The organism is Microbulbifer sp. (assembly GCF_051659245.1).
In the GTDB taxonomy this organism is placed as follows: domain Bacteria; phylum Pseudomonadota; class Gammaproteobacteria; order Pseudomonadales; family Cellvibrionaceae; genus Microbulbifer.
Map to the genome: position 1 here is coordinate 1 of NZ_JBOFOC010000067.1, position 57,671 is coordinate 57,671.

General features: G+C 60.3%; 49 protein-coding genes (1 of these 49 running past the window's edge). 28 read left to right on the plus strand and 21 right to left on the minus strand.

Going from position 1 to position 57,671, the window contains the following annotated elements; all coding sequences use genetic code 11:
• Positions 1-90: 90 nt before the first annotated feature.
• The 12 genes from ACRC0P_RS06475 (at position 91) to glpQ (ending at position 14,307) form a co-directional block, all read left to right on the plus strand.
• Positions 91-1,656, plus strand: a complete 1,566-nt coding sequence (locus ACRC0P_RS06475) for a hypothetical protein (RefSeq protein ID WP_438629084.1) — start codon at positions 91-93, stop codon at positions 1,654-1,656.
• Positions 1,657-2,159: 503 nt separating this feature from the next.
• Entirely contained in the window at positions 2,160-4,265 is a 2,106-nt protein-coding gene (locus tag ACRC0P_RS06480; RefSeq protein ID WP_438629086.1) for an SUMF1/EgtB/PvdO family nonheme iron enzyme, read from the plus strand.
• Positions 4,262-4,477 (plus strand): hypothetical protein, encoded by a 216-nt coding sequence (locus tag ACRC0P_RS06485; RefSeq protein ID WP_438629088.1) that lies wholly within the window; start codon positions 4,262-4,264, stop codon positions 4,475-4,477. Before ACRC0P_RS06480 ends, ACRC0P_RS06485 begins: the two co-directional genes overlap by 4 nt.
• 12 nt (positions 4,478-4,489) lie before the next feature.
• Positions 4,490-5,284 (plus strand): MotA/TolQ/ExbB proton channel family protein, encoded by a 795-nt coding sequence (locus tag ACRC0P_RS06490; protein WP_438629090.1) that lies wholly within the window; start codon positions 4,490-4,492, stop codon positions 5,282-5,284.
• Between the two features lie 197 nt (positions 5,285-5,481).
• On the plus strand, positions 5,482-6,786 hold the full coding sequence (locus ACRC0P_RS06495; RefSeq protein ID WP_438629092.1) for a hypothetical protein: 1,305 nt from the start codon (positions 5,482-5,484) through the stop codon (positions 6,784-6,786).
• The gene (locus ACRC0P_RS06500) at positions 6,776-7,858 is read left to right on the plus strand and encodes a VWA domain-containing protein (RefSeq protein WP_438629094.1); all 1,083 of its coding nucleotides are present in this window, start codon (positions 6,776-6,778) and stop codon (positions 7,856-7,858) included. The genes ACRC0P_RS06495 and ACRC0P_RS06500 overlap by 11 nt, the downstream gene beginning before the upstream one ends.
• The gene (locus tag ACRC0P_RS06505) at positions 7,855-8,859 is read left to right on the plus strand and encodes a vWA domain-containing protein (protein ID WP_438629096.1); all 1,005 of its coding nucleotides are present in this window, start codon (positions 7,855-7,857) and stop codon (positions 8,857-8,859) included. Before ACRC0P_RS06500 ends, ACRC0P_RS06505 begins: the two co-directional genes overlap by 4 nt.
• Positions 8,860-8,885: 26 nt before the next feature.
• Positions 8,886-9,557, plus strand: a complete 672-nt coding sequence (locus ACRC0P_RS06510) for a hypothetical protein (RefSeq protein WP_438629098.1) — start codon at positions 8,886-8,888, stop codon at positions 9,555-9,557.
• 12 nt (positions 9,558-9,569) lie between these two features.
• The gene (locus ACRC0P_RS06515) at positions 9,570-10,247 is read left to right on the plus strand and encodes a hypothetical protein (RefSeq protein WP_438629100.1); all 678 of its coding nucleotides are present in this window, start codon (positions 9,570-9,572) and stop codon (positions 10,245-10,247) included.
• A gap of 31 nt (positions 10,248-10,278) precedes the next feature.
• A complete protein-coding gene (locus ACRC0P_RS06520) occupies positions 10,279-11,733 on the plus strand; it encodes a M48 family metalloprotease (RefSeq protein WP_438629101.1) in 1,455 nt (484 codons plus the stop codon).
• Positions 11,734-11,865: 132 nt separating this feature from the next.
• On the plus strand, positions 11,866-13,221 hold the full coding sequence (locus ACRC0P_RS06525; protein WP_438629103.1) for a GntP family permease: 1,356 nt from the start codon (positions 11,866-11,868) through the stop codon (positions 13,219-13,221).
• Between the two features lie 69 nt (positions 13,222-13,290).
• On the plus strand, positions 13,291-14,307 hold the full coding sequence (gene glpQ / locus ACRC0P_RS06530) for a glycerophosphodiester phosphodiesterase (RefSeq protein ID WP_438629105.1): 1,017 nt from the start codon (positions 13,291-13,293) through the stop codon (positions 14,305-14,307).
• Between the two features lie 55 nt (positions 14,308-14,362).
• On the opposite strand, the gene ACRC0P_RS06535 is transcribed toward glpQ, so the two are convergent.
• From ACRC0P_RS06535 to ACRC0P_RS06545, 3 genes are all read right to left on the minus strand, one after another.
• Positions 14,363-15,142, minus strand: a complete 780-nt coding sequence (locus ACRC0P_RS06535) for an enoyl-CoA hydratase (protein ID WP_438629107.1) — start codon at positions 15,140-15,142, stop codon at positions 14,363-14,365.
• A 159-nt stretch (positions 15,143-15,301) separates the two neighbouring features.
• Positions 15,302-16,225, minus strand: a complete 924-nt coding sequence (locus ACRC0P_RS06540) for a dimethylarginine dimethylaminohydrolase family protein (RefSeq protein ID WP_438629109.1) — start codon at positions 16,223-16,225, stop codon at positions 15,302-15,304.
• Between the two features lie 182 nt (positions 16,226-16,407).
• The gene (locus ACRC0P_RS06545; RefSeq protein ID WP_438629111.1) at positions 16,408-17,658 is read right to left on the minus strand and encodes a Zn-dependent hydrolase; all 1,251 of its coding nucleotides are present in this window, start codon (positions 17,656-17,658) and stop codon (positions 16,408-16,410) included.
• A gap of 127 nt (positions 17,659-17,785) precedes the next feature.
• On the opposite strand from ACRC0P_RS06545, the gene ACRC0P_RS06550 reads away from it, so the two are divergent.
• The gene (locus ACRC0P_RS06550; RefSeq protein ID WP_308363700.1) at positions 17,786-18,568 is read left to right on the plus strand and encodes a tryptophan 2,3-dioxygenase; all 783 of its coding nucleotides are present in this window, start codon (positions 17,786-17,788) and stop codon (positions 18,566-18,568) included.
• A 370-nt stretch (positions 18,569-18,938) separates the two neighbouring features.
• Here ACRC0P_RS06550 and ACRC0P_RS06555 read toward each other — a convergent pair whose 3' ends face one another.
• The 3 genes from ACRC0P_RS06555 to ACRC0P_RS06565 form a co-directional block, all read right to left on the minus strand.
• Positions 18,939-19,358, minus strand: coding sequence for an ExbD/TolR family protein (locus tag ACRC0P_RS06555; RefSeq protein WP_438629113.1), 420 nt, complete (start codon positions 19,356-19,358; stop codon positions 18,939-18,941).
• 177 nt (positions 19,359-19,535) lie between these two features.
• Positions 19,536-19,997, minus strand: a complete 462-nt coding sequence (locus tag ACRC0P_RS06560; protein WP_438629115.1) for a methylglyoxal synthase — start codon at positions 19,995-19,997, stop codon at positions 19,536-19,538.
• A 198-nt stretch (positions 19,998-20,195) separates the two neighbouring features.
• The gene (locus ACRC0P_RS06565; RefSeq protein ID WP_438629117.1) at positions 20,196-21,185 is read right to left on the minus strand and encodes a metallophosphoesterase; all 990 of its coding nucleotides are present in this window, start codon (positions 21,183-21,185) and stop codon (positions 20,196-20,198) included.
• A 206-nt stretch (positions 21,186-21,391) separates the two neighbouring features.
• Here ACRC0P_RS06565 and ACRC0P_RS06570 point away from each other — a divergent pair, with 206 nt between their 5' ends.
• Entirely contained in the window at positions 21,392-21,796 is a 405-nt protein-coding gene (locus ACRC0P_RS06570) for a hypothetical protein (RefSeq protein WP_438629119.1), read from the plus strand.
• A 215-nt stretch (positions 21,797-22,011) separates the two neighbouring features.
• Here the strand turns inward: ACRC0P_RS06570 and ACRC0P_RS06575 are convergent, their stop codons facing one another.
• Positions 22,012-22,884: a hypothetical protein gene (locus ACRC0P_RS06575; protein WP_438629121.1), complete on the minus strand. Its 873-nt coding sequence runs from the start codon at positions 22,882-22,884 to the stop codon at positions 22,012-22,014.
• A gap of 110 nt (positions 22,885-22,994) precedes the next feature.
• Between ACRC0P_RS06575 and ACRC0P_RS06580 the strand changes: the two genes are divergently transcribed.
• The gene (locus ACRC0P_RS06580; protein WP_438629123.1) at positions 22,995-23,804 is read left to right on the plus strand and encodes a hypothetical protein; all 810 of its coding nucleotides are present in this window, start codon (positions 22,995-22,997) and stop codon (positions 23,802-23,804) included.
• 285 nt (positions 23,805-24,089) lie between these two features.
• On the opposite strand, the gene ACRC0P_RS06585 is transcribed toward ACRC0P_RS06580, so the two are convergent.
• The 4 genes from ACRC0P_RS06585 to ACRC0P_RS06600 form a co-directional block, all read right to left on the minus strand.
• A complete protein-coding gene (locus ACRC0P_RS06585; RefSeq protein ID WP_438629124.1) occupies positions 24,090-25,007 on the minus strand; it encodes a phosphoribulokinase in 918 nt (305 codons plus the stop codon).
• A 31-nt stretch (positions 25,008-25,038) separates the two neighbouring features.
• Positions 25,039-28,239 carry an efflux RND transporter permease subunit gene (locus ACRC0P_RS06590; RefSeq protein ID WP_438629126.1) on the minus strand — a complete coding sequence of 1,067 codons (3,201 nt, stop codon included), beginning with the start codon at positions 28,237-28,239 and terminating at the stop codon, positions 25,039-25,041.
• On the minus strand, positions 28,236-29,423 hold the full coding sequence (locus ACRC0P_RS06595; protein ID WP_438629128.1) for an efflux RND transporter periplasmic adaptor subunit: 1,188 nt from the start codon (positions 29,421-29,423) through the stop codon (positions 28,236-28,238). Before ACRC0P_RS06595 ends, ACRC0P_RS06590 begins: the two co-directional genes overlap by 4 nt.
• A 263-nt stretch (positions 29,424-29,686) precedes the next feature.
• Positions 29,687-30,397: a cyclic nucleotide-binding domain-containing protein gene (locus ACRC0P_RS06600; protein ID WP_438629130.1), complete on the minus strand. Its 711-nt coding sequence runs from the start codon at positions 30,395-30,397 to the stop codon at positions 29,687-29,689.
• A 307-nt stretch (positions 30,398-30,704) separates the two neighbouring features.
• On the opposite strand from ACRC0P_RS06600, the gene ACRC0P_RS06605 reads away from it, so the two are divergent.
• Together ACRC0P_RS06605 and ACRC0P_RS06610 are read left to right on the plus strand one after the other, a co-directional pair.
• On the plus strand, positions 30,705-31,889 hold the full coding sequence (locus ACRC0P_RS06605; protein WP_438629132.1) for a TonB family protein: 1,185 nt from the start codon (positions 30,705-30,707) through the stop codon (positions 31,887-31,889).
• A 178-nt stretch (positions 31,890-32,067) separates the two neighbouring features.
• Complete coding sequence (locus ACRC0P_RS06610; protein ID WP_438629134.1) at positions 32,068-34,137, plus strand: M13 family metallopeptidase; 2,070 nt, start codon at positions 32,068-32,070, stop codon at positions 34,135-34,137.
• Between the two features lie 135 nt (positions 34,138-34,272).
• Here the strand turns inward: ACRC0P_RS06610 and ACRC0P_RS06615 are convergent, their stop codons facing one another.
• Both ACRC0P_RS06615 and ACRC0P_RS06620 read right to left on the minus strand, forming a co-directional pair.
• Complete coding sequence (locus ACRC0P_RS06615) at positions 34,273-34,464, minus strand: helix-turn-helix transcriptional regulator (protein WP_438629136.1); 192 nt, start codon at positions 34,462-34,464, stop codon at positions 34,273-34,275.
• Positions 34,461-34,883 (minus strand): hypothetical protein, encoded by a 423-nt coding sequence (locus tag ACRC0P_RS06620; protein WP_438629138.1) that lies wholly within the window; start codon positions 34,881-34,883, stop codon positions 34,461-34,463. The genes ACRC0P_RS06615 and ACRC0P_RS06620 overlap by 4 nt, the downstream gene beginning before the upstream one ends.
• A 194-nt stretch (positions 34,884-35,077) precedes the next feature.
• Here ACRC0P_RS06620 and ACRC0P_RS06625 point away from each other — a divergent pair, with 194 nt between their 5' ends.
• Positions 35,078-36,961 (plus strand): MFS transporter, encoded by a 1,884-nt coding sequence (locus tag ACRC0P_RS06625; RefSeq protein WP_438629140.1) that lies wholly within the window; start codon positions 35,078-35,080, stop codon positions 36,959-36,961.
• Positions 36,962-37,019: 58 nt separating this feature from the next.
• Here ACRC0P_RS06625 and ACRC0P_RS06630 read toward each other — a convergent pair whose 3' ends face one another.
• The 3 genes from ACRC0P_RS06630 to ACRC0P_RS06640 all read right to left on the minus strand — a co-directional run bounded on the left by ACRC0P_RS06630 (position 37,020) and on the right by ACRC0P_RS06640 (position 42,127).
• Complete coding sequence (locus ACRC0P_RS06630) at positions 37,020-38,081, minus strand: NAD(P)-dependent alcohol dehydrogenase (protein WP_438629142.1); 1,062 nt, start codon at positions 38,079-38,081, stop codon at positions 37,020-37,022.
• A 161-nt stretch (positions 38,082-38,242) separates the two neighbouring features.
• The gene (locus ACRC0P_RS06635) at positions 38,243-40,627 is read right to left on the minus strand and encodes a TonB-dependent receptor (protein ID WP_438629144.1); all 2,385 of its coding nucleotides are present in this window, start codon (positions 40,625-40,627) and stop codon (positions 38,243-38,245) included.
• Between the two features lie 168 nt (positions 40,628-40,795).
• Entirely contained in the window at positions 40,796-42,127 is a 1,332-nt protein-coding gene (locus ACRC0P_RS06640) for an MFS transporter (protein ID WP_438629146.1), read from the minus strand.
• Positions 42,128-42,938: 811 nt separating this feature from the next.
• Here ACRC0P_RS06640 and ligA point away from each other — a divergent pair.
• The 8 genes from ligA (at position 42,939) to ACRC0P_RS06680 (ending at position 51,062) form a co-directional block, all read left to right on the plus strand.
• The gene (gene ligA / locus ACRC0P_RS06645) at positions 42,939-43,328 is read left to right on the plus strand and encodes a protocatechuate 4,5-dioxygenase subunit alpha (RefSeq protein WP_438629148.1); all 390 of its coding nucleotides are present in this window, start codon (positions 42,939-42,941) and stop codon (positions 43,326-43,328) included.
• Positions 43,328-44,170: a class III extradiol dioxygenase subunit beta gene (locus ACRC0P_RS06650; RefSeq protein ID WP_438629150.1), complete on the plus strand. Its 843-nt coding sequence runs from the start codon at positions 43,328-43,330 to the stop codon at positions 44,168-44,170. Before ligA ends, ACRC0P_RS06650 begins: the two co-directional genes overlap by 1 nt.
• Before the next feature lie 49 nt (positions 44,171-44,219).
• A complete protein-coding gene (locus ACRC0P_RS06655) occupies positions 44,220-44,909 on the plus strand; it encodes an alpha/beta fold hydrolase (RefSeq protein WP_438629152.1) in 690 nt (229 codons plus the stop codon).
• Complete coding sequence (locus ACRC0P_RS06660) at positions 44,909-45,346, plus strand: nuclear transport factor 2 family protein (protein ID WP_438629154.1); 438 nt, start codon at positions 44,909-44,911, stop codon at positions 45,344-45,346. The genes ACRC0P_RS06655 and ACRC0P_RS06660 overlap by 1 nt, the downstream gene beginning before the upstream one ends.
• Before the next feature lie 69 nt (positions 45,347-45,415).
• A complete protein-coding gene (locus ACRC0P_RS06665) occupies positions 45,416-47,536 on the plus strand; it encodes a 3-hydroxyacyl-CoA dehydrogenase NAD-binding domain-containing protein (RefSeq protein WP_438629156.1) in 2,121 nt (706 codons plus the stop codon).
• Positions 47,533-48,714, plus strand: a complete 1,182-nt coding sequence (locus ACRC0P_RS06670; RefSeq protein ID WP_438629158.1) for a thiolase domain-containing protein — start codon at positions 47,533-47,535, stop codon at positions 48,712-48,714. Before ACRC0P_RS06665 ends, ACRC0P_RS06670 begins: the two co-directional genes overlap by 4 nt.
• 4 nt (positions 48,715-48,718) lie before the next feature.
• The gene (locus ACRC0P_RS06675; RefSeq protein WP_438629160.1) at positions 48,719-49,111 is read left to right on the plus strand and encodes a Zn-ribbon domain-containing OB-fold protein; all 393 of its coding nucleotides are present in this window, start codon (positions 48,719-48,721) and stop codon (positions 49,109-49,111) included.
• Positions 49,112-49,166: 55 nt separating this feature from the next.
• Positions 49,167-51,062 (plus strand): feruloyl-CoA synthase, encoded by a 1,896-nt coding sequence (locus tag ACRC0P_RS06680; RefSeq protein ID WP_438629162.1) that lies wholly within the window; start codon positions 49,167-49,169, stop codon positions 51,060-51,062.
• 41 nt (positions 51,063-51,103) lie between these two features.
• On the opposite strand, the gene ACRC0P_RS06685 is transcribed toward ACRC0P_RS06680, so the two are convergent.
• The 5 genes from ACRC0P_RS06685 to ACRC0P_RS06705 all read right to left on the minus strand — a co-directional run bounded on the left by ACRC0P_RS06685 (position 51,104) and on the right by ACRC0P_RS06705 (position 55,244).
• A complete protein-coding gene (locus ACRC0P_RS06685) occupies positions 51,104-51,823 on the minus strand; it encodes a GntR family transcriptional regulator (protein ID WP_438629164.1) in 720 nt (239 codons plus the stop codon).
• A 193-nt stretch (positions 51,824-52,016) separates the two neighbouring features.
• Positions 52,017-52,874, minus strand: a complete 858-nt coding sequence (folD, locus tag ACRC0P_RS06690; protein ID WP_438629208.1) for a bifunctional methylenetetrahydrofolate dehydrogenase/methenyltetrahydrofolate cyclohydrolase FolD — start codon at positions 52,872-52,874, stop codon at positions 52,017-52,019.
• 18 nt (positions 52,875-52,892) lie between these two features.
• A complete protein-coding gene (purU, locus tag ACRC0P_RS06695; protein WP_438629166.1) occupies positions 52,893-53,753 on the minus strand; it encodes a formyltetrahydrofolate deformylase in 861 nt (286 codons plus the stop codon).
• The gene (locus ACRC0P_RS06700) at positions 53,750-54,790 is read right to left on the minus strand and encodes a methylenetetrahydrofolate reductase (RefSeq protein ID WP_438629168.1); all 1,041 of its coding nucleotides are present in this window, start codon (positions 54,788-54,790) and stop codon (positions 53,750-53,752) included. Before ACRC0P_RS06700 ends, purU begins: the two co-directional genes overlap by 4 nt.
• Positions 54,780-55,244 carry a methylenetetrahydrofolate reductase C-terminal domain-containing protein gene (locus tag ACRC0P_RS06705; protein ID WP_438629170.1) on the minus strand — a complete coding sequence of 155 codons (465 nt, stop codon included), beginning with the start codon at positions 55,242-55,244 and terminating at the stop codon, positions 54,780-54,782. The genes ACRC0P_RS06700 and ACRC0P_RS06705 overlap by 11 nt, the downstream gene beginning before the upstream one ends.
• 472 nt (positions 55,245-55,716) lie before the next feature.
• Between ACRC0P_RS06705 and ACRC0P_RS06710 the strand changes: the two genes are divergently transcribed.
• A complete protein-coding gene (locus tag ACRC0P_RS06710; RefSeq protein WP_438629172.1) occupies positions 55,717-57,225 on the plus strand; it encodes an aldehyde dehydrogenase family protein in 1,509 nt (502 codons plus the stop codon).
• Between the two features lie 32 nt (positions 57,226-57,257).
• On the plus strand, positions 57,258-57,671 hold the 5' portion of the coding sequence (gene desA / locus ACRC0P_RS06715) for a syringate O-demethylase (RefSeq protein WP_438629174.1). Its footprint extends 993 nt past the window's final position; 414 of the gene's 1,407 nt are visible here — the first part of the coding sequence; the start codon lies at positions 57,258-57,260; its stop codon lies off the right edge, out of view.

Here is a 57,671-nt window from a genome sequence, read left to right on the forward strand (position 1 = left end):
CCATGCCCGCGATCGGCATTACTGGATAGCATAGGCCGATCGCGGGCATGGCCCGCTCCTACAGAAAATAAGCAGCAGTGCGGAACGACTATGCAACACCGCGACCCGTCACCAGAAGACAACGGATTTATCCAGCCGGCAGAATTCACTTTCGGCGGCGAACAGCCCGCGCAAGCGGAGTTCCAGCAGGCCCGCACCCGCGCAGCGGCCGCGCAAAAAGATCCGCGGAGCCGGCAGATCCTGCCCGTCGCGGTGGGCGCGGGTCTGCTACTCGCCCTGGTCGGGGTTTTCTGGGGCCTGCCGCAACTGGTGGAAAAACCCAGGCCGCAACTGCCCGCCGCCCAAACCGCCGATACGCAAACCGGCGCCCCGAAAAAAATCGAGACCTCCCCCTACAGCGAAGCGGAAATGGCCAAGCAGCGCCGCGAGGTCCAGAAAGTGCTGCAGGATATCCTGATACTGCAGGAGGAACTGGAGGAACGGCAGATAGATCTCTGGGCCGGCGAGGAATTTTCCGCGGCCCGGGCTCTGGCGGAAGAAGCGGACGGGATCTACCGCCAGCGCAAGTTCATGCAGGCCCTGGAAAAATACCGCGAGGCCCTGGCCGCGATGCAGGCGCTGCGCGATGGCATTCCCGAACGCATCGAAAAACACCTGGCCGAGGGCAACGAGGCCCTGGACCGAGGCGATGCGAAGGCCGCGCATACCGCCTTCGACCTGGTCCTGGTCATTTCCGAAGACCATCCCCGGGGCGTCAAGGGCAAGGCCCGCGCGGAAAAACTGCCCGAGGCCTGGGAACACTTCACTCAAGGCAAAACGGCGTTCGGAAAAAACGACCTGGACGCAGCCCGCGACGCCCTGAAGAAATCCCTGGCGGTGGACCCGCAGACCCGCCCGGCCAGGGAACTTCTGCCGCGGGTTCTCGCCGCCATCACAGAGCGCGACTACAGCGAGGCCATGTCCGCGGGCTATGCGGCAATCGCCGATGAGAATTTTTCCGCGGCGAAAAAATTCTTCCAGAAAGCGCAGGCGCTGAAGCCACAGGCCGAAGACCCCGCCGCCGGATTGCAGCAGGCTGCCAACGGCCTCGAACGGCAGCGTATCGACCAATTGTTCAGCCGCGCGCGCCAGCAGGAGGCCGCGGAAGAGTGGCACGCCGCCGCGGAGAATTACCGCAAACTGCAGGCAATGGATTCCAGCCTGGTCTCCGCCATCACCGGAAAGGCCCGCGCCGAAGCCCGCGCCCAGCTGGACGACCAGTTGCAGGAGCTGCTCGAAGACCCCCTCTCCCTCAGTGGCGGCAAGCGCAACCGCTACGCCCGCGATGTACTCGCCGACGCGCGCAAACTCGACAGCGGCACGCCGCGCCTGCAAGGCCAGATCGAGCAACTGGAAAACGCCCTCACCAAAGCGCTGATCCCAATCCCCGTGCGCCTGCAATCCGACACCAGCACCAGCGTGACGATTTATCACGTGGGCCGGCTGGGCAATTTTGCCGAGCGCGAAATCACCCTGAAGCCGGGCCGCTACACCGCCGTGGGCACCCGCGAGGGCTACCGGGACGTGCGCCGGGAATTTACCGTGGACCCCACCGGAGAACCGCCCATCGTGGTCATTCAATGCGCGGAGAAAATTAACGGCGTCAATAACAGCTGAGCGCGCGAACAGACCCTTCGCTCAACGATCAAAAACTGTACAACTTTCATGGGTGGAAAACCTGGACAGAAACGCCAAAGCAGTAACCGCGATAAGATGACTTTTATGCCAAATGGCGTTACAAAGACACTGGCAGTACCGTTGCGGGCTAAGCTGTAGGGCACCGAGAACGCTTTGTGCCGGTCCGTCGGTTTTCCAAAACCAGCGCGAGGTTTTCACACGCGATAAGTTGATAACTCAAGTTTCTGAGTTCGAGGCGTCTGTCGATGGCAAAAGCCGGGGCGGGGTGCGCCTTTCTGGGACTGTCTGCGAGAGGAACCTCGCGGACAATCTACGACCGCCATGGATGGCGGAAGTGCAGGTTTTGCAGGAGCAAAAAAACCTGCCAGGGACGTATTGAGGGGGGCGCCTAGCCCGTGTCCCAGAAAGGCGCACCCCGCCCCGGCTCCCGGAACTGAACCACTTGAGTTGATAAAGGCTCGCGCAGTAACAGGAAAGCATAAATGACAGCGAAGGAAGCGGTACCCGTTCGCGAGAGCGATCGCGCGGACGACGACTTTTTGCTCATAGAACCCACCGGCTTTACGCCGGTCCAGGTCGAAGCCGGCGGCAGAAAACTGCTGTTTTCTCCCCGCGCGCTGTCTATTGCCTGCTGCCTGCTGCTGGGCCTGCTGGCACTGGTCTACCTGCTGGTCGCCCGCTCGCTGATCTTTGAAACCCAGCCCGCCGACGCCGATGTCAGCGTCAGCGGCCTCGCCCTGCCCCTGGGCGACGGCCACCTGGTCCTGCCGGGACACTACCGCTACACCGTGAGCGCCGAGGGTTACCTGCCAAAAAGCGGTGAAGTGGAAGTCGACAGCGACGGCCACAGCCGCCACATCGTCAAACTGGAAAAACTCCCCGGGCACCTGCGGGTAATCACCGATCCGCCGGTGGCGGTGCGCATCCTGGTGGACAGTGACGAAGTTCCCAGCGAACAGGGTTTGGCGAAAAATATTCCCGCCGGGCGCAAGCGCATCACCCTGTTGAGCGAACGCTATCTGCCCTTTACCCGCGAAGTGGATATCGAGGGCCTGGACAATACCCAGATACTGCAGGCAAAACTGCGCCCGGCCTGGGCCAGCATCCATATCAGCACCAACCCGCCCGGCGCCACCGTCACCGTGGGGGGCGAAGTGCTCGGCACCACGCCGCTGAGCGCGGAACTGATCCAGGGGGACAGGGTGGTGGAACTGTCACTTCCGGACCACAAGACCGCAAAGATCCCGGTAGCGGTGACCGCGGGCGTCGACCAGACACTGACGCCGGTGGACCTGGGCCCCGCGGACGGCATCCTGCACCTGACCAGTGTCCCGGAGGACGCCAGCGTCACCGTGGACGGCGAATTTCGCGGCCGCACGCCGCTGCGGCTGGAACTGGCCTCCGGCCGCGGCCACCAATTGCGTTTCTTCAAGGACGGCTACAGCTCGGTGGACCGCACCATCGACATAGCCGCCGGCGTCGAGCGCGATCTCTCCGTCGACCTCTCCGCCGTTTTCGGCCGCGTACGCATCACCAGCAACCCGGAGAGCGCCCAGGTCTTTATCGACGGCGAATTCTCCGGCACCACCGGCCAGACCTTTACCCTGCCCGCGCGCAGTCACAGTATCGTGGTGCGCAAGGCCGGCTACGAGGACTACCAGACCAACATAGTGCCCAGCGGTAAACTGGAACAGACCGTGCGCGCGGTGCTGCTCACCGCCGAGCAGGCCCACTGGTCCAGGGTGCCGGCGGAAATCATCCACGGCGCCGGCGGCCGCATGAAACTGATGCGCCCCGACGCCCGCTTCACCATGGGCTCCTCCCGCCGCGAACAGGGTCGCCGCGCCAACGAAGTGCTGCGCCAGGTCTCCCTGACCCGTCCCTTCTACCTCGCCACCACCGAAGTCACCAACCGCGAGTACCGCCGCTACCAGCGCATGCACAGCTCCAGCCACGTGCAGGGAGTCAGCCTGGACAACGACAACCTGCCGGTGGTGAATGTCAGCTGGACCGACGCGGCTCTCTTCTGCAACTGGCTGTCCGAGCGCGACGGCCTCCAGCCCGTGTACCTGACCGAGCGCGGCCGCATCATCGGCTTCGACACCGCCGCCGACGGCTACCGCCTGCCCACCGAGGCGGAATGGGCCTGGGCCGCCCGCTACGACCGGGGCGCGATGCGCAAATTCCCCTGGGGCGACGAACTGCCGGTGCAAAAAAACTCCGGCAATTTCGCCGACACCAGCGCCGCGCAACTGGTACCCGCGGTACTGCGCACCTACAACGACCGCTACGCCGCCACTGCGCCGGTGGGTAGCTACCCACCCAATTCCATGGGCATCCACGACCTGGGGGGCAATGTTTCCGAGTGGGTGCACGACCTCTACACCATCGGCACCGGGCTCTCGCTGAGGCGGGAGGAAGACCCGGTGGGCCCGCAGGATGGCGACTATCACGTGATTCGCGGCTCCAGCTGGCGCCACGCCGGCCTCACCGAGCTGCGCCTTTCCTTTCGCGACTACGGCGCCGATCCCCGCAACGATGTGGGCTTCCGCGTAGCGCGCTGGGTCAACGGGGAGACGACACCATGAAATGGACGGTAATTTTTCTCAGTCTGGCATTCATTTCCGCGCCGCTGACGGCGCAAGACAAAGCGGAAGAAGAAAACACAGAGACGGAGAAGGAAGTGCAGGTGGCTCAGGCCGAACGCGACAAGAAAAAAACGGAGAAAGACGCCGACGACTACCGCCCCACGGAGGAAATTTCCGAGGACCTGTCCGTCTCCTATCCCATCGATATTTAAAAGAGCACTGCCATGAAATTCAAATCCTCCGATTTTATCTTTCAGCTCTTCGCCCTGCTGGGTGCCATCATCCTCGTCCACGCCATCTATGTGGCGATTATCCGCCCCAACGCGGACGCGCTGATCGAAGAGCAATTGGCCCGCGAAGCCGCCGGGGAAACCTACATACAGCAGCGCTCGCTCTACATCGTGATGCGCGACTACGAACAGGAGGCCTGCTTCGTACTGATGCTGTGGGCCATGGCGATTATGGGGCTGAAAGCCCGCCGCGGCCTGCGCGAACGCCGCCTGCTCGACAGCGCCCTGCTCAATATCAGCGAAGGCACGCCGATCCTGCCGGAAGACGCGCGGGACCTCACCCGCCCCATCCAGGCCCTGCCGGAGGAAGAGCGCAACTTCCTGCTGCCCCGCACCCTGCTCACCGCGCTGCAACGCTTCGGCTCCACCCGCAACGTGGCCGCGGTTTCCAATTCCGTGAAAGAGGTATGCGATACCGAGGGGGACCGTCTGGACAGTGAACTGGCCATGGTGCGTTACATCACCTGGGCCATACCCTCCATCGGTTTTATCGGCACGGTGCGCGGTATCGGCGAGGCGTTGTCCCAGGCACACCGGGCGGTGGAAGGGGATATCGCCGGGGTGACCGTCAGCCTGGGCGTGGCCTTCAACTCCACCTTTGTCGCGCTGGTGATCAGCATCGTGATCATGTTTTTCACCCACCAACTGCAACTGATGCAGGAGCGGCTGGTGCTGGATACGCAGAATTACTGCGACAACAACCTGTTGCGGTTTTTGAAAGTGAGTTGATCGCCGGAAGCGCAGAGCACGAGATTCGAAAGAAATTTGTAGGAGCGGTCCGGCCGGGAGCGGTCCGGCCGGGAGCGGCCCATGGCCGCGATCAATGCTGCGGTTGCTTCCGAGTCGGATCGCGGCCATGGGCCGCTCCTACAGGGTAATTAACCAGTTGGGCATGGCCCTCTGGCGAATCGAAGAAGGAATCGCCCATGAACCAAGGCGTACTGGAAATTAACGACTGCGGGCTGCGGGTATTCACCGGCACCGACGAAATACTGGAAAGCCCCGGCGTCGCCGTGGTGGAGAACCGGCAGATACTGGTGGGCACCGCGGCGCTGATGCGCGCGCGCAGCCATCCCACCCAGGTGAACAGCCAGTTCTGGCGCCGGCTCAGCCTGGAGTCTCTTAAGTCGGACAACGCCCGCTGCCGCCACCACGCGGACCTGGCCTACTGCCACCTGGAGGAAATCGCCAGGCACTGCGACCTTCCGGGAGAAATAGTGCTGGCGGTGCCCGGCAATTTTACCCGCGAACAGCTGGCGCTGTTGCTGGGCATCGTCAAGGAAAGCCCGGTGAACGCCGTGGGCCTGGTGGATGCCGCCACCGCCTGTATCGGCAGCTGCGCCCCCCGCGGCGTGCAGCTGCACGTCGAACTGCAGCGCCACCAGAGCCTGGTGAGCCGCGTGGCGGTCCATGAACAGGCGGTACTGGATATGGCGGAAACCGTCAGCGACGCCGGCATACAGAGTTTCCTGGACGCCTGGGCACGGGTGTTTACCGACGCCTTCGTAATGCAGTGCCGCTTCGATCCGCTCTACTCCGCGGAAGCGGAACAACAGCTCTACGACATGCTGCCGCAATGGGTCGGCCGCGCCATGCGCCAGGGCGAAGTCATGGCGGAACTGGACGACCGCACCGCGAAAGTGAGCCTGCGCCAGCTGCAGGACGCCAGCACCCCGACCCTCTCCCGGGTGCGCGCACTGATCGACAACCTGGCAGAGAACAACAGCGTGGTCTTCGTCTCCCATCGCTGGGCGGAAATTCCCGGCGGCGCGCAGCTGGCGGAGCGCATACACCTGCTGCCCCACAACTGTGTGGCCCAGGCGGTGGCACGGCGCTGGGAGGAAATCCACGGCGATGCGGGTGCCCTGCGCCTGGTCACCGCACTGAGTGCGGCCCCCGCCGGCGAAGTGGCGGTCCAGGTCAACAGCGCCGCCGAGGCGGCGGCCACCCACCTGCTGTTCGGCCACCGGGCACTGGCGGCGCAACAGCCGCTGTTCGTCAGCTGGAAGGACGGCAAACTCGAGGTGACCGCGACCCCGCCGCACCACCCCGCGGCCACGGTGACCAACCACGCCGGGCGGCTGGCGCTGCGCGTGGATGCCGGGGCCCGGCTGATGCTGAACGGCGAGCAGATCGCCGCGCCGGTGAACCTCACCGCCGGCGACAAAATCGGCGCGGCGGATATCGAAGATGTAATCACTGCGATCAGCGTGGAGCACTATGGCGCGTAAGAACCGGCGGTTCAGCACCTTCAGCCTGTCGTTCCTCGACATCATGTCCTGCGGCTTCGGCGCCGTAGCGCTGATCTTTTTGATTATCAAACACGGCTCCGACCGCGACATAGAGGCGGAAAACCAGGACCTGGCCGCGGAGGTCAACCTGCTGCAGGAGGAAGTGGAGTTTGGCCGCGAACATCTGGTGCTGGCGCGCAACACACTGGATACCACCAGCGACGATCTCGCACAGGCCCAGGGCCTGGCCCGGCGCATTATCGAGCAGATCGAGGAGGTCAAGGGCAATATCGCCGAGGTCGACAGCGCCGACGAGGAGCAGGATATCGAGCGCCTGCAGGAAAAAGTGAAAAAGCTGGAGCAGGCCAAGAAAGAGCTGGAATCGGAGAACAAGAAACTCGGCAACAACGTGCGCAAGTATGTGGGCGACGGCGATCGCCAGTATCTCACCGGCCTGCAACTGGGCGGGGACCGCATCCTGATCCTGCTCGACTCCTCCGCGAGTATGCTCGCGGACCAGCTCATCAAGGTGATCCGCACGCGCAATATGTCGTCCCATGTCAAACGCAATACCGACAAGTGGCGCCGCGCAATCAATACCGTGTCCTGGCTGACGGCGCAGTTTCCCCAGGACAGCCAGTACCAGATCTACACCTTCGACACCGGCTTTCGCGCCGCCATCGCCGGCACCGAGGGCCGCTGGCTGAACGTGGACGACCGCGACCAGCTGGATAAGGCAATCAAGGAACTGGACAAAGTCGCACCCGAAAACGGCACCAGCCTGGAGCGGGTATTCCACGCGGTCAGCAACCTGTCACCGCTGCCGGACAACATCATCCTGATCACCGACGGCCTGCCCACCCAGGGCATGAAAAGGCCCCGCGGCAATACCATTTCCGGCCGGGACCGTCTCGATCTGTTCAGGCGCGCGGTAAAAGTGCTGCCGAAAGACGTTCCGGTCAATGTCATCCTGGCGCCGATGGAGGGCGATCCCTTTGCAGCGAGCGAGTTCTGGAAACTGGCCATGGATACCCGCGGCTCGTTTCTGGCGCCATCGAGGGATTGGCCATGAAGCGCAATCGCAACAAACGTCAACAGGAAGAATTCAGCATCTCCTTTCTCGACGTCATCTGCTGTGGCTTCGGCGCCATCGTCCTGCTGCTGATGATCGCCAAGACCATCGAGCCGATTGTGCTAGAGGAAGCCGAGATGGACTTGGACGGCCAGGTCCAGGACCTACAGCAGCAACTGGCGGAGATCCGCGGCGAAACCAGTATTCTGAACCGCGATCTCAATGCCAAGCGCGAGCAACTGGACATCGAGCGCAAGCGCATTGCCAAGTTGAGAGGTGAGCTGGACACGCTGCAGGCCCTCTACGCGCGCAAAACCGAGGGCGAGAGCGAGGACGGCAAACTCAAAGGCGAGCTGACCGTGGCGCTGCAGACCCTGACCGATGAAATGCGCCGCCTGCTGGGGGAAAACTACCAGCGCAAGAACAATGTGATCGGCGGCATCCCGGTAGACAGTGAATATATCCTGTTCATCATCGACACCTCCGGCAGTATGTTCAACTACGGCTGGGACCGCATGATGACGGAGATGGTCAACACCCTGGATATCTACCCCAACGTCAAGGGTATCCAGGTCATGAACGACATGGGGGACTATATGTTCAACAACTACCGCCGCAAATGGATACCCGACACCCCCGGGCGCCGCCAGGCGATACTGAAGCGCCTCAGGTCCTGGAACCCGTTCAGTAACTCCAGCCCCGTGGAAGGCATCCAGAAAGCGGTGCGCAGCTTCTACGATCCCAACAAGAAAATCAGCATCTATGTGCTGGGGGACGAATTCACCGGCAAATCCATCCGCAATGTAATGATGGCGGTGGACAGGGTCAATGCCCAGCGCGGCGAAGATCAGCGAATGGTACGTATTCACGCCATCGGCTTTCCAATCCAGTTTTCCCGGCCGCGGCACCTGCAGACAACCGGGCTGAGATTTGCCGCGCTGATGCGCGAACTCACCTATCGCAATGGCGGGACTTTTGTGGGGTTGAACGATTTCCGGTAACTTATAAGGTTATCCAGGAGCGAGTTATGGCTTGGTCAAAAAACAGATTTTCCGCGGTCTGGAAAATCGCTCTGGTTTCGGCGCTGCTGCTCGCCGCCGCCTGCTCACACACGGTGAGTGTAGACGGGCGCTACCCGCAGCCGGTGGGCCACCAGCATCCCCTCACAGTGGGCATCTACCTCAGCGACGAATTCCGTAAGTTCACCCATCACGAGGACAGCGCGGATCGCGACGAGTGGAACATCAATACCGGCGAGGCGCAGAAAAACCTGTTCGAGACGGTGCTCGGCTCCATGTTCAGCGAGACGATTTCCCTCTCCCAATACCCCCAGGACCTGCCGAAAAATGTCGAGCTGGTCATCGTGCCGGAGGTGCGCGAACTCCAGTTCACCATGCCGCGGGAAAACCGCGTCAATATTTTCGAGGTGTGGATCAAATACGATATGCACGCCTATGACCAACGCGGTGAGTCAGTGGCAAACTGGGTGATCACCGCCTACGGCAAAACGCCCACTGCTTTCCTCAAGTCCCAGGAGGACGCCCTGGCCCAGGCCATCAATATCGCCCTGCGCGATGCCGGCGCCACCCTGTACACCGGTTTTGAACGGGTGCCGGAACTGCAGGCGTTCCTGGCCAGCAAGCAGCGGGCGCTTTCTTTGAAGGGTGGTAAAGCCGCCGGCGAAGAAACCACGGAGTAACTGGAGGTTATTGTGGCCAAGTCAATTTTTGTTTTCGCATTGATGCTGCTGAGCGGCTGCACCACGGTGGTGATCGACGAGTACCGGCGCAGTGATGGCGAACTCGCCCGCGGCGACTCCGTTGTTATCCTGGGCCGGCGCCACTCCAGCGAGTACGAAACCGAACCGGATCTAGTCGACTGTGTGGGCAGGCGCCTGCACAATCCCAAGCGCGGGGTCACCGTTATCCCCGAGCAACAGTTCGTCGACGCCATGTACCCCTGGTTCGAAGCGCGCACCGCGCCGATGCACCTGAAATCCCTGGACCGACTGGTGGATATCCCCGAAGTGCGCGAGCGCATGGAAACCTACGGGGTGAAATATATCGTGTGGATCGACGGCTCCACCGAGACCACCGCCAGCGCCGGCTCCATCGGCTGCTCCATCGGCACCGGTGGTGCGGGTTGCTTCGGCTTCGGCACCTGGGACAAGGAGTCCGACTACGAGGCATCGGTCTGGGACTTCCGCGACCGGGAGCTCTCCGGAAAGCTCAGTGCGGATGCCAAAGGCACTTCCTATATGCCCGCCATCGTAGTGCCCATTCCCCTGATCGCCCGGGTACAGAACAACGCCTGCAAGGGAATGGCAGCCCAGTTGCAGCAGTTCCTGCTGCCGGCGCAACCCGCCGGCGGAAAATCTTCGAGTAGTTGACGCTCCTCAAATTCAGCGGAGGACCAAAACAATGCAGACTTTACACAAAATGCTCGCCACCGCGGTAATCGCGGCCATCGCCGGCTGCGCCTTCAACCCCGCCACCAACCGGCCGGATCTGGTATTGATGTCGGAATCCCGCGAAATTGAAATCGGCCGGGAAATGCACCAGAAGCTGGTGAAGAGCACGCCGATCTACAACGATCCTGTGCTGAACGCCTATGTGGAACACGTGGGGCAGAAGGTGGCCGCGGCCAGTGACAGGCCGGACCTGGAATACCACTTCACCATTATCGACAGCCAGGATATCAATGCCTTCGCCCTGCCGGGGGGGTATGTGTATATCAACCGCGGCCTGCTCACCTACCTGCACTCGGAGGCGGAAATGGCCGCGGTGCTGGCCCACGAGGTGGGCCATATCACCGCCCGCCACGCGGTGCGACAGAAAACCGCCGCCACCGGTGCCGGTGTCGCCTCGGTGCTCTCCGTACTGGTGACCGGCAGCGGGGTGGTCGGCGACGTGGCCAACCTGTGGACCACCGCGGCGGTGAAAGGCTATGGCCGCGATATGGAACTGGAAGCGGACCGCTTCGGCGCACAGTATATGTACAACGCCGGCTACGACCCGCAGGCGATAATCAATGTGATCGCCCTGCTGAAAGACCAGGAGACCTTCTCCCGCCGCCGCGCCAGGGTGGAGGGTAAAAAGCAGCAAACCTACCACGGGGTTTTCTCCTCCCACCCCCGCAACGATATCCGCCTGAAGGAAGCTGTGGCGGCAGCTGGAGAGCTGCCGGAGGACAAAAAAGTCACCAAAGTCGAATACTACCGCGAGAAGACCGACGGCCTGGTCTACGGACAGAACGCGCGACAGTCGGAAAAGAACCGCTACAACCACAAACGGCTGGGATTTTCCCTCTTGTTCCCCGAAGGCTGGAAAGTGGAAAACCAGCGCGCCGCCATCGTCGGCATTGCGCCGGACAATTCCGCCACCATCACGCTCAAGGTGGACAGGCGCAACAGCAACCAGCCCCCGGATATGGCGCTGCGGGAAACCTATGACGTGCGCAGCCTCGAGCAGGACGAACAGCTGCAGCAGTACCGGCTGCAGGGCCACACCGGAAAATTGCCGAAGGCCGGCAGCGAGACCCCGGACCGGGTGGCGGTAATTTTCTACGGCAGCCGCCAGTATGTTTTCGAGGGTAAGATCAACAAGCTGCCAGAGGGAGAGGAAAAGGCCGGTGAGGAGTACGACAACCTCTTTCTCACCAGCATTCGCAGCTTCCGCCCCCTGCGCAAAAGCGACATTATCCAGCCGAACATCAAACGGGTGCGTTATGTGAAAGCCAACGAAAAAACCACTTTCGCATCGCTGGCCCGCCATATGGAGATCGGCGAATACGCCGAGGAGCAACTGCGCCTGCTCAACGGTTACTTCCCACGGGGCGAACCCAAGCCGGGAGAGTGGATCAAGATCGTACAGTGAAAAATCCGGGCCAGGGACTCGCAATGATTGCCGGGGCGACCAATGACCGCGATCGGTTTCCATCGGGAATCCGCTCGCGGCACAGCCGTCGGTAATAATATCCGGGCTAGCTCCAGGGATGGGAGAAAGAGCATGATCCAGATTCTGATTCTGCTCGCCATTATCGCTTTTATCATACTGATAACCACAAAGCTCAAGCTGCATATCTTTCTCACCCTGCTGCTGGCCAGCTTTCTCACAGCCTTTGTCTACGGCGTACCGGCGGGCAGTATTGCCATTGTCGTCGGCAACGGATTTGGCAGTGTGCTCGGCTATATCGGCCTGGTGATTATGCTGGGTACGGTAATCGGCATTATTCTCGAGAGATCCGGGGCGGCCATCACCATGGCGGAGACCACGATCCGGCTTCTGGGGGAACGGATGCCCACCCTGGCCATTTCCATTATCGGTTACCTGGTTGCCATCCCGGTATTCTGCGATTCCGGCTACATTATCCTCAACTCGCTGAAAAACTCCCTCGCGGAAAAACTCCAGGTTTCCAACTGCGCCATGAGCGTAGCGCTTGCCACGGGGCTCTTCGCAACCCATACCCTGGTCCCTCCCACTCCCGGCCCCGTCGCTGCAGCCACCAGTCTGGGTCTGGGCAACAACCTCGGTACGGTAATTATGCTGGGGATGGCGGTGGCCGCAGTGGCCGCGGTGGCCGGATGGATCTGGTCGCGACAGTTTGTCGACGTACACTTGGAAATCGACGATGACGCGAGGGTGACCGACGAGCATTGCCGGGAGTTGATGGAACGTTACGGCAGCCTGCCGCACCCCGTCACTGCCTTTGCCCCGATTCTCGTACCCATTGTGCTGTTGTGCCTGGGCTCCGTCGCCAGCCTCCCCGATAATCCGTTCAATGCCATTCCGGCCCTACGCCAATTGACCACCTTCCTCGGCCAGCCCCTGAACGCTTTACTGGCGGGCCTGGGGCTGGCCTGTTTCCTGCTGCGCGGACCCCGGAAAATTGCCGAGCTGTCCAAACATATAGCAGCCGGCATCAAAGCCGCCGCACCGGTGCTGTTGATCACCGGCGCCGGCGGCACTCTCGGCGAAGTATTGAAAGTCTCCGGTGTCGGAACCCTGCTCGCCCAGTCGCTCTCCCATGCCAGCATAGGCTTGTTTATGCCATTCCTAGTCTCCTCAACGCTGAAAAGCGCCCAGGGCTCGTCCACCGTCGCCATGGTCACCACCTCGGTACTGGTAGCACCACTTCTGTTTGAGATGGGACTGGACAGCGAGATGGGTAGAGTGCTCACCGTCATGGCGATCGGCGCCGGCGCCATGACCGTATCCCACGTCAACGACAGCTACTTCTGGGTGGTTACCCAGCTCAGCAGGATGGACGTGACACTCGGCTACCGCGCCCAGACTACCGCCACCCTGATCCAGGGGATAAGTGCCATGGCGGTGGTGTCGCTACTGGGCCTGGTGCTGATTTAAGTAAATCGTCTGTCACAATGATCCTGTATACTGAAATTCCCGAGCACCGAACAAACAGAGTACAGGAAGATGATTCGCCGCACGCTGCCCCTCTGCCTTTCCCTGGTCCTCATCCTCGCCGCCGGCAGTGCACACGCCACCCTGGTGATCGCCCACCGCGGCGCTTCCGGTTACCTGCCCGAGCATACCCTGGAAGCCAAGGCCCTGGCCTACGCCATGCGACCGGACTATATCGAGCAGGACCTGGTGCTGAGCAAAGACAACCGGCTGATAGTAATGCACGATATTTACCTGGATGGTATTACCGATGTCGCCCAGGTTTTTCCCGGCCGCGTGCGCAAGGACGGGCACTACTACACCATCGATTTTACCCTGGCGGAACTCAAGCGACTGAGAGTTACCGAGGCGTTCAGAAATAAGAACGGCAATATCGCTGCGAAATATCCCCGGCGCTTCCCGCTGTGGCAATCCAGCTTCCAGCTATCCACCTTGGAAGAGGAAATCGAGCTGATCCAGGGTCTCAACAAGACGCTTGGTTACGATATCGGCATCTACCCCGAAATTAAAAATCCTGCCTTCCATCGCCGCGAGGGCAGGGATATCGCCGTCCTGACATTGGTCAAACTCAAGCAATACGGCTACACCGGCCGCAGCAAAAAGATCTTCCTTCAGTGCTTCGACGCCGAGGAGCTGCAGCGGATAAAGCGCGAGCTGATGCCACAGCTGAAAATGGATCTACCCCTCGTACAACTGATCGCCAAAAAGGATGACCACGACTGGATGCTGCAACCCGGCGGCCTGGAGAAAATCGCCATCTATGCCGACGCTATAGGCCCCTGGATGATGATGATGATAGACCTCCTCGATGACAACCAGCTGGCAACCACTGACCTGGTACAGCGGGCCCACCGCAACAACCTGGTGGTGCACCCCTACACTTTCCGCGCCGACTCGAAAAAGATTCCCCAACAGATCGGCAGCTTCGAGCGTCTGCTGGAGCTGTTTATCGATCAGCTGAACGTGGACGGGCTGTTCACCGACCATCCGGACAAGGCCGTGGAATTTATCTCCCGGGGCTCCCGCTGACAGTGATACAGACTGCAATCAACCACCGACCCGGAACAGTCCGCGCTTTTCAAAACTATTCGAACCGTGAAAAATCCGCCGGCCGCTTTTCCATAAAGGCGGTGGCCGCCTCCTTGAACTCCTCCGACGCCAGGCGCTCCCGGAAGTATCCGGCCTCCCGCTCGATTACCTCCATTCCGGTGGTATGGGTACCCTGGCGCAACAGCTGTTTGGTGAGGCGCACCGCTTCGGGGGCTTTTTTTGCGAGCTCGGCGGCAGCCGCGCGCGCCCTGTCCAAAGCTTCGTTGGCGGGCACCGCGGCGTTGCAGATGCCGAGTTCCGCCGCCTCGTCCGCGCCGAATTTTTTGCCCAGCAGCAGGAGTTCGGAAGCCTTCACATGCCCCATCAGCCGGGGCAGGAAGTAGCTGGAAGCGTACTCCGGGCAAAGGCCGAGGTCGACGAAGGGCATCTGGAACATGGCGTCGTCGCCGGCAAAGGCCATATCGCAGTGCAGCAGCATGGTGGTGCCTATGCCGACGGCGGGGCCGTTGATGGCGGCCACCACCGGTTTCGGGAAGTTGTAGAGGGCGACCATGAATTGGAAGACCGGCGATTCTTCACCGGAGGCGGAGCCGCCGAGGAAATCCGTCAGGTCGTTGCCGCTGGTGAACACGCCCTCGGTACCGGAGAGGACCACGGCGCGGACTTCGATATTGCCCGCGGCGCCGTTAAGCAGTTCGGCCAGGGCGCTGTACATGGCCATGGTGAGCGCATTCTTGCGCTCGGGGCGGTTGATGGTGATTTCCAGTACGCGGCCTGTGACCTGGGACTGGATTTCTGCGCATGGGGTTTGCATAGGCTTCTCTGGATTGCGAAGTTAAAAGGGGCAGGTGTTCTGCCCGCTCAGAGGCAAGCTGCGATCGCCTTTTGGTCTGATCGTTCGATCGCGGCCATGGGCCGCTTCTCTACAAGCACACCCATATTAGCCACTGCCACAGCCCGCGCGAGGGCCGATTCAACCAGATTGGCTAACCGAATCTCTGCGCAGCGGCTGGCACATGCAGTGCACACCGCCGCCGCCCGGCGTGATCATGGAGATATCGGGGTCTATCACCTCCAGGCCGTGGGCGCGGCACTTCTCCGCCAGGCCCTTATTGGCCCTGGGCAGCATTACGCGGTCATTGCCCAGGGCCACCACATTCACCCCCAGTTCCAGCACCTGCGGGAAAGGGATATCGATAATCTCGATATTGCGGCTCCCGAACCACTGCACCAGCTCCGGCTCCACCGCATCCACACAGATGGCGGCGAGTTTTTCCGCGAGCATGGCCACCATGACGTCGATATGCAGGAAGAAGGGATCGAACTGGTAGCCCTTCACTTCCCAGCCCTCTTTTTCCACCCAGCGCTTCATCTGCTGGAACCCCTGGGGGCTGGTGCGCTCGCCGGAGTAACCACAGAGGATGACGCCGGGTTCCAGCACCATGAAGTCCCCTCCCTCCAGGGAACCGGCAGTGATTACGTCGTAGATGGGAATATCCAACTCCGCGTACTTTTTCACGATCGGCACCCATTCGCCGCGGCGCCAGGGGCTGTACAGTTGGGTCACGATAGGGCCCCAGGGAGTCATTACCGAGGAATCGCGGCCGTAAATCTGGTAGGGCAAACTGCTGTCCGGCGGGATAAGGTGGGTGTTGACCCCGGCGTGGCGGTAGGCGTCGAGCATTTCCGCGTGCTGGGCGGCGGCCACCTTGTGGTCGAACACAAGCCCCAGGCGCTCGGCGCGGCGGGCACTGGCATTGCCGGTGCGCCAGCTGAAGTTATCCACCGGGCCGATCAGCACGTCGCGCAGCAGACCGTATTCGGAGTCCATACCCCAGTTTTCAAGGGGTTCGGTGCCGCCCTCTTCTTTGCGGCGGCGGAGAGTGAATTCTTTCATTTATTTTCGTTCCGGATTTGTTTTCGGTGGTTTGGGGCGGGCCTGTGGCCCGCAAGCCGAGTTGGGCCCTCTCCTCCGGCCCCAATGACTCGCACCGTCCCTGGTGCTCGCCCGCTTCGCGGGCGCCTTCGGCGTCCAAATTTGATCCCTTCAAATTTGTCCCGCAAGCGGGAGAGGGGAAGTTAAGAAGCTGTGCCGGCGCGGGCCAGCATGGCCTGCAACAGCACGTTGCAACCGGCCTCCAGGTGATCCGGTTCGGCGGATTCGGCCTCGTTGTGGGAGAGGCCGCCGGCGCAGGGTACGAAGATCATCGACACCGGTGCCACGCGGGAGACGTAGACCGAGTCGTGACCGGCCCCGGAGACCATTTTGCGGTGGCTGTAGCCCAGGGCTTTGGCGGCGGCGTCCACGGCTTCGATGCAGTGGGAATCGAAGACCACCGGCGGAGAGTGCCACTCCTCGCGCACATCGATCGAGACTCCGGTGGCCTCTTCGACCTGGTCCGCCATGCGGTACAGGGTGCGGTGAAGGTGCTCCAACCCCGCTGGCTGCGGGTGGCGCAGGTCCAGGGCCAGCACGACCTTTTCCGGCACCGTGTTGCGGCTGCCGGGCTCGGCGCGCAGATCGCCGCAGGTCATACGCGCGTCGTCGCCGTAGGCTTTCACTTCGCTGTAGAGGCGCTCGCACAACAGCGCCAGCGCCTGCACCGGATCGCGGCGATCGGCCATGGGTGTGGGGCCGGCGTGGCAGGGTGTGCCGTGGAAGGTGACGTCGTACCAGCGAATGCCCTGGACGCCGGTGACCACGCCGATCACTTCGTTCTTTTTTTCCAGTATCGGGCCCTGCTCGATATGTGCCTCGAAGGCGGCGGCTATGGGCTTGGGCTCGGCGGGTTCCTCGCCCAGGTAGCCGATACGCCTCAGTTCTTCGCCGATGGTCGCGCCGGATTTGTCCGCACGGCCGTGGCCGTATTCGAGGCTGAACTCCCCGGCCCAGACGCCGGAGCCGATCATCGCCGGGGAGAAGCGCGCACCCTCCTCGTTGGTCCACACCACCAGTTCCAGCGGTGCGCGGGTCCGCACGCCCTGGTCCTCCAGGGTGCGCAACACTTCCAGCCCAGCGAGCACGCCGTAGACGCCGTCGAACTTGCCCCCGGTGGGCTGGGTATCCAGATGCGAACCGGTGACCACCGGCGGCGCGTCCGGCTCGCTGCCGGCGCGGCGGACGAAGATATTGCCCATGCGGTCGATGCGGATCTCGCAGCCGATCTCGCGGCACCACTGCAAAAACAGGTCGCGGCCCCGTTTGTCCTCATCGGTCAGTGCCTGGCGGTTGCAGCCGCCGGCGGGGGTGGCGCCGATACGGGCCATTTCCATCAGGCTGGCCCACAGGCGGGCGCCATCGATTCGCAGAGATTGCGCAGTACTTTCCATTCGTATGGCTCCAAACCTTATAATGGCACCGATATTAATATGTTTTCCGCAATTTTAGTTTTGAAGCGGGCGGTTTAAAGAGCGGTTTATTTCGCCGTCGCTCGCTTCTCGAGCAGGTTCTTTCCCTATGACCGTTACCTACAGTTCCTACCTAAAAGTAGACGAGCTGCTGCAGTGCCAACAGCCCCTGTCCGAGGGACCCGAGCACGACGAGCTGCTGTTTATCGTGATTCACCAGAGCTACGAATTGTGGTTCAAGCAACTGCTGCACGAACTGGACTTTCTCGTGCGCCTGTTCAATGGCGGCGAGCGCAACCGCGCGCTGCACACTCTGAAGCGGGTGGAAACCATCTACCACACCCTGATCCAGCAGGTGGACATCCTGGAGACGCTGACCCCGCTGGAGTTCATGTCTTTCCGCGACCGCCTGGCGAGCGCCAGTGGCTTCCAGTCGTTCCAGTTCCGCGAGTTGGAATTCCTGTTCGGCGCCAAGGACCCGAAGAAGCTGGAAAACTACAAGCCGGGCTCGGAGCACTACCAGCGGCTGGAGAGGCGCCTGCAGGCACCAACTCTGTGGGATGCCTTTTTGAACTTCCTCGCCCAGGAGGGGCACGAGATTCCCCAGAGCGAACTGGAGCGGGATTTCAGCCGGGTGACGGAGCCCTCACGGGCGGTGCAGAAGGTGCTGATCGACGTGTACCGCAATGATCCGCTGGTGAGCGAGATCTGCGAAGCGCTGGTGGATATCGACGCCTCGCTGCAGCAGTGGCGCTACCGCCATGTGAAAATGGTGGAGCGCACCATCGGCAGCAAGATGGGCACCGGCGGTTCCAGCGGTGTGGGGTACCTGCAGAGCACGCTGTTCAAGCCGGTGTTTCCGGATCTGTGGGCGATTCGGGCGGAGCTTTAATTCGGGACTCGGGACAAAATTGTCGGGAACAATTTTGGACGCCGAAGGCGCCCGCAACGCGGGTGAGCGCCAGGGACAAATCCGCCAGGAGCGGATTTGAGCAGCTTTAGCTGGCCGAAGGCCGAGGCACAAGGATGTGCCGAGCTATCGTGCGAATCACTCGGGACTCGCAATGATTGTGCGTTATTGCGCATTGTAGGAGCGGCGGGACGACCATCCGCCGCTGGCGCGATAGCGGGCCTGCGGCCCGCGTGCCGAGCTGGAGCTCGGCGTTCCCAGGGAGCCGCTACAAGGGGAAGGGATAAGAGATAGATATTGGAGGTATAAAAAAAGCCAGCGCGAAGCTGGCTTTTGTGCGTCCACCGGAGGCTTAGCCCTCGTAGGGTACCAGGGATACCTGGATTCCCGCGTTCACTTCCTTGGCCGCGTCGGCAATCTGCACATAGGTGTTCGCACTGGACTTGTTGTGCGCGCGCACGATCACCATGGCCTCGGGATTCTCCGCAAACAGCTGGGCGATACGGGCGCGGACCGCGCGGCTGTCGATGCGGCTGGAACCCAGCCATATCTCGTTGTTGGCCTCCACCGTCAGCAGGATATTCTGCTTGTCCTTGGGCGGCTCAGATTCGGTCTGATCCGGATCGGGTACGTTCACATCCAGCGCCTTCTCTTTAACAAAGGACGCTGTCACGATAAAGAAGATCAGCATGATAAATACGACGTCCAACATGGGCGTCAGGTCGATATCGGCTTTTTCCTCTTCTGCAGCCTTACCGCGTCGTCTACTCATAAAACACCGTACAATTAGCTAAATGCAAATGGCGCCGGGTTGACCGGTCTAATCAGGTGGGCAAGATTGCCGGGAAATTGCCGGCATTGCAAGTGAAACCTGCAATCCGGGACAAAATCCATTTTAAATCAATAAGTTACAGCTCAACCCCAACCGGTCAGATCAATATTTGACCAGCTATTTTCCGGCCCGTTCGGCCAGGTAACCCTGGTAGTCCGGCACCTCCCGCTCGAAACCGGCGTCCATCAGCGCCGACTGCACCATCATATCCGCGCTGCTGGAATTGCAGGCCACCGGGATGTTCCACACCGCGGCGATACGCAGCAGGGCCTTGACGTCCGGGTCGTGGGGCATGGGCTCGAAGGGGTCCCAGAAGAAGATCAGCAGGTCGATCTCCCCCTGGGCGATCCTCGCCCCCAGCTGTTGGTCCCCCCCCATGGGGCCGCTGAACAGCTTTTCCACCTCCAGCCCCGTGGCCGCTTCCAGCTGTGACCCGGTGGTTCCCGTCGCCAGCAGGCGGTGCCGTTCGAGCAGGCCGCGGTGGCGGTGGCACCACTGGACCAGGGCGCTCTTGCGATTGTCGTGGGCCACCAGGGCCACCCGCTTGGTGGCCGGCAAGGGTTGCGCGATAAACTCCATGGTTTCCTCGGTTCTTTCTTACATCGTAACTGCTCACCCCTGTAGGAACGGCGGGGCGGCCATCCGACATGCCCGCGAACAGAGGCCAATCGCGGGCATGGCCCGCTCCTACAGGGTGATTCCCTTAACCCAATGCAGGTTTCCTGTGAGTGAGTAGTTACCTTATATCTTGAATTCGGCGGCCACCCGCCGGAAATCTCACCCGTCTCCCAGCCGCAGGCCGCGACCGCGCACCTGGCCTTCCCATACCTGGCGCAGCTCTTTATAGCCGCCTTCACCATCCGGAGTGACCGCGTAGAAACGGTAATCGCCCATCACATTACCGCTATCTTTGTCCCGCAGGAAGCGCAGAGTAACGAAACCCTGCTCCCAGGCCGCGAATACGGCACCCTCCGCCCCGTAGATGTGGTAGTCCTCGTCTTCCTGTTCGTCGCCCTTCAGGTGGGACAACTTGCCGGCGGCGCCGCTGACCAACTGGCGTGTTCCTTTATAGTCGCCTTCGTCGGACAGGTAGTGGTCGTGGCCGGCGATATACAGATCCACCTTGCCGAATACCTCGTCGCGCAGAAACAGGGCTTCACCGTAGCCGGCGTCCCCGTGGCGACCGGAACTCATCAACGGGTGGTGCCCCAGCACCAACGAAAACCCGCAGCGGTCTTTCTGCGCCTCCATCGCCCGGCGCAGCCACATGGTCTCGGCAAAGCGCTTGTGAATAAAGTAGAGCTTGTTGTACCAGGTGGTTTCCAGGCTGAAGATACAGATATCGCCCCAGCGCTCGGCGTAATGCCAATTGGGAAACACGATATCGGGGTTCTCCGCGGCCACCTGCAGCCAGGCACCGGCGTTCTGCTTGTGGTCGTGATTGCCCATCACCAGGTAAAAGGGGATGCCCTTGCCGAGCAACTCGGCGTAGGGTTGCATAAAGTTGGACTGCAGCATCGGATCCTGGGGGCTGGTGATACCGGAAGGGTAGATGACATCCCCGACCACCCGGATCTGGTCACAGTCCATGGCCTGCAGCGCCCGGGCCACCGCCCGCTGGTTTTCATCACCGGTGCCGGGGTCGCCGATGATGCAGATCAACTGGCCGTCTTTCACCAGGGAGTCGGGGTGCTGCTCCAGCCAGGAACGGGAATCGCCACAGGCGCTCAGCAGGGAGAGTAATAAGAGCAGAGGTACGAAGCGCATAAACAGCCAGTCCGGATTGTACAGCGGGTTGCGCTTCCTGCTGCTGCGCCCGCGGTCATTATTTTTCGTGGCAGCTCCCTTTGTCGGAACCGGGCTGCAATTTACCCAGTTTCGCCACACAACTGCAAGTATTCGCCGCCCGCCCTCGGCAGAGCGGCGCCCGGATCGTTATAATGCGCGGCATTTTCCATCGGAGGAGTTGTGCAATGAGTGTCGGCGCCTGGGAACCAGAGAAAGCACCACAACAGGGCGGCGAGGGGGAAAAGATTAACCGGGAATTGTTACAGCGGTATATCTCCGCCGTACAGTCCGCCGCCCCGCTGCCTGAAAGCCTGTCCCCGGAGGATCGGCAGGCCTCGTACCTGATGCGCCTGCCGGCGCAGCGCTGGCGGGAGGAGAGCGAAGCCTGGGACGAAGAGCAGCTCTGGCAATTGATCCGTTTTTTCACTCTGGCCGAGGCGCAGCTCCCCGGCTGGGACGCCGGCGCCGAGTCACCGGTGATCCCGCTGGCCAAGTCCCTGCGCCACCGCGGGGCATCCCTGGACAGGGACCGGTTGCTGTGGATCAAACAGCACTCGGACAATCGCTATCTGCCCTACGGGCCTCTCTGACGAGTGGTGAGTATAGGGTGCGCCTAGCCAAAGATGCGAGGCCGCCATGGATGGCGGTGTGCCGCCCAGCGGTGTGCCGCCCAGCGGTGTGCCGCCCAGCGGTCTTGCAGACCAAATTGCCGGGAGCAATTTGGCACAGCGATGCTGCCCGTAGGGTCGGGCACATGGATGTGCCCGGTGCAAACGCATGGAGCCGTTGTCTGCCACGGCGCACCCTACACAAGTGAAGTCCTATCACATATCGCCAGCCGCTCACTCCAGCGGGACAACTGCCCTTTCAACAAATCCACATCTCCCGGGGTGCGATAGTTACCCGGCAGATGTCGCCAAAGCACGAAACCCTCACTGTCCAGCAGCCATAAACCGGGGCGACAGGCCCCCGCAGTGGCTGTGGGAGGCCTGAGCAGGCGCAGCCACAGCGGCTGTCCGCCGGCGGCGACAAAGAGCCGGTTGGCCTCCTTCTCCGCCAGCTGAACAATTTCCGGTAGCTGCCCGCCGCGCCACAATTGCGTCCACCTTGCTTTATCCTCTGTGCTGAACAAAACCAGCCGGGCGTTGTAGCGATTCAACAGCTCGCCCAGTTCCGGCAACTGCGACAACAGGGCACGACTGTCCGCGCAAAAGGTGCCGCGCAGAAATACCAGCACCAGCCCCTCGATATTTCCCTCATCTCCCCCGGCTGCCGGGTCCCATCGCTGCCCCTCCACGGTGCATAGCGGGGGAAACCGCCCATTGACCTTCGGCATTTCCGGCTGGCGCAATGCGGAGATGTGAAAAAGGTAGGCCAACAGGATGAACAGGTTGTAAATCGCCAGGTATGTGGGCTCTCCCTTGCCGGTGTCGGTGACGAGCGCAACCGCCAGCCCGAGCAGAACCGCCGCAAATGCCGGATCTTCACGCAGTGAACCGCGATATCCGGCCGGCCGCCACCAGCGCAGGATCATCCACACCGGGAGTGCCAGGGCGTTTATTGCTAACCCCAGCCAGGCGATGTCGCCGGTGGAAATCCACCGGAACAGAGCCCAAAAACCGCAGCTGTAGAGCCAGATAAAAGCGAGAATGGTAAAAAAACTATTAAATTTATTCATTGCGGGGTAAAAATCCCTTAAAACACTTGCATTCCAGTATATAAATAAGCTGCAATTAGCACGATGATTTTCAGTCATCCATAACAACTCTTAAATACAGGGAAATTTTTATGGCTCCACGTAAAAAAACTTCGACAATCAGTCCTGTCGCCAAACTGGAGGCGGAGCTCAGCGCTCTGAAATCCAAACTGGAGGAGGCGCGCACAAAACAGCAAAAGGATGTGGCCAAAGCTGCCGATAAATTAGCCAAGGATGCCGCCAAAGCCTCCGCCAAAGCCAAAACCGCACAGGAGAAGGTAAAAGCCGTACGGGCGAAGAAGAAAACCCCGGCACAGCAGAAGCAGCTGAAAGCCGCCACCGCCGCCGCCGCCGCGGCCAAGAAAGTGGCTGCCGAAGCCAAGGCCGCTGCAACCGAGGCCAAGAACCAGCTGGCCACCATCGAATCGGAAAACAAGCTGGCCACCAAGGTGGCTAAAGCCGTAGCCAAGGAAAAGGCGGCTATCACCAGGAAGCTGTCCGCTGCGGAGAAGAAGAAAGCCGCTGCCAAGGCCAAGAAAGAGGCGGCAAAGGCCAAGAAGAAGGCTGCAGCAGACAAGAAGAAAGCCGCTGCTGCCGCCAAGAAGAAAGCCATTGCAGAGCGCAAGAAAGCCGCCGCCGACAAGAAGAAGGCCGCAATCAAAGCCAAAAAGGCAGCCGCCAAGGCCAAGGCTGCAGCGAAGAAATCCAAAGCTCCGGGCCGCCCCAGGAAGGCCGCTACTGAGGGGAAACGTCCAGGCCGCCCCCCGAAGAAGGCCACCACGGCGAAGAAGCGTCCAGGCCGCCCCCCGAAGGAGGCCACCACTGTGTCAAAAGGCCCGGGCCGCCCGAGGAAGGCCACTGCTGTAAAGAGAGGCCGCGGTCGTCCGCCGAAGAAGGCGTAAGGACGGCCCCTGTAGTTGCCCGTTATGGAAGGCGAGCACAAGACCACAAAAAACCCGGCTTCCGCCGGGTTTTTTGTGGTCGGTGGATTGTAGATAAATCAAGCTCTGGTCATACCGGCGCATGCCGCTATCCAGTCCTGTGGCACCTGGCGGGTCCGGCATGACGTTCCTGCGCCGGAACGACGACAATGCGCCGTAGGGGCGAACCTTATGCCCCTACATCCCGAGCCCCGAGAACAGCGGGCCTTCGGCCCGAGTGCCGAGCTGGGGCTCGGCGCTCCCGGGTTAATTCAACCGCGCCCGCCTTATCTGATGATCCCGCCCCAGCTCCAGCACGCAGTCCGCCCTGGACGGCATCTCGGCCAGCAGGTTGCGGGTGATTCGCTCGTAGTGCTGGACGAAACGCGCTATTTCGTCGTCGCTCATGCCGCTGCCGCGGCGCGCCCGCAGTTTTCTCTCCTGCAGCCGGCGCCATTCCAGCACGCACGCCATATCCGGCACCTTCAACATCACCAGGGTATCCAGCGGCGCGAACAACTGTCGGTAGGGGCCCTCCAACTGCGCATTCACGTAATTGCGCCAGACGCCCCGGCTGTCCTCCTCCCGCTCCAGCGCATTGATCGGTTCAGAGCCGTTTTCCCAGGGCCTGGCGCCCACACACCAGCCTTCGAACAGGAGAATATCCACCGGCCCTCTATGACGCGGCCACAGGCCCTCGGGCGTGCGCTCGTCGGTGGATTTGTCGAAATGGGGAATCGCGATCTCGGTGTCGCCATCGCTGTTGCACAGGCGTGAGATCGTCTCCAGCCCCAGGGATACATCGTGGGTACCCGGCACACCGCGGGTCTCCAGCAGTGGATGCACCTGTTGCGCGAGCTGCCGGCGCTCGATCCTGGTGAGATAAATGTCGTCCAGGGAAAAACCCGCGCTGCGAAACCCCAGATGTTCCCAGACCAGTTGCAGGAAGTCCGTGAGAGTGGATTTGCCGGAACCCTGGCCGCCGCAGATACCCACGACGAGGGTTTTATTACTCTCCTTGCGCTCCGCCAGCCACAGCGCCAGCGGCACATAGTAGTGCTCCACCTGGTGGCGGAACGACGCCGGCAACTGGTGGTCGGAAATAAAGTCGTCGATTTCAGACCGCAGCCGTTCGCACAGCCGTTCCGCCTGTTCGGTGATCGCAGTTGGCCATTCGCTCGCCATCTATACCGGCTCCCCTGTTTCGGGGCGGCGCTTATCCGCCCGGTTTCGCCTCTACAGATCGTTTAGCCCTCGCCTCCCTTGTCCCAGGGGGACGCCGCGGTGGCAAAACGCTGCGCAGCAGTTCCCGCAGGCGCCCGGGCAGTACCAGCATAACCGGAGTTACGATCAATGTAAGCAGGGTGGAAAAGGTGAGGCCGTAGACGATGGCGCTGGCCAGCTTCACCCAGAATGAGGCGATCACACCGCCCACTACGATATTGCGCCCCACCATATCCACGCTCACCCCCAGCGCCAACGGCAGCAGGCCGAGAATGGTGGTGGCGGTGGTGAGGAACACCGGGCGCAGCCGCTGTGCCGCGGCCTTGACCGCCGCCCCGGCGGGCGGCAGTTCCGGCTCGGCTCCGCGCACATGGTTATAGGTGTCGATCAGCACGATATTGTTGTTCACCACGATACCGGCCAGCGCCACTATACCCACTCCGGTCATGATCACGCTAAAGGTGCTCTGGGTGAGAGTGAGCCCCAGCATCACACCGAGGGTGGACATCACCACCGAGGACAGAATCAGCAGCGACTGGTAGAAACTGTTGAACTGGGTCACCAACAGGATAAACATCAGGAACAGCGAAAGCAGGAAAGCCACCGCGAGAAAGCTGAGCGACTCGTTCTGTTCCTCATCGGCACCGCGGAACAGCAAATCCACCCCGCCGTCCACCGGGTGCTCTTCCAGCCAGGCGCGGATCTCCCGGACCTTGTCGTCCGCCAGTACCCCCTCCCGCACATCGGCTTTGACCTGCATGCGGGTGGTGCCGTCGATGCGTTCGATTTTATCCACCTCGGGCCTGGCTTCGGTACGCACGAAACTGCTGACCGGCACCGCGCCGCGGGGGGTATTCACTTTGAGCTGTTCCAGCGCGGCGATACCGCGGGCGCTCTCGGGATAGCGGATGCGGATATCCACCTCCTCATCGGTATCGTCCGGGCGGTACTCGGCCATCAACACGCCGTTGGTAACCAGTTGCACCGCACGACCCACCTGTGTGAGATCGGCACCGTAGAGCGCAGCCTTGGCCCGGTCCACCTGCACCTCCCACTGGATACCCGGCAGCGGCGCGGTATTGACGATATCCCGCAAACCGCCGAAGTCATTCTCCAGCGCCCGGTGCAGGCGCCAGGTTTCCGCCAGGAGCTTGTGGTAATTTCGCGAACGCAGTTCCAGCACAATATCCTTGCCCACCGGTGGACCGCCCTCGAATAGTTTGGCAGTCACTTTAATTCCGGGGAAATGTGCGGTTCGCGCGCGCAGGTCGGCAAAAATCTCCCGGCTGCGGCGCTCGCGCTCCTGCGCCGGCAGCAGCTCCACCAGCATGTTGGCGATCTGGTCCGGCGCCCGCTCGGTATTGCCGGACAGACCGCCGGAACCGATCGCGGTGTAGGCCACCCGCACTTCCGGTACTTCCAGCACCGCGCGCTCCACCTGCGCGACCAGGGTTTTCTTTTCCTCCACCGATAAATTGCCCTGCGCGCGGACTTCCACGTTGCCGTACTGTTCTTCGGTCTCGGTAAAAAACTCCACCCCGGCGCCGAAGCGGCCGAAGGCAAAAAAGATACAGACCAGCATCAGCAGCGTGGTGGCAAAAGCCGCGAGCGGGCGATGCACCACCCACTCCAAAGCGCGCGCATAGGCGCCGGTAACACCGCCGAGCGCCGCGGGCCGTCCCTCTTCCAGTTCCCGAAGGTATTGCCGGGCCGACGGGTCCAGCGCGCTCCTGCCGAACATGGCCCCCAACACCGGGGCAAAAAACAGCGCGTAGAGCAGCGAGCCGGAGAGCACCGCAAACACCGTCACCGGCAGGTAGCGCATAAACTCACCCACGACACCGGGCCAGAACATGATCGGCAGAAAGGCCGCCAGGGTGGTGCCGGTGGAGGCCACCACCGGCCAGAACATGCGCCGCGCCGAAGCTACATAGGCGTCGCGCGCGGACAGCCCCTCGGCCATTTTTCGGTCGGCGAATTCTGTGATCACAATCGAGCCGTCGATCAGCATGCCCAGCGCCAGCAGCATGCCGAACATCACCATAAAATTGAACGAGTAGCCCAGATACCAGGTGACAATGGAGCCGAACAGCAGCGAGAAGGGAATGCCCAGGCCCACCAGCATACCGGAGCGAAAACCCAGCGCCGCCACCACGATGACCATTACCAGCAGCATCGCGGTGAGAATATTGCCCTGCATCTCGCTGACCATATCCCGCGCGAACTGGGATTGGTCGAAGACGAAATCCACCTCGACACCCCGCGGCAGGTACTGCAGTTCCTCCCGCACCAGGGCGCGCACCGCGTCCGCCACTTCCACCGAGCTGGCGCCGCTGCGTTTTTCCACGTTGATCGCCAGCCCCTGGCGGCCGTTGACGCTGGTGTAACTGGAAGCGTCCTTGAAGGTGCGGCGAATTTCGGTGACATCGCCCAGGGTCACCACACCGCGGGCGGAATTCTTCAGGGGAATTTCGTATACATCCTGCGCCGATTCGATCAGCCCCGGCACCTTGACGGAAAAGCGGCCCCGGTCGGTCTCCAGTTCGCCGGCGGGAATCAGCAGGTTGTTGTTCAGCACCGCGTTGATCAACTCGCCGCTGGTCACTCCATAATGCTCCAGTCGCACCGGATCGATAGTGGCTTCCACCACCTCCTCGCGGTTGCCGCGGAGGTCGGCACTCAGTACCGAACTCAGGTTTTCGATCTTGCGTTGCAGGTGCTGCGCGCTCTGCAGCAACACCCGCTCGCCCACCCGTTCACCGGCCAGGGTAACCACGATTGCCGGGAACGGCTGTGCCGAGGCTTCCTCGACAACCGGCTCCTCCGCGTCCCGCGGCAGTTCCGCCTTGGCCCGGTCCACGGCGTTGCGAACTTCGTCCACCGCGTCGTCCACGTCCATGGCGGCATCGAATTCAATCACCAGATACGCCATGGATTCCCGCGCGGTGGAAATTATTTCCTCCACGCCTTCGAGAGCGCGCATCTCCTGTTCCAGTGGGCGCACCAGCAGGCGCACGCCGTCCTCCGGGGAAATCCCCTCGTGGGTCACCTGCACGATCACCACCGGTGGATTCACCTCCGGGCTGGATTCCACGGTCATGCCCACCCGCGCCGCCAGGCCGACGAGCACAATCAACAGCATCAGGCTGATGGAGCTGCGGCTGCGATCTATGGCGCTGTCCAGCAATTTCATTGCGCGTCACCCCCGTCCGGTGACACCACTTCACTCGCCGCGGGCAGCACCTCCACTGCGGCTTCGCCGGGCGCGGGCAGGTCGCCCTCTCCGGGCTCAAATGCCACACTGACAACCTCGCCGACGGAGACATATTCCTGGCCGACCGTGATCAGCGTGACCCGGGGCGGCAGGCCTCCAACCCAGACACCTTCGTCCGCGTCCCCAAACAGCTCGACGTTGGCGAAACCCACCCGGTTGCCGGCATCGAGGATACGCACGCCCAGGTCGCCGCGGTCGTCGAGAGTCAACAGTGAGGCATTGATCCGGTGCGCCAATATCTCACCGGTGGGCAGCGCCAGGCGCCCGCTGAGTCCCGCGCGCAATGCGGCCGAGGAATTCTCCACCGCCACTTCCACCCGAAAGGCGCGGGTCAGTTCGTCCGCTTGCCGGCTGATATAGCGCAGGCGCCCTCGCACTGTCTGCCCACCCTGCAGCTGCGCACTGGCAGGGCCGCCGATAGTGAGGCCGCCCACCTGCGCTTCGGACACCTCGCCCACCACCAGTATCGGGTCCAGGTCCAGCAGGGTGGCGCACTCCTCGCCGCGGCGAATGAAATCCCCCAGTTCCACCGCGCGGCTGTTGACCACGCCATCGAAGGGCGCGCGGATTTTCAGGTTGTCCACCGCCACTTGGACCCGCTTGAATTCCGCCCGCGCGTCGGCCAGTGCCACTTCCCGCCCGGCCAGGTCGGTGTTCGACTGCAGCCCCTTTTTCTTCAGCCGCTGAGCGCCCTGGTAATCCAGCTCCGCCTTATGCAGCGCGGCTTTGGCCCGGACCAGGTTTTCCGGCCGGTCCTCCGCTTCGATCTCGCAGATCACCTCGCCCTGCCTGACCGCACGGCCCTCCTCCACCGGCAGCGCGACGATGGCACCGTCCAGTTCCGCGCGCAGGCGCACGCTGCGGTTCGGTTCCGTGCGGCTGTTGACCTGTACGCGAGTGGTGTAGGGCCGGGCTCGCAGCCTTTTCGCCTGTACCCGCAGCAATTCGCCGGCAGCGGTTACCCGGCTGTCGCCGTTCTCCGACGCCGGCGATTGTCCATCGGAAAATACCAGGCCGCTCAACAGCCACAGCAGGGCCAACAGGGCGATGATCGCAGCCACACGGTAATTGCGCTGCCGCCAGAAGGTTGCAAAAACATTCATCTCGAGAACCTTGCGGAGGGGAAAATCCAGCTTCCGCCAAAACCTCCGTATTCCGGCAGAAGGCAAATTGTAGGCGGCGGGTGCGACCTGCGCAGCGAACATTTCTAGCGGAATGTGAAATTCACAAGGGTTATCGACTCGTCATACCGGCGCAGGCCGGTATCCAGCCCAGCGGCTCCTGGGTTCCGGCCTGCGCCGGAACGACGAAAGAACGTTGTAGGGAGGCAAATCTTGTGTCCGCTCCTAAGTCCGAGTCCCGACCATCAGGAAAGCATCGATTCGAGGAAGTCGGACATATCGGAACTCTCGTCCACCAGTTCGCCGCTGCCGAACTCCGCATTCCAGTCCAGCAGGATTCGCGCCAGGGCGCGGGCCTGGTCCGCGAGCGCCAGCAGTTCCTCGCGGCAGTTTTTTGGCCCGGTATACAACTTCAGTTTGCGGTGGCTGTCGGCCAGTTGGTGGGAGGGGTATTTGGAGCGATAGACTTCCAGCTTCCAGCGCAGGGAGTGCACCATATTGCGGTAAAACACCAGTTTGGTGGGCAGCTGCAGCAGGGAGAAATCCTCCAGGTCACCGAACAGGGTACAGTCCACTGCCAGAACCTGGGTATCGCGACTGGCCGGCGCCGCCACGACGGTGGCACTGCGCGGCTCCGCCAGCAGCATGGACAGATCACCGAATACCTCGCCGGGACGGATCACCGCCAGCGGACGTTCCCCCGCGTCGATTTTCCCCGTCGCAGCACTCTCGACATGTACCTGCAGTTCACCGCGCAACAGGAAGTACACCCACTGGTCCACATCCCCGGCGTTCAATAAGTGTTCACCCGACTGCAGACTCACAAGCTGAGAACGCTTGAACAATACGTCGTACTGCCACTCGCTGGTGGCGCGGATATCGCGAAACAGGTGAATGACATTGAGCAGGCGGTCCACCGCATCCCGCGGATAATCACTAAGTGGCTTACTTTCCATTCGTCACGGATTACATATCGATTGAAAAAAATTATATTGCAGCAACAGACCCAGCGCATTCTATCGGCGGGGTGACCGCTGTCCCCCCCGCAAATCGCCAAATTTGAGAAAACGGGACATTCTACCCATTTCGGGCTTGAACTCCATTGCAGTTGCAGTAGAGTTAGGCTGAGTCCAGATTAATTCTGTCAAACAGTGTCACTGTGTAGCCTATTTTTTAATCTGGCCGGCGCGCCTCGGGGGAGGGGGCGCCAAAACTCTTATCCGCCGGAAACTTCCCATCCGGAAAAACAGACGCCGAAAAACAATGAAACCGACAACACTCGTCACCGTCCTGTTGGTGTTTGCCACGGCACTATCCGCCAAAGCCGCACCTCTGCTGAACGGGCTCGCTCTGGAGCAACAATTCAACAAAGACCGTTTTATCGCCGCGGTTTACTCTGACACCCTCGCCACCAGCGCCGGCACATTGCTGGACAACAACACCTCCCGCCGCCTGGAAGTGCGTATCCTGGCCGACAGCCTGTCTGCGCGCAGCCTCCGCAACCAGTGGATGGAGGGTATCGCGATCAACAACCGGGGGGATGTCCTGAGCGGCCAGGCGGAGAACATGGTGACCTTCGCCAACCTCTTCTCGGGCCGGCTGAAGAAGGGGGATCAGCTCAGTGTGGCCTTTGCCGCGAACAGCGGCACCACCAGCGTAGCCCTGAACGGCCTGCCCCTCGGCAAAATCGAGGACCGCGGCTTCTTCAACACCTTGCTGCGCGCCTGGATCGGGCCGGTGCCCCCCTCCTCTGATTTTCGCGAAGGCCTGCTGGCCGAGGGGCAGGTCCCCTCATCGCTGCTGGGTCGCTACGAACTGCTCGAGCCCAGTCAGGAGCGGATCGCACAGCTGACCAGCCAGTTGGAAGCGCGGGAGGCCAAAGCGGAAAAGGCGGCAACAGCGGAACAGCAAGTGGCCGCAGCCAAACCCGCGGCGGCCAAACCTGCAGCGGAGAAACCGGCGCCGATCCCCGATATTCCTCCGCCCACCGTCGCCTCCGCAGGCGGAGGGGCGCAGGCAGCGGCAACGGCAGCGGCCAAAGCCGCCCCCCAGCCCTCCAAACCACAGGCGACAGCCAAGAGCCGTCCCCCGGCTCCGGAAGAAGAGGAACTGGAAGAGGAGGAAGAGGAAGCTCCGCTCACCGCCGACATTATCCTCGCCCGCCAGCTCTACCATTCCATGCTGCTGCGCCATACCTTCAAGAACACCAGCTATCCCAAGCGCGCCCAGGAGCGCGGGCAGGAAGGCAGCGTACGACTGAACGTGGTCATCGACGCCGGGGGACGGGTAAAGGATATCCAGACGGTACAGGAAGCCCGCTACTCCAGCCTCAACCGCGCGGCCCGCGAGGCCATCGAGCGCTCCAGTCCCTACCCGAAGGCGCCGGCGCAGCTGACCCAGAGCGAGTACCGCTTCACAGTGCCGATCACCTTCCGCCTGCCTGACTAGTTTGCCGGGCAGCTCCGCTGGCCGAAGGCCGGGCCACAGGATGTGGCCCGTCACTAGAAAACAGGGGACAGACGATTCTGTCCCCTCAATATCTCATTCTGTCCCCAGGCTTCTGTCTGCTGTCCTCCATATCGGGCATACTATTGCGTTGAATAATTAGCCAACGCAAAGGCCCGATATGAACAAATTCCTTCTATCTCTCGCCATCGCCGGCCTAATGGCTGGCTGCTCCAAATCCGAGGCGCCGCAAGCGGGCGAAAAGTCCGCAGACGCCACCGGCAGCGCCGCCGTCCAGCCGGCCGCACTCGGCTCCGGTGTGGATCTGGAGGCCATGAATACCTCGGTGCGCCCGCAGGACGACTTCTTCGCCTACGTAAACGGCGGCTGGATCGACAGCACCGAAATTCCCGCAGACAAATCCCGCTGGGGCTCCTTCGACCAACTGCGCGATACCAGCACCGAAAGGGTCAAGGCCCTGATCGCCGAAGCCGGCGAGAAAGCGGAAGATGCCGATGCGCAGAAAATCGGTGCCCTCTACAACAGCTTTATGGACGAGAAGCAGGTAGAGGCCCGGGGTCTTGCGGCCATCGAGGGCGAGCTGAAGAAAATCGACGGCATCAAATCCCGCGACGATCTCTCCGGCTACTTCGCCTACGCGGATTCCGTGGGCTACGACGCTCCCTTCGGTGTCTTTATCAACCAGGACGCCAAGGACGTGGAGTCCTATATCGCCTACTTCTGGCAGGCGGGTCTGGGTCTGCCGGACCGCGACTACTATTTCGACGACTCGGAAAAAGGCAAAAAGCTGCAGCAGGCCTACAAGAAGTACCTCACCGAGGTGCAGCAACTGGCCGGGCTGGAAGATCCTCAGGCGGGAACCGAAGAGATCTACCAGCTGGAAAAAAGCCTCGCCGAACGCCAGTGGACCCGCGTGGACAACCGCGATCCGGACAAAACCTACAACAAGAGAACCCCGGAAGAGCTGGCGCAGATGCTGCCGACCATCAACTGGGACCGGTACCTTCCGGAGGCCCAACTGAAGGAAGCGCAGGCAGTGATCGTCGGCCAGCCGGACTACCTGGAAGCGGCCAATAAAATTATCGCCGATACCAGCCTTCCCACCTGGCGCCGCTACCTGAAAATCAAACTGCTCACCACCATGGCGCCCTATATGCACGGGGAGCTGGCCCAGGTGCGCTTCGACTTCTACGGCACCGCGTTGCGCGGCGTGGAGGACATGGAACCGCGCTGGAAGCGCGCGGTGGAATTCGTGAACGGCTCCGCCGGCGAACTGGTGGGCAAACGCTACGTACAGAAGCACTTCCCGCCGGAAGCCAAGGCGCGCATGGTGGAACTGGTGAACAACCTCAAGGCCGCCTACCGCGAATCCATTCAATCGCTTTCCTGGATGGGCGAAGAGACCAAAAAGGAAGCGCTCACCAAGCTGGATAATTTCACCACCAAGATCGGCTACCCGGACGAGTGGCGCGACTACAGCGCGCTGAAAGTCAGCGCCGACGACCTGGTCGGCAACCTGCTCGCCGCACGCACCTTTTCCACCAACTACGAGCGCGCCAAGCTGGGCAAACCCCTGGATCGGGGCGAGTGGCATATGTTCCCGCAGACGGTGAACGCCTACTACAACCCGCCCATGAACGAAATCGTCTTCCCCGCGGCCATACTGCAGCCGCCCTTCTTCAATCTGGAAGCGGACGACGCGGTCAACTACGGTGCTATCGGCGGGGTGATCGGCCACGAGATCGGCCATGGCTTCGACGACAAGGGCAGCAAGTTCGATGGCAAAGGCTACCTGAACAACTGGTGGACCGACTCCGACCGCGAGAACTTCGAGCAGCTCACCGGCAAACTGGTGGCCCAGTACGACGCCTTCGAACCGCTCCCGGGGGAACACATCAACGGCAACCTGACCCTGGGGGAAAATATCGGCGACCTCTCCGGCCTGGGCATCGCCTACAAGGCCTACAGGATGTCCCTGAATGGCAAAGAGGCCCCGGTTATCGACGGCTTCACCGGCGGCCAGCGCCTGTTTTTGGGCTGGGCCCAGGTGTGGCGCAGCGCGATTCGCGACGAGGCGCTGAGCGCGCAACTGAAGACAGACCCCCACTCGCCCACCAAGTACCGGGTGCTCGGGGTGTTGCCGAATATCTCCGCCTTTTACACCGCCTTCGACGTGAAGGAAGGCGACGGCATGTACCTGCCGGAGGAAGAGCGCGTAGTTATCTGGTAACTACCGCCTGCAAAGGAAAGCCCCGCACTGCGGGGCTTTTTTGCGCCGACCACACCTGCCACGCGGCGGTGAGACACCCTCTCTTCCTGCAACTAATCGTTTTTCCGGTGAAGCTGGCACTTTGCTTCGCGCGCCCTACTCTTCAATAAATATCTGCTCGATAGGCAGGCCAAATACCCGCGCAATCCTGAATGTCAATGGCAGGCTCGGGTCGTATTTGCCCTTTTCAATAGCATTGACCGTCTGGCGTGACACCTCCAGCAGATCCGCCAGCTGCGCCTGGGTCCAGGCCCGCTCCGCCCGCAACGCTTTCAAATGATTTTTCACCGGAGTCTCCGCCAACCTGCAACCGTGGTGACCAGGAATGTTATCCCCATGAGCAGGATCAAGTGTGGAATCTCCAGCTTCATAGCGGCGAACGGCAAACTGCCGTAAAACTGGAAAGCAATGCCGGCAACCACCGCAACTCCGAGGGTCACGGCCGCCGCATCGAGAAAGACCTTTCGCTCCATTTCATCCTGGGCCTTGAGGTAACGAACCGTCGCCAGGATCATGCCCCAGCCCGTCGCCAGGTTCATCACAATGGCCAACCCGTTAAGTACCGTGTTGTCCGGCCACAGGAAAAGGCTGCCAAATGTCATCAGGGCAGTGGCCAGCAACCAGGCGCCGGTCCACAGCGCCAAGTGGCGGGTGCTTCGCGCTATAGTGGCACGACGCGATTCCGGTGCCTTTTGTCTGGTATCCATCAAGTGCTCCTCTTGTCGCAATAATCAGGGCCCAAAGGGTTGTGTAAAGCATGCTTTACCAAGCGTAAGCCTCTCAACCACATATGTCAAACTTGCTTTACATTTCGTCCGATCGCCGCCCAGCCTACTGCGGAGGATTCGCTCCCGCGCGAATTTGCGTAACATAGGGGGAAATCTCTACAAGGGACTTGTCCATGGCCCACAAGAACCAGTTCCAGCTCCTGGGCAGCCGCCGCTTTCTGCCGTTCTTCCTGACCCAGTTTCTCGGCGCCTTCAACGACAATGTGTTCAAAAGCGCGCTGATGGTGATGATCGCCTTCCGTCTCGCCGCGGATCAGGCCAATGCACTGAACAACCTGGCCGCGGGGCTGTTTATCCTGCCCTTCTTCCTGTTTTCCGCCACCGCGGGCCAGTTGGCGGACAAATACGACAAGAGTCTGCTGATCCGGCGCATCAAGCTGGCGGAAATCGGCATCAGCATGGTGGGCGTTGTGGCGCTGATCAGCGGTAGCAACTCCCTGTGCCTGGTGGTGCTCTTCCTGCTCGGTGTGCAGTCCGCCTTTTTCGGCCCGATCAAGTACGCAATTCTGCCCCAGCACCTGCGCAAAACAGAACTGGTGGGCGGCAACGCCCTGGTGGAAATGGCCACCTTCGTGGCCATTCTCGGCGGCACCATCGTGGGCACTATTCTCTCCGGCGCCAGTGATGCCGACGGCAACAGTCAATGGATCGGCGGGCTCATTATTGGTATTGCATTGACGGGCTACCTGGTCTGCCGCGCAATTCCCGGCGCCGCGGCGCCGGTGCCTGAACTGAAAATCGACCTGAATCCGATCAGCCAGACAACGCGCATGCTGCGGGAGGTGGTCAAGACACCGTCGATCTTCTACGCCATCGTCGGCATCTCCTGGTTCTGGCTGCTGGGCGCCGCCTACCTGACCCAGATACCGAGTTTCGGCAAGAACGTGCTGGGCGGGGATGAACCGCTGGTAGCCTTGCTGCTGTGCAGTTTTACCATCGGTGTGGCCATCGGCTCGCTGCTGTGCGAGCGGCTGTCCGGCGGCCGCATCGAACTGGGCCTGGTGCCACTGGGGGCCGCCGGCCTGACCTACGGCGGCATTGCCCTGTCGGTGATCGGCGGCAACCTGGCGCCGCTGACCGAGGTCTCCCTGGCCGCCTTCTGGGCCAGCCCGGGGGCCAAGGCATTCCTCCTGCACCTGGCGCTGATCGGCATATTCGGCGGCCTCTATATCGTGCCCCTCTACGCGATGATCCAGGAGCGCACCCAAAAGGCCCTGCGCGCGCGGGTGATCGCCGTCACCAACATCATGAACTCAATGTTTATGGTGATTTCCGCCCTACTCGGCATCGTATTCCTGAGTCTGCTCGACTTCAGCATCCCGCAGTTCTTTATGGTGATCGCACTGATGAACGCCGCGGTGGCCGTCTTCGTCTTCAACCGGGTACCGGAATTCGCCATGCGTCTGCTGGTGTGGCTGCTGTCTCATACCATGTACCGGGTAAATCACGAAGGGCTGGAGCGGGTACCCGCCGAGGGCCCGGCCATCATCGCCTGCAACCACGTCAGCTATGTGGACGCCCTGCTGCTGGCCGGCGCCGTGCGCCGCCCCATCCGCTTTATCATGTACAAGCCGATCTATGAAATTCCGGTGCTGCACTTTATCTTCCGCACCGGCCGCGCGATACCCATCTGCTCGAAGCAGAAGGACCCGGAAGGCTATGAACGGGCCTTCGAGGAAATAGAACAGGGCTTAAAGGACGGCGACCTGCTGTGCATCTTCCCCGAGGGCCAGTTGACCAAAGACGGGGAGCTGCAGCCGTTCAAGGCGGGGATCGAGAAAATCCTCAGCCGCACCCCGGTGCCGGTGGTACCTATGGCCCTGCGCGGCCTCTGGGGCAGCTTCTTCAGCCACCGCGGCGGAACCGCTTTTACCACCTGGCCGCGCAGATTCTGGTCGCGGGTCAGCGTGGTGGCCGGCGAACCGCTGGATGCGGCGGCGGCCAAGGCCGAGCGCTTGCAGGAGCAGGTGTTGGGATTGCGGGGGGAGCAGCGCTAGGGACCGAAGACGCCGTGAATACCTCCCTGTAGGCTTGCCCGCGAGGTTTCCCCTTCGACTAGACCGGCATGCGTACAATGGGTTTGACGACCCGTCCGCTCTCGCCAGCCTCGATGGCCTCGTTAATGTTTTCCAGGTCAAAAAATTCCACCAGCCGCTCGATGGGAAACAGTCCCCGGCGGTAGTAATCGATCAGCTCGGGGATAAAGATGTCGGGGTCGGAATCACCCTCTACGATCCCGCGCACCATCCGCCCGCCACTGAGGATATGCACAGCGTCCAACTCGAGCACATCACCCGGGGCGGAGGCACCCACCAGGCCGCAGATGCCGCGTGGCGCCAGCAGATCGACGGCGGTCTGCATCACCGGCAACCGGGCAGTGGTATCGATGGCATAATCCACGCCGGCAGCACAGATCTCGCTGATCTTCGCCGCCGTATCCTGATTGCCGGCATCCACCACCTGGGTCGCCCCGAGGGAGCGGGCCAGCTCCAGCCGCTCAGGGTTGACGTCCACGGCAATGATCGGGTGCGCGCCGGCGATTTTTGCGGCCATCACCGCCGACAGCCCCACCGCACCGACGCCGAAAACGGCGATCGAACGCCCCCGCTCAACCGCCAGCGACTTCAGCACCGCCCCGGCGCCGGTCTGAAAGCCGCAACCCAGCGGCCCCATCAGCTCCAGTGGCACGTCGTCCGGTACTTTCACCGCGTTGCGGGCATGGCAAATCGCACGGGTGGCGAATGATGACTGGCCAAACACGTTGGCATGAATGACCTCTCCCTCCCGACTGAGGGCCGTGGAGCCATCCTCGCGGGTGGCGAAAAAGTTGCGCGGAAAAAATTCGTGGCAATATGCGGGGGCATGCTCGTGACACGAGGGACAAGTGCCGCAACTGTTGAAACTCATCACCACCGCGTCACCGGCACGGACGTTGTCAACCCCGGCACCGACTTTTTCCACGATACCCGCACCCTCATGGCCCAACACCACCGGCTGCGGTGTCGGCACGCCCTGGTCGCGCATCACCATATCGGTATGACACACACCGGTCGCCACCACCTTGACCAATACTTCGCCGGGACGCGGGTCTTCAACTTCCACGGTCTCAACGACCATGGAGCGACGACCGCTCCTCAAAACCGCTGCCATAGCCTGCACCATAACCTTTCTCCTCATTCACTGTGATTCAGGGACCGGGCCTGGTGAACACTTCGCCCGCATTGTCCGCCGCAGTCACCGGCTGTTGAAGAGTCGCGCTCATCAACAGCCGGCCACGCTTAAAACATCCGTTTGACGGAGAATTCCCAAGTCCTGGGTAGTGCGGGAGCCGCGTAAGTCTTACCACCCCCAAGAACATTCGAGTCAGTGATCATACTGTAATACAGCTCGTCGGTAAGATTGCGGCCCTTGAGCGCAAGCTGCCAGTCTTCTCCGGATGACAACCAGGTAATGCCGGCATTAACCAGGGTGTAGTCCTCGATGATACCCGCCGCGGAGTTGTCAGGTGCGGTATGTGTATCGTCCTGATAACTGACGTCTATACGCGGCGAAATCGTTCCATGGCGGCTCTGCCAGTCGTACTGGATAGCGGCGCTCCAGGTCGTCTCCGGTGTGAAAGGTGTCACTTTACTTGTGTCCAGGCCCGTGGATGGATTCACTTTGGTAAACTGGAAATCGATATAACTGTAGGATGCCTCGAGCAACAGCTCGGGAACGGGCCGGAAGTCGAATTCCAGCTCAAAGCCCTCGACGTCCGCATCCCCCGCATTTTGGTTGGCCAGACAGGGAAGGCCCAACGCCGGTCCAAACAATTCTGTACAATCGTTGAGCGTCAGCTGAATACCATTGTATTCGCTGGAGAACACCGCCGAGTTCACACGCATCCGGTTATCGAACAACTGCGTCTTAAAACCGAACTCGACACCATCCAGCTCTTCGGGCTCGAAAGTCACCGCCTGCGCATTGAAAAACGGACGAGGGTTCACGCCACCACCCTTGTAGCCTGTCGCGTACTGCCCGTAGATCATAAAGTTTTCCATGAGGCGGTAACTGAGTGCGAAACGGTAATCCACACGCTCGTCTTCAAACGTACTGGATACACCATCCAGGCTTGAAATCAGGCAGTTCGGGGGATTGCCGGGAGTGCCCGGAGGGCCAATACAGGGCTCAATATCGCTGCCGTCGGGATTATACCGCCGGAACGTATAGGTTTTCTCATCCTCGCTATAGCGCACACCCAGCGACAAGTCGAGCCGATCATTCAGGTAGAAAATGCCATTGGCGAACAGCGCCCGGTTGCTCACTTCAACCGGATCCGGGCCGTGACCGAAATCGAGGCCGGCATAACCCAGGGTAACGCGCGCAGCCTCAGAGGTGTCTGATTCGAACCAAAATGTGCCTACGGTGTAGTCCAATATATTGCCCACTTCGCCATTCAAGCGAAACTCCTGGCTTGTCTGTTCATGGCGCAGCTCCTGATAGAGCATTTCCACTGGCATGGGGCTCCCGTCCGCATCATTGCCGAAAGCGGCATCGTACTCGCGATAGCCTGTGATCGACTGCAATTGCAGGTTATCAGTTAACTGCCAATCCACTTTCAACGACGTGCCAACGGACTCCACGACCTGTTCCGCGGGTATTGACAGGCCCGTATTGGGATCGACATAGTTTGAATAGTTGACGTAGGGATCGTCCGGGATAAACATTTCGGCCGCGGTATTGCCATCAGCCAGACTGGTTCCGGGAATCGCCACATTGGGCCAGATAACGCCGTTCGCCACTACCGGCGCAATGGTATCGCCAATCTGCGTGATTACATTGGGCGCAGCTTCCGAGGAATCGTCGAGCCAATCGACAGAAAAATTGACTTCCAGATCATCTGTCGCCAGCCAACGCAGTGCCACCCTCGCCGCCGTGTAGTCAATGCCGCCTTCGGTGCCGACTTCACAGTCCCCGCCAAGCGTCTGGGACTCAAAATTAGAGCCGGGATTCAAACAACCGAAATCCAAACGCTTGACATGGCCGTCGCGAGAGCGCGATACGCCGGCAACCCGAGCGTATAGCTCGTTCGGAATCACAGTAAAATTACTGGCACCCCGCACGTTGACGGCATCGAAAGACCCCGCGCCCGTTTCGATATAGCCGTTGTTTTCTTCATTGGGCTTGCGCGTATACAACTTTATCGAACCCCCGATGGAGTTCTTGCCCGCCAGAGTACCCTGCGGTCCGCGCAACACCTCCACTCGCTCCAGATCCAACAGATCCAGAATCGACCCGGTCAGTGTAGAATAGTATACGTCGTCCACATACAGACCCACACCCGGCTCCAACGCCGGGTTGAAATCCGTCTGGCCAACGCCGCGGATAAAGCCAATCAACGCAGGGCCGGCGAAGGCACCGCCCCTGGTCAAGCTCACGTTGGGCGCCTGCGCAGCCACGTCCTCCACTGTCTCGTGACCACGCGCCTCAAGAGTATCGCCAGAGACGGCGGTAATGGCCAGTGGCGTATCCTGAAGGTCCTGCTCGACGAACTGAGCGGTAACCACTACTTCCTCGAGCTTTTTATCCAGCGCGTCAGTTGATGAGTGGGCACCGTTGCCAACCCCCACACCGACTATGAATGCGCTTAGAGCGCACCTGGAAAAACGTTTTCTGTGTAGCATATACAGTTCTCCTCTCTCGATCGTTATCGTTATGTTTAATAATTTATCGGCAGGCGGGAACTGCATCGCCTGTTAGTACAAATTGAGCCGCATCAACTTACTTTTCTCTATAAAACCACCGCGCTCACGCAAAAGCGGCGCCCAAAAGCGTCGCTCCGCCCCTTCTCTTTACGCCGGCTGGCTAGCTAGAGATTCACGTTGCCCACCCAACCGAATCAAGACGATCAAGGCGGCCGCCGCGATCAAGGACCCCAATCCCATTAAAAACGAGACGGAGGGCAGACCGTGACCAAACTCAAACAAAAATCCAGCGACAATTGGCCCCAAAGCCGCGCCGCCCCGCCCCACACCAATGACAAAGCCGGTACCTCCGGCACGAACCTCCGTGGGGAAGTATTGGGCAAACAAGGCATACATACCGACAATCGCCGAGTTTGTGCAAATGCCCGCAAGCGCCGCCAATAACGACAACTGTCCCAGGTTGCTGTCGGTGAAACCAAACACGACGACCATAACGCTGGCGAGCATCAGGGCCAGCACCACCAGTTTTCGAACGTCGAACACCTGTGTCAGCAGGCTCAGAATCAACGCGCCGCTGGCGCCACCCACATTCGCCCACACCAATACCGAGCCGGCCAGGGAAGGATCAAAGCCCATATCGGCGACGATTTTCGGGATCCACTTGATGATGTAGTAGAAGGTCATGATATGGGTGAAGTACGCCAGGGTGAGCAACAGCGTGATGCTGCGTAGATCCGGCTCAAACAATTTCGCCAGTCCGACTTTTTGCTTGACCGAATCCACAACCGGTGGCAAGGCGTCTACCGGTGCTTTGTTCATTCTGCGCAAGGTGCGATTGATACGTTCCAGGGCATTTGCCGGGCGCTTCATGGCCAAATACGATACCGATTCCGGCAGGAAGATCATGGTCAGCGGAATAAACAGCGCCGTGACCGCGGCGCCGAAGAAAAACACCGCGCGCCAGTCAAACTGGGCGAGTAGCATTGAGGCTACCGAGCCGCCGATAATGGCGCCCATCGGATAGCCCGCCGCCATAAGCGCCACGGACAGGCTGCGCCGCCTGGCGTTGGAAAATTCAGCGGTCATGGCGTTGATGGCCGCCAACATACCACCAATGCCCAAACCGGTGATAAAGCGAATCAGCGACAGTATCACCACGCCACCGGCAAAGGCCGCCGCCAGCATCCCGGCGGACATCACAATCAGACATCCCAGAATGGTGGGACGGCGGCCGAAGCGGTCCGCCATGCCGCCCAAGGTCACAGAGCCGACCGCCATGCCGATCAGCTCCATTGACAAAACGATACCCAGGGCGCCGCGATCGATGCCCCATTCCTCGGTGATGCCAGGCGATGCAAAACTGATTGCCAATACGTCGAAACCATCCAGGCCATTCAAAAAAACACAAATGGCCACGGCAATTAGCTGGAGTCTGCTCATTGCTGAGCTGGCGACGACATCTCGCGGATCTGCACTCATAGAATAGCCTATTACAGTTATTGTTCTAAAATCGGCCAGTGCTTGCCAACCGGTCAGTTAACCGCTCAACATCCGTAGTCATGCGCCCGGCGAGCGGTTTCGGCTGGCCGGAACTTAAATATCGGTTTTATTTCTCGTTTTTCGCCATGATTTTGCGTGTCGCGATATAAAAAGACGCTTTCCCGCTGGGCATAGCCGTGTTCCCGGAACAGGTTTTCCACCTCCGCGGCCAAGGCTGAGAGTACGTTACGAATTGGCGTTCCGGGCACGCCCAGCCTTTCCACCCCCGATTAATGCCCTCACCCGGGACCAGATCCCCGGAAGGGACCATTTCTCTCAATCGTTGCATAGGACTTGATGTCGTTTTCATCGGCCTATCCCGTCGCGAAATGACGCTTGCAGGCAATATAAACACAACTTTATGACGAGGTCTATGGGATCCAATAATATTCTTTTGTATACACTATCTCAACACATTGCCCAACCTCCCCCCTCATCACCACGCAGTATCCTCGCCTCACCGTCAACTGTCCGGGCCCCTCAATCGTGGGTCGCCGGCACACCCCCGACACCGTAATTTTTATATTTATTCTTTAATATCAATAGGTTATAAGATATCTTGACGTCACATCCGACTACCGAATTCATCTCAGGAGGACGCGGCAGACAGCCTGTCGACCCGAAACCCTCCGATTCCTTTTGTATCCCATATTTTATTTTTGGATACATTTGTGTATAGTTCACCCACATGGTTCGCTCATGGACACCGAACCTTACTGACACCCAACGTTGGCTTTAGGGGGGGGCGGTTATGTCTTTGCAAAAACCCTATCTGGAGATACCCGGCACAACTGTTTTCGATGCGTCCTGTGCCCGCAAGGGGTATCACCTGAATCAATTCTGCATGTCTCTGATGACAGTAGAGAACCGCCGGGCATTCAAGTCCGACGAGCGCGCGTACCTCGATCGATGGCCCATGAGCGAAGCGCAAAGGCAGGCCGTGCTCGACCGGGATTACAGCCGGCTTATCCAACTGGGCGGGAACATCTATTTTCTGGTGAAGATCAGCTCGACCGATGGCATCAGCGTGCAGGCGGCGGTATCCACCATGACCGAGTATTCACCACAAGAGTATGCCGATATGATGAATCGTGGCGGGCGGTCAGTGGAAGGCAATCGCTATATTGGGGAGAAAAAATAATGGCTCGCATAACCGCGGGGATAGGCACCTCGCACGTACCGCTCCTCGGCCGAATCATTGATATTGGCGAGTCGGAAACCGAACAGTGGAATCCCGTGTTCAGCGGCTATGATTTTACCCGCCAATGGATAGCCGATGAAAAGCCCGATGTGGTGATACTGGTATACAACGATCACGCAACGGCTTTCGACATGAAGCTGATCCCCACTTTTGCCATCGGTTGCGGAGAAAAGTACCGGCCGGCGGACGAGGGCTTTGGCGCGCGCCCCGTGCCAGAGGTGCAGGGTTCTCCGGACCTGGCCTGGCATATCGCCCACTCGGTGATCGAGCAGGATTTTGACTTGACCATCGTCAACGAGATGGACGTGGACCATGGTCTCACCGTGCCTCTGTCCCTGATGTTTGGCCAGCCCGAGGCCTGGCCCTGCCTGGTGATCCCCCTGGCGGTAAATGTGCTGTTGTATCCGGCACCCAATGGCCGGCGCTGTTTTAACCTGGGTCGGGCCATCGCCAGAGCGGTCAGTTCTTATGACGAAGACCTGAATGTGCAAATATGGGGCACAGGAGGCATGAGCCATCAACTCCTGGGAGAACGGGCGGGCCTGATCAATCAGGCGTGGGACACGGCGTTTATGGACCAGATAGTCGATCGACCCGAGGCACTCGCCGAAATACCTCAAACAGAATATATCCGTGAAACGGGCACGGAGGGCAGTGAAATGGTCATGTGGCTAGTCATGCGCGGCGCGCTGGAAAACAAGGTGACGGAGTTGCACCGACACTACCATGTCCCGGTTTCCAACACCGCCATCGGCCATATGGTGTTGAAAAACGATGGCTGACATAGCTGTATCAAATACAGCGCCCCAACCGGGCGCCAAGACAGCGTTAGTGTTATTGCCGGGTCTGCTGTGTGATCATCGGGTGTGGGAAGGTATCGCCTCCCGCCTGCAGCCGCTCGCCGATATCGCCATCATTTCCCTGGCGGGTTGCGACAGTATCGGGGCGATGGCCGAGCGAGTCCTGCACCGGGCACCGTCCTCATTTGCACTGTGCGGCCACTCCATGGGTGGACGCGTGGCACTGGAAGTTATTCGCCGGTCACCGCAAAGAGTCGACCGCCTGGCGTTGTTCGATACCGGTGTGCACCCGCGCCGCGAAGCGGAAGTGGCAGCCCGGCAGCGTTTATTGAAGCTGGCGAAAACCGAGGGCATGACGGCGGTCGCCCGCGAATGGTTACCGCCGATGATGAGTGACGAGGGACTGGCCGACCGGACGTTGATGGCACGGTTGACCGACATGGTCGAGGCCTATTCCGAGGCCGATTTCGTCGGCCAGATTCAAGCGCTACTGAACCGGCCGGATGCGGAACCGGTCTTGTCGGGTATTCAGGTCCCCACCCTGTTGTCCGCGGGCGAAGAGGATCGCTGGAGCCCGGTGCGGCAGCACGAAACCATGCGCGAGAAGATAGCGCAAAGCCGCCTTGTGGTGATTCCCGGCGCCGGACACATGGCACCCGCCGAAGCGCCGGAAGCCATGGCCGGGGCGATGCGCGATTGGCTGTCGGGATGGGAGGCGTGATGGACGGTCAGGAGAAATTGCTGATCGAGTGGGAGTGTCAGCAACTATTGAACCGGGTAACAAATTTGATCGACGATGCCCGTTGGCAGGAATTGGCGGGGTGCTATACCGAAGATGCCGTACTTTTTCGTCCGAGCGATCCGGACGTGGGTATTGAAGGGCGTGACGCCATTATCGACTCCTTTCAGCAGCGGGCGCCGCGTTTGACGCGACATTTTTTCACCAACAGCGTTTTTGAAGTATTGAGCCCGGTATCCGTTCGGGCGACCAGCCGGGTATTGCTGTTGAGCGGACCTGCCGGGGAAACGCTGCCCGCCCCGGCGGCGCCCACCCTCCTGGCGGGCTCTTTTGTCGATACGCTGTCGCGGATCGAGGGACGGTGGTTGATTGCCCGGCGGAAAGGGAGTGTGGAGCTGAAATACAGCTACGACGCCTGATCCCTGCAGGAAAAACCAAAGGCCGATTACCGCCATGAAAAATTCAACAGAGTATTCAAAAGGTTGAGAATGAGCGAAAAAACCAAAGCAGCAATAACCGGTAGGCACGGCGCGATCGGCCAGATAATGGTCAGCAACCCGCCGGTCAACGCCATTAATTACGACATGCGGGTTGGCCTGGCCTCGGCGTTGGAACAAATGCTGGAGGACGACAGTATCGAAGTGATTCTAATCGGTTCGGTCGGAACCCACTTCATGGCCGGTGTCGACATCAGCGAATTTTCCGGCGAGATGCGCGGCGCGACCCTGCAGGAGATACAGGCCCGGATTGAAAATGCGCCCAAGCCGGTGGTGGTGACGATGCAGGGCATGGCCCTCGGTGGCGGCCTTGAACTGGCCCTGGCCTGCCATTACCGTCTGGCCGACGAGAAGGCGAGCCTGGGCCTGCCGGAGATCACCCTGGGACTGATCCCGGGCGCCGGCGGCACTCAGCGCCTGCCGCGTCTGATCGGGGCGTTGCCGGCATTTGAGATGATGCTCTCGGGCAGGCCGATGAACGGCCGCGAGGCCCTGGCCGGCGGTCTGGTCGATGAAGTGATCACCGGCGACCTGCACGCGGGAGCACTGGCATTTTGCGAAACCCTGATAGGCAAAAACGATGTCCTCAGACCAACCCGTGAACGCTCCGTATCCGCCGAGAGTTTTACCCGGGAAGCCATTGCCGGGGCGCTAAAGACCAATGCGCGGGCCCTGAAAGGGCGCACCACGCAAAACCTGCTCTTGAAGGCGCTTGAGGCGGCGGTGGAACAGCCCTTTGCAGACGCCATGCGCGTGGAAGCGCGCCTGGCCGAAGAGAGCCTCGCCGCCAGGGAGAGCCAGGCGTTGCGCCACCTGTTCTTTGCCGAGCGCAATGCGGGAAAGCTGAAGAATAAAGCCGCCACCCTGATGAACGATAAGGTACCGGGCCGCGCCGCGGTTATCGGCGCCGGCACCATGGGCAGCGGTATCGCTACCGCGCTGGCCAATGCGGGACTTTCCGTGGTGTTGATCGACAATACCGAGGAAGGGCTGCAACGAGGCTTGTCCCTGGTGCGAGGCAATTACGCATCACACATGAAACGCGGGCGGATCACCCAGGAACAGGTGGACGCACGACTGGCCCGGATTTCCGGCAGTGTGGACATGCGGGATGCCGCAGGCGTGGACTTCGTGGTCGAGGCAGTGTTCGAAAATTTCGGGTTGAAGCAAAATATTCTAAAGGAGCTGGACGCCCTATTGCCCGCCAACCGTCTGATCGCCACCAATACCTCGACGTTGTCGGTATCGGATATTGCCGCGGCGACGACTCACCCGGAGCGAATCGCCGGATTGCATTTTTTCAGCCCCGCGCATGTGATGAAACTGGTGGAAGTGGTACGCGGTGCGCAAACCTCCGATCAAGCGCTGGCCTCTGCCCTGCAGGCGGCCAAATTGCTGAAGAAGATTCCCGTGATCACCGGCGATCGATTCGGGTTTGTCGGCAATAAAATGATGCTCGACGGCTATTTCCGCGAAGCCGAACTACTCATGCTGGAAGGCGCTTCGCCGGCTCAGGTCGATGGCGCACTCGAAGCCTTTGGCTTTGCCATGGGACCACAGCGGGTCAACGACCTGGGCGGAACGGATGTGGGCACCAAAGCGCGGAGGGAACTCTACAAACGGGAGACCCGGGAAGATCCGTATTTCGTCATAGCCGATAAGCTCACGGAGCTGGATCGGCTGGGACAAAAGACCCACGCGGGTTTTTATCGCTATGAAGAGGGAAGTCACGAGGCCCTCGCGGACCCCGAGGTCGCAGAAATTATCAAAAAACTGGCGGCCGAGCGGAAGATTCCCCAACGCGATGACATCACTGACGAGGAAATCCGCGAGCGCTGTCTGCTGGCCCTGATCAACGTGGGCGCGCAAGTGCTGGAACAGACGGTGGCGGCGAGCGCCGCGGATATCGACGTGGTCTGGACCAGCGGTTACGGTTTTCCCCGTTACCACGGCGGCCCCATGTTCTACGCCGATTCCCTGGGTTTGAAGCACGTAGCTGAACGGGTTCGCCATTATCACGGAAAACTCGGCCACTATTGGAGACCGTCGGCGCTACTGGAACAGTTGGCCGACTCCGACAGCTCGTTTCAGCAATGGGATAGAAGCCAGTGAGTTTAAAAGGTAAAGCCTATATCGTCGGTGCCTACGAACACCCGACACGCAAAGCGGTGGATCGCACGGTGGCCCAACTGCACGCCGATGTCGCACTGGGGGCAATCGCGGATGCGGGCCTGAGCCTGGAGGATGTGGACGGCTACTTTTGCGCCGGCGATATCCCCGGCTGGTCGGCGCCGGGAACCGGGCCCTTTTCCCTCGTCGAATATCTCGGCCTGAAACTCCGCTATCTGGATAGCACGGAAAGCTGGGGGTCGGCTTATATCAACCATGTTGCCCACGCAGTCGAGGCAATCGAGGCGGGCAGGTGCCGGGTGGCCCTGATCACCCTGGCGGGTCGACCCCGGGCCGAGGCGGCGCGTCCGGATGCCATGCACGGCGAGATCATGGACACGGTGGAGTTTCCCTTCGAGGCGCCCTACAAGCCGGTGGTGACCAACATGTACGGCATGGTTGCCAAGCGGCATATGTATGAACATGGAACCACCTCGGAACAGCTTGCCTGGATCAAAGTCGCAGCGTCCCATCACGCGCAACACAACCCCCACGCCGTGTTACCGAATGTGGTGACCGTGGAGGATGTGCTGAATTCTCCGCTGATTGTCGATCCGCTGCACCGGCTCGACTGCTGTGTCGTCTCCGATGGCGGTGGCGCCTTGATCGTAGCGCACCCGGATGTGGCGCGCAGCCTGAATCGCCCCTTGATCACGCCGACCGGTGCGGGCTACGCCATCAAGCATCTCAACGGCGGCTACTTCGATATTCTGGCCTCCGGCGGAGTCCGCTCCGGCGCAGAAGCCTTTGCCCAGGCGGGCGTCAAACCGGCCGATATCCAATACGCCTCCCTGTACGACAGCTTCACCATCACCGTGTTGGTGCAATTGGAAAATCTCGGTTTCTGCAAGGCGGGGGAAGGCGGAAAGTTCGTCGCCGACGGGGGGTTGATCTCCGGTGTCGGCAAGTTGCCGGTGAATACCGATGGCGGCGGCCTGTGCAACAACCACCCTGCCAATCGGGGCGGTATGACCAAGGTGATAGAAGCGGTGCGGCAACTGCGCGGCGAAGCCCATCCGGCGGTACAGGTGCCCAATTGCCAGCTGGCCCTGGCGCACGGAACCGGCGGTCAGCTCGGCGGCCGCCACGGTAGCGCGACCCTGATCCTGGAACGGGAGTAGAGCGATGCAGACCAACGATGGAACCGCTGGATTGAACTTTGAACAGGAGCGTTTCTGGCAGGCGGCTGCCGAGGGGGTGCTCCTCATTCCGCGTTGCGTGGATACGGGAAAATACTTTTTTTATCCACGGGAAAAAAGCCCGTTTACCGGTGGCGATACAGAGTGGGGAGAGGCCTCCGGCTTTGGCGAAATCTATTCCTGCAGCCTGTCCTACCGGGCGAAGACGCCCTATTGCATCGCCTATGTCCGGTTGGATGAAGGGCCAATCATGCTGACCAATATTCTCAGTGATGATTTGGATTCTGTGGCCATTGGGCAGCGGGTGCGGGTGGTTTTCGAAAAGGACGAGCGGGGCAGACCTGCGCCATTCTTTACGCCAGTGGCGGAGGTGGATTGATTCACCAATCGCCGTTCGCCTTATCCATACCGGCGAACCCTCGGGAGTGATGCGAATGACCGGTTCCAGCAGTGTGAGTACTTCGGGTACTGCGGCCTATCGGCCTGTACCATTTTTTTCTTCCGATGTTGTACTGGAACGCGTCGACGACCAAGTGCAGATTATGCGCTCGACTGAGGCGCTCGGGCGGTACAACCAGTGTCTGGGAGAATGGCTGGATCAATGGGCGGAAGACGCGCCGGATCGGCGCTTTATCGTCGAGCAGACTGCACACGGGGAAGTCAGTATTACCTACCGGCAGGCGCGGGAACGGGTCTTGTCACTGGCGGAAGAATTGCTGCCGCTGAATTTGGGGTCCGAACGCCCGATCGTCCTCCTCTCGGAAAACAGTATCGACTGTGCGCTGGTCATGTTGGGGGCCTTGTACGTGGGAATCCCCGTAGCACCCATTGCGCCCGCCTATGCCCTGCAAGCCAAAGACCATGAAAAATTGAAGGATGTCTTCCGGCTGTTAACACCCGGCCTGGTGGTGGTGGAAGACGGCGGACACTATCGACAGGCGATCGGGCAGTCGCTTTCCGAAACAGGCCATCCGGAGGCGGCGGTTGTGGCGTTTAGAAACCCCGTGGCCGGCATGCGCGACATTGCGACACTGTGCGGTGACGGGTCGCGGCTCGACCGTGTTTATACCGCGGCCGAACAGGTTTCCCATGCCACCATCGCCAAGTTCTTGTTTACGTCCGGCTCCAGCGGCGCGCCCAAGGCGGTAATTAACACCCACGGCATGTTGTGCGCCGCCGCCCAGCAGCAACAACAGATATCACCCTCCATTGCCGCGGATCCGCCGGTGATGATCGACTGGCTGCCGTGGAATCATACGGCTGGCGGAAACAGTAATTTCAATATCACTCTGTATAACGGCGGCACGCTGTATATCGATCCGGGTAAACCCACAGTAGAGCAGATCGGCAAATCGGTGGAACTGTTAAAGCGGGTCTCGCCCACTCTGTATTTCAATGTGCCCATGGGCTACGACGCGCTCTTGCCCTATCTTGAGAAGGATCAACAGTTACGCCACAGCTTTTTTCGCCATTTGAAATTTCTCTGGTACGCGGCGGCGTCCATGCAGGCGTCCACCTGGGCCGCACTGGACCGGCTGGCGATGGAAACCGTGGGCGAGCGTATTCTCATGGTGACCGGATTGGGAATGACCGAGACCAGTCCGGTCGCCCTGTTCGGCAACAAACGCGCTAACGGCCCCGGTGTGGTGGGCGTACCCGCCCCCGGAGTCACCATGAAGATGGTGCATTTTGGTGACGGCCATTGGGAAGCGCGCTACCGGGGACCCAATGTCACGCCGGGATACTGGCGCGCCCCCAAGGCGACCGCCGAATCCTTTGATGAAGAGGGTTATTTCAAATCGGGCGATTTGGTCAGCTTTGTCAATCCCACCGAACCCGCCGATGGCCTGCGATTTGAAGGCCGCCAGAGTGAAGACTTTAAATTGACCTCCGGTACCCGGGTCGCTGCGGGCACCTTGCGACTGAAAGTACTGGCCGCCATGCCGAAAATCGCCAGGGACCTGGTCATCATGGGGGACGGGCAGGCCGATGTCCGGGCATTGATTCTCCCCAACTGGGAGGCCTGTGCCGCCGCCGCTGGTTTGCCCATAACCACCCCTCCCCGCGAACTGGCGCGCAGCGCGCCCGTCAAGGCGCTGTTCAATAAAATCATTACCGAGCTGGCCGCGTCCGACACCGGCAGCTCCAAACGCGTGGTGGCCGGGATGCTGGTGGATGTTCCACTGTCCGAGTCCGCCGGCGAAATCACCCCAAAAGGCAGCATCAACCGCCGCGTTCTGCAGCGCAACCGCCCGGAACTGGTCGCCACGCTCTACGAACACCTCGAGGATGACAGGGTCATCTGCGCCGGAGGCACCCAGTTGGCCTAGTGGGTCATGCGATTTTTTAATTTACGATGCACACCAATACCTTACCTGTCTTTTCCGCGCCCACTTGCGGTTTCACGGTTAAACAAAATATTGCGCTGGTCGACGCGTGAAAACAGGCTGTGCCGCTGGGCGTTGCCGTGCTCCCTGAACACTGACTCGGCCCGGGCCGCATCGCCATCGCGAATCGCCTCCACCAGATCGTGGTGTTGGCCGTGGGCGCGGAACAGCATCTCAAACGCCTTGTCCAGCCCCACCTGGTCGAACACCATCACCGAGGGACCGATAAACGGCAATTTGTTGAGCCTTTCCACAAAGGCAATCAGCGATTGCGATCCGCAGTTATCCACCACAAGTTTGTGGAAGCGGGCATTCATCTCGCCATAGCGCTGCTCGTCCTCTTGGGTAACATAACGCTTTTTGAAAATCTCGTCGCCTTGCCTCAGACACAATTCCATTTCCCGCAAAAGGTCTTCGCCGACACCTTTCTCCGCCAGGTATTTGGCCGCCACCCCCTCGAGTATGGCGCGCAATTCCAGTGCTTCGAGCGCCTCTTCCAAAATAAACTTCTTAACGGAATAACCCCGCTTTCCCACCGGCTCTATATAGCCATCCGCGGCCAACATCGGCAACGCACTGCGTATGGGCGTTCTGGAAACCCCCAGTTTTTTCGCAAGACCAACTTCGGTAATGCGCTCGCCGGGGACAAGCTCACCGGACAATATCATTTCGCGTATCTGGTTAAGGAGTGGAGGGTTGCTCATGGAGGTATACTTCAGTTTACTAAGCGTGGTTTACAGTGTATTCAGGAAACGTTCCGATCAGTGTTTATTGCAACGGCTTTTACTGCGACATTGCTATCTGCGGACAAGCGGGAGTCCACTGCCGGGGAGCCGGCGCAAAACGCCGGACGCCCCTGTCAACGTTCCCGAGCGGCACTACAGACTGGTAAGGTTGTCAGATCCGACCAACACCAAGCTTTTTTTCACCCGCCGCCACCGACTGCAAAATCAACGTATTGATGGTCATCGGCCCAACCCCGCCCGGCACCGGCGTGACAGCCGCTGCCCGCTCCATCAAGGGCGACAATTCGATATCACCCACTCCACCTGGATGATAACCCGCGTCCACCACCACGGCGCCGTCTTTGATCCATTCGGCTCTAATAAATTCCGGTTTGCCGACCGCACCGACCACCACATCGGCTTGCCTGATCATATCGGGTAAATTGCGCGTACGCGAATGGCAGATGGTCACCGTGGCATTGGCGTTTAGCAACATCATCGCCATGGGCTTGCCCAGAATCGGGCTGCGCCCCACCACCACGGCGTTTTTTCCGCTGGGATCCATATCGTAGGCTTCTAACAGCCGCATAATACCTTGCGGGGTTGCGGAGCCATAGGCGGGCTCTCCCATGGACATTCTACCAAAACCGAGACAGGTGACGCCATCGACATCTTTTCCCACATCAATGGCATCGAAACAGGCGCGCTCGTCAATCTGCGACGGGACCGGGTGCTGCAACAGAATGCCATGGCAGTTGGAGTTGGCATTGAGCTCATGAATTTTGTCCAGCAACTCTTCGGTGGTCGTTTGCTCAGGCAGTGTTACGGCAATGGAGTCCATACCCACACGCTTGCAGGCGTTTTGCTTCATTGCCACGTAAGTCGCGGATGCAGGATCACCTCCCACCAGAATGGTGGCCAGAATGGGCGTTTGCCCGCCGCTTTTCTCTTTCAATCCGGCAACCCGCCGGGATAATGCCCGCTCCGTTTCTTTTGCCAGCGCCTTGCCGTCCAAAATTACAGCTGTCATCAACCACTCCAAAAAAGATTAATCCTTAAAAACAACGGTCTTCGCTCCGTTCAAAAAGACCCTGTCCTGCAGCAGATGAGTCACCGCCCGGGCCAGTACCCGACGCTCTATATCCCTGCCCTTGCGCACCAGATCCGCCGGTAAGTCAGTGTGTGTAATATATTCCATATCCTGCTCAATAATCGGCCCCTCATCGAGATCGGCGGTCACCAGGTGCGCGGTGGCACCGATCAGCTTGACGCCGCGCTCATAGGCTTGGTGATAGGGCTTGGCGCCCTTGAATCCCGGCAACGAACTGTGATGGATATTGACGCAACGCCCCCGAAGATAGGCGGACAGGTCGTCGGACAGGATTTGCATGTAGCGGGCCAGAATCACAAGTTCGGCACCCGTCTGATCGACAACCTGTTTGATCTGCGACTCCTGGTGTGGCTTGGTGTCCGGCGTTACCGGCAAGTGATGATAGGGTATATCCCCGATCATGGACACCTTCAGCGCCTCTTTCGGGTGGTTGGAAATAATAGCCGCTACATCCATGGGCAGCTCACCGATACGCGCCCGGTACAGCAGATCTCCAAGACAGTGATCCTGCTTGGACACCATAATAACAACCTTTTTCCTCTGGTCCTGCGGGCGCAGCTTCCAGTCGAAGCCGAATTGCTCGGCAGGTGCGCGGAGCACCTCCTCCACAGCGCCGGATTCATACTGCTCATTGTCCAGCGCAAAGACCAATCGCATAAAAAACCGTTCGCTGGCCGGATCGTCAAACTGTTGCAATTCGAGGATATTAGCACCGACGTTAAAGAGATTGGTGGTGACCTCGGACACGATGCCCGGCCGGTCGTTACAAGTGATGGTCAGAATTAACGCTCTGTTCATTTTGCCATTGCTCTTTCTTCTTTGGTTACACTTTTGGTTACACTGTTTTTAATGGCGCCGGGATACCAAGGCGTTCTGCCCCTGAGCACTTCTGACCGCTCGATAATTTCAGCCACGGCCTCCTCCTGACGGTAGGCCATGACATGCACCCCGGCCACGCCTTCAATCTCCCGGATCTGCTGGATCATTTCGATACAGATATTCCGGCCTTCGCGCCTGGCATCTTCCGCCCCGGAAAGCCGCTTGATCACAGTGTCGGGAATATGCACTCCGGGAACGTGATTGCGCATCCACTCCGCCGCCCTGGCCGATGCCAAAGGTCCCACGCCTACCAGGATAAAGGCTTGTTCATGCAGTCCGTGATCGCACACCACGTCCATAAAGTTTTTCAGACGGGCGATATCAAAACAGTACTGGGTTTGAATAAATTGTGCACCGGCGGCAATTTTCTTACCCAGCTGAATCGGACGATAATCGAAAGGCGGCGCAAAGGGGTTGGCCGCGGCGCCGAGAAACAAATGCGGCGGCGCGGCAATTTTTCGGCCGCTTTGAAAGTGGCCCCGGTCGCGCATGGTTTTGACGATTGACAACAGGGAAGTGGAATCCAGGTCGAACACAGGTTTCGCCCCCGGGTGATCCCCCACCTGCACGCCATCACCGGTCAGACACAACACATTGGCCACCCCCATCGCCGCACCGCCGAGCACATCGCCCTGGATGGCGATACGATTCCGGTCGCGGCAGGAGACCTGCATGATGGTCGAATAACCCACCCGGGTCAGCAGCGAGCACACCGCCACGCTGGACATATGACAGTTGGCACCCGAGCCGTCGGTGGCATTGACGGCATCCACATAACCGTCGAACACCCGCGCCCGGGCGAATACATCCTCGGGATCGGCGGAATCCGGCGGCGCCAGCTCCGCGGTCACGGCAAAGGCCCCGGATTTTAGCAGTGCCTCGAAATGCCCGGGCGAACTGAAACCCGGCTCCAGCGGCTCGAAATAGGCCGGCACATCGCGTTCATCACTGACCATCGCGGCCCCCACTGATCTTACGGCGCACCGCGCGCAGCCAGGAGGAGGTGTTTTCCAGGCGATGATCCAGCGGATCCTGAATTTGCAGAATCCGGACACCGGCATCGATCTGCCGGCTACCGGTATAGGCATCCAGCCAGACGCAGGGCATCTCCGGCCTCACTTCGCAATTGCCATTTTGCCTCACGCCGCCGCAGGGACCGTTGCGCATCTTCTTGGGGCAATTCATAGGACAGGTCATCCCGGTGGAGCCCAGTGTGCAGGAACCACACATTTGCGTATCGAACAGGAAGCCCTTGACGACCTTTTCGACAGCACAGACGGCGGCGTCGATTCTCTGCACCCCCAGCTTTTCGAACAGTGGGTGCAGGCTGACCAGAAGGGCCTCGAAGCCGGCATAAAAGCGCTCCAGCAAGGCGGCATGACGAGTGCTCCAGCGACGTACTCTATACATAGGTGCCCTCTTCTTAATACACACAAATGTATCCATTCGATATATTGTCAGTGAACCAACCGACTCTAAATCCGAGAATTACAATTCCGGAACAGCCTGTCCCAGAACGCGAGCAAGGCAATTCTTACCACTCATCAATGTATACATTTATACATGTTTTCACAGGAAAAATCGCTAGTCCAGAGTTTTTTGTATACATAGATTGATTTTGCCATAAACTTTTAGATAGACTGGGCATCAGCCATATCAGCCGGGACAACAGCACGGCAGATGCAACGCATCACTAGACTTTTGGATACATTTGGCAATTTTGCTTTATAGCTCAACAGTATAACAAAATGTTGATTTAGACCGATTTGGCATTAGGGCGCTATGGAACCCGGACGAATGTCAGCGATGAGAGATGAAAGTGTGTGTTCCTCACCTCCGCCTCTCATACAAAAAATGCAATAACCGCTATGGGAGCGTCGGCATGAACAAGATCGCAGATATCTATCAACAGAAGCCCTATTCCGATACCGCGCAACGAATGCTGCTCCGGAAGCCGCAAATCTTTATTAATAACGAATGGGCCGACTCAACGGGGGATGACACCCTCGCCGTCATCGACCCCTCCTCGGGCCGGGAAATCACCCGCATTGTCGAAGCCAACAGCGAGGACGTTAACCGCGCGGTGGCCGCGGCGCGCACGGCCTTTGACGACGGCCGCTGGACCGGCCTGCCGGCCATTGCCCGGGAGCAAATGATCCACAAACTGGCCGATCTGATTGAGGCCCACACCGACGAACTGGCGGAACTGGAGGCCATCGACAACGGCAAGCCCATAGGCATGGCAAGAGCGGTGGATATCCCCGCCGCGGTCAATATGTTCCGCTACACCGCGGGCTGGGCCACCAAGATCAGCGGCGAGACCATCGAGCCCATGTCCACTCCCGGTGGTGCCTTCCACAGCTATGTGCGCCGCGAACCCGCCGGTGTCGCCGGGCTGATCGTACCCTGGAACTTCCCGCTGATTATGGTGGCCAACAAGGTGGCCCCGGCCCTGGCCGCCGGCTGTACCCTGGTCCTGAAGCCCGCCGAGCAGACCTCATTGACCGCGCTGCGCTTCGCCGACCTGGTCGCCGAGGCCGGCTTTCCGCCAGGCGTGGTCAACGTTATTACCGGCAACGGCCACCTCGCCGGCGACCTGCTGGTGAAACACCCCGATGTCGACAAGATCGGCTTCACCGGCTCCACCGAGATCGGCAAGCTGATCAACCGCAACGCCACCGACACCCTGAAATACGTCACCCTGGAACTGGGCGGCAAATCCCCGGTGATTATCCTGCCGGACGTGGATGTGTCGGAGGTATCGCCCGGGGCGGCGCAAGCGGTCTTTTTCAACTCCGGGCAGATTTGTGTCGCCGGTTCCCGCCTCTACGCCCACCGCTCGATTTTCGACCGCGTGCTTGAGGGTATCGCGGAAACCGCCGATTTCTGGGCGCCGCGCCCGTCCCTCGACCCCGAGGGACACGCCGGCGCGTTGGTGTCGAAGGAGCAATACGAACGGGTGCGGGGCTATATCGAGGCCGGCAAAAAAGCCGGCGCCGCCATCGCCATGGGCGGCGACGCCCCCAGCGCCGATGGCTATTTCGTCAATCCCACGGTGCTGGTTGACGTGAAGCCGGAGATGAGCGTGGTGCGCGAGGAAATTTTCGGCCCGGTGGTGGTCGCCCAGCGTTTCGACGATCTGGATGAAGTTGCCAAACAGGCCAACAACTCTGTTTACGGCCTGGGAGCCAGCGTCTGGACCAAAGACCTGACAGCAATGCACAAGCTGGCAGCCAAAATCAAAGCCGGGACGGTCTGGGGCAACAGCCATTCGCTGATCGACCCCGCACTGCCGTTTGGCGGTTACAAAGAATCCGGCATTGGCCGCGAACAGGGACGTTACGGCGTCGAATCTTTCACTCAACTCAAGTCGGTCATTATTAAACTGTAAACATCGAACTGCCCACATAAGAGAGGCTTACTATGGCTTATAAAAACCTTGAAGAAAAACTGCAGGCATCGGGCAATATTGTCGAGATGCTGCGCAACGCCCAAGCGGGTCCCAACGTCTATCCGGGTGTACCCGCGGAATTTTCAAACTGGCGCGAAGAGCAGGAAGCCTGGCAACGCACTTGCGTGCTGTTCGACCAGTCCTATCACATGGCCGACCTGGCGGTGGAAGGCCCCGACGCCTTCAAATTGCTGGAGAAGCTGGCCATCAACAGCTTCAACGGTTTTGTTCCCGGCAAGGCCAAGCAGTTCGTGCCCTGTACGCCCGAAGGTTATGTGATCGGCGACGTCATCCTGTTTTACCTGGCCGAAAACACCTTCAATCTGGTGGGCCGCGCGCCCAGCCTCAACTGGGTGCAATACCACGCGGAAACCGGCGGCTACGAC

Excerpts from the sequence above, each read along its gene's own strand:
- ACRC0P_RS06485 (WP_438629088.1), top strand. The coding sequence starts at position 4,262 with ATGAAATGGACGGTAATTTTTCTCAGTCTGGCATTCATTTCCGCGCCG.
- ACRC0P_RS06610 (WP_438629134.1), top strand. The coding sequence starts at position 32,068 with ATGAACAAATTCCTTCTATCTCTCGCCATCGCCGGCCTAATGGCTGGC.
- ACRC0P_RS06520 (WP_438629101.1), top strand. The coding sequence starts at position 10,279 with ATGCAGACTTTACACAAAATGCTCGCCACCGCGGTAATCGCGGCCATC.
- ACRC0P_RS06480 (WP_438629086.1), top strand. The coding sequence starts at position 2,160 with ATGACAGCGAAGGAAGCGGTACCCGTTCGCGAGAGCGATCGCGCGGAC.
- ACRC0P_RS06705 (WP_438629170.1), bottom strand. The coding sequence starts at position 55,244 with ATGTATAGAGTACGTCGCTGGAGCACTCGTCATGCCGCCTTGCTGGAG.
- glpQ (WP_438629105.1), top strand. The coding sequence starts at position 13,291 with ATGATTCGCCGCACGCTGCCCCTCTGCCTTTCCCTGGTCCTCATCCTC.
- folD (WP_438629208.1), bottom strand. The coding sequence starts at position 52,874 with ATGACAGCTGTAATTTTGGACGGCAAGGCGCTGGCAAAAGAAACGGAG.
- ACRC0P_RS06605 (WP_438629132.1), top strand. The coding sequence starts at position 30,705 with ATGAAACCGACAACACTCGTCACCGTCCTGTTGGTGTTTGCCACGGCA.
- ACRC0P_RS06625 (WP_438629140.1), top strand. The coding sequence starts at position 35,078 with ATGGCCCACAAGAACCAGTTCCAGCTCCTGGGCAGCCGCCGCTTTCTG.
- ACRC0P_RS06590 (WP_438629126.1), bottom strand. The coding sequence starts at position 28,239 with ATGAAATTGCTGGACAGCGCCATAGATCGCAGCCGCAGCTCCATCAGC.
- ACRC0P_RS06640 (WP_438629146.1), bottom strand. The coding sequence starts at position 42,127 with ATGAGTGCAGATCCGCGAGATGTCGTCGCCAGCTCAGCAATGAGCAGA.
- ACRC0P_RS06565 (WP_438629117.1), bottom strand. The coding sequence starts at position 21,185 with ATGCGCTTCGTACCTCTGCTCTTATTACTCTCCCTGCTGAGCGCCTGT.
- ACRC0P_RS06675 (WP_438629160.1), top strand. The coding sequence starts at position 48,719 with ATGCAGACCAACGATGGAACCGCTGGATTGAACTTTGAACAGGAGCGT.
- ACRC0P_RS06585 (WP_438629124.1), bottom strand. The coding sequence starts at position 25,007 with ATGGCGAGCGAATGGCCAACTGCGATCACCGAACAGGCGGAACGGCTG.
- ACRC0P_RS06665 (WP_438629156.1), top strand. The coding sequence starts at position 45,416 with ATGAGCGAAAAAACCAAAGCAGCAATAACCGGTAGGCACGGCGCGATC.
- ACRC0P_RS06525 (WP_438629103.1), top strand. The coding sequence starts at position 11,866 with ATGATCCAGATTCTGATTCTGCTCGCCATTATCGCTTTTATCATACTG.
- ACRC0P_RS06680 (WP_438629162.1), top strand. The coding sequence starts at position 49,167 with ATGACCGGTTCCAGCAGTGTGAGTACTTCGGGTACTGCGGCCTATCGG.
- ACRC0P_RS06550 (WP_308363700.1), top strand. The coding sequence starts at position 17,786 with ATGACCGTTACCTACAGTTCCTACCTAAAAGTAGACGAGCTGCTGCAG.
- ACRC0P_RS06510 (WP_438629098.1), top strand. The coding sequence starts at position 8,886 with ATGGCTTGGTCAAAAAACAGATTTTCCGCGGTCTGGAAAATCGCTCTG.
- ACRC0P_RS06710 (WP_438629172.1), top strand. The coding sequence starts at position 55,717 with ATGAACAAGATCGCAGATATCTATCAACAGAAGCCCTATTCCGATACC.
- ACRC0P_RS06575 (WP_438629121.1), bottom strand. The coding sequence starts at position 22,884 with ATGAATAAATTTAATAGTTTTTTTACCATTCTCGCTTTTATCTGGCTC.
- ACRC0P_RS06540 (WP_438629109.1), bottom strand. The coding sequence starts at position 16,225 with ATGAAAGAATTCACTCTCCGCCGCCGCAAAGAAGAGGGCGGCACCGAA.
- ACRC0P_RS06555 (WP_438629113.1), bottom strand. The coding sequence starts at position 19,358 with ATGAGTAGACGACGCGGTAAGGCTGCAGAAGAGGAAAAAGCCGATATC.
- ACRC0P_RS06630 (WP_438629142.1), bottom strand. The coding sequence starts at position 38,081 with ATGGTCGTTGAGACCGTGGAAGTTGAAGACCCGCGTCCCGGCGAAGTA.
- ligA (WP_438629148.1), top strand. The coding sequence starts at position 42,939 with ATGTCTTTGCAAAAACCCTATCTGGAGATACCCGGCACAACTGTTTTC.
- ACRC0P_RS06620 (WP_438629138.1), bottom strand. The coding sequence starts at position 34,883 with ATGGATACCAGACAAAAGGCACCGGAATCGCGTCGTGCCACTATAGCG.
- ACRC0P_RS06560 (WP_438629115.1), bottom strand. The coding sequence starts at position 19,997 with ATGGAGTTTATCGCGCAACCCTTGCCGGCCACCAAGCGGGTGGCCCTG.
- ACRC0P_RS06635 (WP_438629144.1), bottom strand. The coding sequence starts at position 40,627 with ATGCTACACAGAAAACGTTTTTCCAGGTGCGCTCTAAGCGCATTCATA.
- ACRC0P_RS06570 (WP_438629119.1), top strand. The coding sequence starts at position 21,392 with ATGAGTGTCGGCGCCTGGGAACCAGAGAAAGCACCACAACAGGGCGGC.
- ACRC0P_RS06700 (WP_438629168.1), bottom strand. The coding sequence starts at position 54,790 with ATGGTCAGTGATGAACGCGATGTGCCGGCCTATTTCGAGCCGCTGGAG.
- ACRC0P_RS06505 (WP_438629096.1), top strand. The coding sequence starts at position 7,855 with ATGAAGCGCAATCGCAACAAACGTCAACAGGAAGAATTCAGCATCTCC.
- ACRC0P_RS06660 (WP_438629154.1), top strand. The coding sequence starts at position 44,909 with ATGGACGGTCAGGAGAAATTGCTGATCGAGTGGGAGTGTCAGCAACTA.
- ACRC0P_RS06500 (WP_438629094.1), top strand. The coding sequence starts at position 6,776 with ATGGCGCGTAAGAACCGGCGGTTCAGCACCTTCAGCCTGTCGTTCCTC.
- ACRC0P_RS06600 (WP_438629130.1), bottom strand. The coding sequence starts at position 30,397 with ATGGAAAGTAAGCCACTTAGTGATTATCCGCGGGATGCGGTGGACCGC.
- ACRC0P_RS06650 (WP_438629150.1), top strand. The coding sequence starts at position 43,328 with ATGGCTCGCATAACCGCGGGGATAGGCACCTCGCACGTACCGCTCCTC.
- ACRC0P_RS06545 (WP_438629111.1), bottom strand. The coding sequence starts at position 17,658 with ATGGAAAGTACTGCGCAATCTCTGCGAATCGATGGCGCCCGCCTGTGG.
- ACRC0P_RS06595 (WP_438629128.1), bottom strand. The coding sequence starts at position 29,423 with ATGAATGTTTTTGCAACCTTCTGGCGGCAGCGCAATTACCGTGTGGCT.
- ACRC0P_RS06580 (WP_438629123.1), top strand. The coding sequence starts at position 22,995 with ATGGCTCCACGTAAAAAAACTTCGACAATCAGTCCTGTCGCCAAACTG.
- ACRC0P_RS06535 (WP_438629107.1), bottom strand. The coding sequence starts at position 15,142 with ATGCAAACCCCATGCGCAGAAATCCAGTCCCAGGTCACAGGCCGCGTA.
- ACRC0P_RS06685 (WP_438629164.1), bottom strand. The coding sequence starts at position 51,823 with ATGAGCAACCCTCCACTCCTTAACCAGATACGCGAAATGATATTGTCC.
- ACRC0P_RS06490 (WP_438629090.1), top strand. The coding sequence starts at position 4,490 with ATGAAATTCAAATCCTCCGATTTTATCTTTCAGCTCTTCGCCCTGCTG.
- ACRC0P_RS06495 (WP_438629092.1), top strand. The coding sequence starts at position 5,482 with ATGAACCAAGGCGTACTGGAAATTAACGACTGCGGGCTGCGGGTATTC.
- ACRC0P_RS06475 (WP_438629084.1), top strand. The coding sequence starts at position 91 with ATGCAACACCGCGACCCGTCACCAGAAGACAACGGATTTATCCAGCCG.
- purU (WP_438629166.1), bottom strand. The coding sequence starts at position 53,753 with ATGAACAGAGCGTTAATTCTGACCATCACTTGTAACGACCGGCCGGGC.